This window comes from Bacillus sp. Bvel1 (assembly GCF_014872755.1).
Taxonomy (GTDB): Bacteria; Bacillota; Bacilli; order Bacillales; family Bacillaceae; genus Bacillus; species Bacillus velezensis.
Map to the genome: position 1 here is coordinate 1 of NZ_JAAOBZ010000005.1, position 57,671 is coordinate 57,671.

A 57,671-nucleotide genomic window follows, 5' to 3' on the forward strand; every position below is an offset into this window, starting at 1 on the left:
CGGTAGTTCAGTTGGTTAGAATGCCTGCCTGTCACGCAGGAGGTCGCGGGTTCGAGTCCCGTCCGGACCGCCATTTTTATTGTAAACGAAACGATCATGTTTTCGTTTTTTTTGTGTTTTCTTTTAATGCTGGCAGCTTGGTATCTAACCAAGCTTTCTTTTATATCGTTAAAGTCTTGGATATTGAAACATAATCCGATACACTAGAAAGAGCTGTATTTCACAAGAGCGTCAGAAAGGAAGACGGGAGATATATGGATGAGTTTGATTTGATTCACAGTATTACACCGCATTCGCATTATCATCCTTCCGTCGATGTAGGGATCGGTGATGATGGTGCGGTTTATACAGCGTCACCCCACATGCAGCAAATTGTCTGCCTTGATACAATGGTGGAGAATGTCCATTTTAAATTAGAGTATTCCTCTCCTCATGATATCGGTTATAAGGCGCTTGCTGTTAACATTAGTGACGTGGCGGCGATGGGAGGCATTCCGAAGTTTTATTTGGTGTCTCTAGCGGTTCCTTCTTGCTGGCAGAAAGCTGACGTCCAGGCAATGTATGAAGGAATGGCGGAACTGGCGAAACTATATCAAATGGATTTGATCGGGGGAGATACCGTCTCCGCTTCCGGTCAAGCCGTAATTACCGTTACTGTCATCGGAGAAGTTGAGAAGGATTGCGCTTGTCTGCGAAGCTCGGCAAGACCCGGGGATGTTGTGTTTGTTACGGGGGATATCGGCTCGTCCGCAGCAGGACTGTCTCTTTTGTTGGGAGAAACACATCCTTCTGCTTTTCATACGAGTGATTATTTTATCCAAAAACATAAACGGCCCGTTCCGAGAGTTCAAGTCGGCCGCTTCTGCTCTCAGCTTCAGCGCGCGGCTCTGAATGATATCAGTGACGGATTGGCCAGTGAGCTGCATGAAATAGCTGCGGCAAGTTCAGTTACGATAGAAATTGAAGAACAACTTCTGCCGGTGCATCCGGATTTGCCTGAGGCAGATTCTGAGTGGAAGAAATGGGTGTTATTCGGCGGTGAAGATTTTGAATTGGTTGGAACGGTTTCTCAGCAAGAGTGGACCTCTCTGCTTGATTACTGCACTCAATCGGGCATTCCGATTGCGAAGATAGGGGCGGTATCTGAACGGAAGGAAGCATGTGTTCTTTTGACAGCCAATGATCAGAGACAAATCGTCCTTGAGAAAAAAGGATACAATCATTTTAAATAAGACGGGTGACTCACTTTGAAGACATTACAATGGAGAACGAAAAACCCCGAAGAAACGAAAGCCGTAGCCAAGCTTGCCGCTTCTTTGGCAAAGCCGGGAGACATTTTGACACTGGAAGGCGACTTAGGCGCGGGAAAAACGACTTTTACAAAGGGTTTTGCCGAAGGACTGGGAATCACGAGAGTGGTAAACAGCCCGACTTTTACAATTATAAAAGAATACCATGACGGTTCGATTCCTCTATATCATATGGACGTGTATCGTATGGAGGATGAAAGCGAAGACTTAGGGCTTGAAGAATATTTTGAGGGACAAGGCGTCTGTTTAATTGAATGGGCTCATTTAATTCAGGATCAGCTGCCTGCTGAACGGCTGCAGATCGTCATCAAGAGAGCCGGTGATGAGGCAAGGGACATTACCTTTACGGCTTGCGGAACACGGTATGAAACGCTTTGTGAGGAGATAAATAAACATGACAATACTGGCAATTGATACGTCAAATTACACGCTGGGTGCCGCGCTCGTTCGAGAGAAAACGGTGATGGCGGAGTATATTACATATTTAAAAAAGAATCATTCCGTGCGGGCGATGCCTGCTGTCAATTCATTGCTGAAGGATTGCGGCCTAACACCGCAGGACCTTACGAAAATAGCGGTGGCGAAAGGACCTGGATCGTACACAGGTGTCAGAATCGGTGTGACGCTGGCAAAAACATTGGCATGGTCGCTGAAGCTTCCGGTTTCCGCTGTCTCGAGCCTGGAGGTGCTGGCGGCTAACGGACGGCACTTTCAAGGACTGATCTGCCCGTTATTTGATGCCCGGCGCGGACAGGTATATACGGGACTTTATGAATATCAGGACGGCCGCTTACAATCCGTTCTTCCTGATCAGAATGTGCTTTTGACTGATTGGCTCGACATGCTGAAAGAAAAAGCGTCTCCGGTTTTATTTTTAGGGCATGATACAGCCATTCATGAAGAAACCATTCTGCATGGGCTGACAAATCAAGCAGTGATAGGAACGGCTGCACAGCATAATCCGCGGCCGTCAGAGCTGGCGTTTTTAGGCTTGGAAAAAGAAGAAGCGGATGTCCACAGCCTTGTTCCGGATTATTTGCGTCTGGCAGAGGCTGAAGCGAAATGGATGGAATCTCAAAAATAGGGTGATAGGGATGAAAACGAAAACGGCGATTCGAAGCATGCGGCCGGAAGATATTGATCAAATTTATGAAATTGAAACAGCATCCTTTACTTCTCCGTGGACGAAGGATTCATTTTATCATGAGCTTTTGGAAAATCCGTATGCCCACTACCTTGTCATTGAAAAGGACGGCTGTCTGGCGGGGTATTGCGGAATCTGGATTATTATAGATGACGCGCAGATTACGAACATAGCCATTAAGCCGGAATATCGGGGCCAATCGTTGGGAGAAGCGCTGTTTCGCTCTGCGATAGAATTGTGCAGAGAAAAAAAGGCAAGAAGGCTCTCTCTCGAAGTCAGGGTCTCAAATCATCCCGCCCAATCCTTATATAAGAAATTCGGTCTTCAGGCCGGAGGAATCAGAAAACAATACTATACAGATAACGGGGAAGATGCGTTATTAATGTGGGTGACATTACATGAGTGAAAAACAAGATATTTATGTATTAGGAATCGAAACAAGCTGTGATGAAACTGCGGCCTCAGTCGTAAAAAACGGAAAAGACATCATTTCAAACGTTGTCGCTTCTCAAATTGAAAGCCATAAACGTTTCGGCGGGGTCGTGCCTGAAATAGCGTCCAGACATCATGTGGAGCAGATTACCCTTGTGATTGATGAAGCTCTTTCAAAGGCGGAGATGGGCTTTGATGATCTTGATGCGATTGCCGTAACGGAAGGACCCGGACTTGTCGGAGCCCTGTTAATCGGGGTCAATGCGGCAAAGGCGTTAAGCTTTGCCCATCAAATACCGTTAGTCGGCGTCCATCACATTGCGGGCCATATTTATGCAAACAGGCTGATAGGAGAGCTTCAGTTCCCGGCGCTTGCTTTGGTTGTGTCAGGCGGACATACGGAATTGGTTTATATGAAAGAACACGGTTCATTCGAGGTTATCGGTGAAACGCTGGATGATGCCGCAGGCGAAGCTTACGACAAAGTGGCAAGAACGATGGGGCTTCCTTATCCGGGAGGGCCGCAGATTGATAAGCTGGCTGCTGCGGGAACGGATTCCATTCCGCTTCCGCGTGCGTGGCTGGAAGAAGGGTCTTACAATTTCAGCTTCAGCGGCCTGAAATCAGCCGTGATTAACACGCTTCATAACGCCTCGCAAAAAAATGAGGTGATTCCTCCGGAGGATCTTGCCGCAAGCTTTCAGCAGAGTGTCATTGATGTACTGACGGCAAAAACCTCTAAGGCCGCGAAAGAATACAGGGTTAAACAAGTGCTGCTTGCAGGGGGCGTAGCCGCTAACAAAGGGTTGAGAGCCGCACTGCAGCAGGAATTCAGCCATTCGGGAGATCCCGAGCTTGTCATCCCGCCGCTTTCTTTATGCACGGACAATGCAGCGATGATTGCGGCTGCCGGAACCGTTGCTTTTGAAAAGGGGATCCGGGGCTCGTACGATATGAACGGACAGCCCGGTTTGGAATTAACATCCTTTGATCGTCTCACGTTGTAAAACGTGAGGCTTTTTTTTACTTATTAACAGATAATTCTAACATATCCACAGGATTGTGAATATATTCAGAAATCCAGTCTGGATAAGGGACTGAAAGTTGTTAGTAAAGTGGATAAAGTCAGAAAATTTTGTGGATAGTGTGTATAAAACGCTTACTTAAATGGCTGACAAGGAGGATAGCTGTGGATAAAAAAGCACCCCTTAAAGAGGTGCTTGACTTTTTCTATTCTTCTGAGGAGAGTTCCTCCCATTCTGCTAATAAGTTTTCGAGCTTTTGATTCTGGGCTTCATTCTCCGCGTGAATGGTCTGTACTTTTTCATGATCCTGATACACGTCAGGATCGCACAGCAGCTCCTCATTGGCACTGATTTTCTCTTCGGCGGATGAGACGGCCGCTTCGATTTCTTCAATGCGTCTCAGGCGCTGCCGTTCTTTCTTCTTCCATTCTTTTTCTTCCTCGTAAGTTCTTTTCGTATCCTGTTTGACCTTGCCGGCAGGCTGAGTCTGCTCCTTTTCCTGCCGCTTCATTTCTTCCAGTTCCAGCTGCTGTGCTTTTTTCTCGGTGTAATAGTCATAGTCTCCCAAATATTCTTCTGCATGATCAGGTGACAGCTCCAGCACTCTTGTGGCGATCCTGTTAATAAAGTAGCGGTCATGCGATACAAATAACAGAGTGCCCGGGTAGTCGATCAGGGCGTTTTCCAGCACCTCTTTACTGTCCAGGTCAAGGTGGTTTGTCGGCTCATCAAGGATGAGAAAGTTTGCTTTTTGAAGCATCAGCTTGGCAAGCGCGACTCTTGCTTTCTCCCCGCCGCTTAACGAACGGACCGGTTTCAGGACATCGTCTCCGCTGAACAGAAAGTTGCCGAGGCATGTTCTGATTTCTTTTTCCGGCATGTCCGGATATTCATCCCACAGCTCGTCCAGCACGCGTTTGGACGATGTCAGTTCAGCCTGCTCCTGATCGTAATAGCCGATTGTGACATTGGAACCGTACGTGATCGACCCGGATTCCGGACTGATCGTGTTCATAATCGTTTTCAGCAAGGTTGATTTGCCGATTCCGTTCGGTCCGACGAGGGCGGCGCTTTCGCCTCTTGTAATGCCGAAGGTCAGGTTTTTCAAGAGCGGCGGCTGGCCGTCATAGCTGATGGAAACATCCTGTACGCGCAGGACGTCGTTTCCGCTCTGTTTTGTAATGTCAAAACGGAAGGCGGCGGATTTCTCATCCCCGAGCGGCTTTGCCATGACGTCCATCCGTTCAAGCTGTTTTCGTCTGCTTTGGGCTCTTTTCGTTGTAGAAGCTCTGGCCAGATTGCGGTCGACAAAATCTTGAAGCTTGGCGATTTCGTCCTGCTGTTTTTCATACAGCTTCAGGTCTTTCTCATACTGCTCAGCTTTTTGTTCTAAATAGGCGCTGTAGTTGCCGAGGTATTTTTTGCTTTCTGTCCGTGAGACCTCGTACACTTGGCTGACGACTTTATCAAGAAAGTATCTGTCGTGGGAAACGATCAGGATTGCGCCTGAATATCCCTGTAAATAATGCTCAAGCCATGTAAGCGTATCGATGTCGAGATGGTTCGTCGGTTCATCCAGAATAAGCAGATCAGGCTGGGTCAGCAGCAGTTTTCCGAGCGCAAGCCTTGTTTTCTGACCGCCGCTCAGGCTTTGCACTTTCACGGAATCGTCAAATTTTCCGAAGCCGAGGCCGTGAAGGATAGATCGGACGTCCGCTTCATATTGATAGCCGCCTTTATCCTTGAAATCCTGCTGAAGCCTGTCATAGGTTTTCATCAGCGTCTCAAGCTCCGCCGGGGCGGCCGTGGCCATCTTTTCTTCAATAGAGCGCATCTCTTTTTCCATTGCTTTCAGGAAATCAAAAACGCTCAGCAGTTCTTCTTTTATGGTAAGCTGGGATTCCAAGCCTGTGTGCTGGGCAAGATATCCCATCGTTAATTCTTTCGGTTTGATTAATTCACCCTTTTCATATGAAAGGTGACCTGCGATAATTTTAAGGAGAGTTGATTTGCCGGCTCCGTTTCTGCCTACTATGGCGATGCGATCCCGAGATCTGACTTCAAGCTTTATATTGTTTAAAATAGGATCAGCGCCAAAAGATTTGGATAGCTGATTAATTTGTAAGATCATCATATTATTTCACCTCTGTTATAATAAGTTAAGTGTAGCTTATCAACCTGCTGTCAGCAAACAATACATCAGAATTGGAACATTATAGGATAAGACATCAGGGAGAAAATAGTGTATGATCAGAAGTAAGGAGAGTTTAAATATGAATGGATTTTCTCATTTTAATGAAGAAGGCCGTGCCCGCATGGTGGATATAAGCGATAAATCTTCAACAGTCCGTACTGCCGCTGCGATATCCAGCGTACACATGAAACATGACGTGTACAGCAGAATCAAAAACCGCGAGATCGGAAAAGGAGACGTGCTGGCTGTCGCACAGGTGGCAGGAATTATGGCCGCAAAGCAGACGTCAGCGATTATCCCGATGTGCCACCCGCTTTCTTTAAGCAGCGTCGACATTTCATTCGGCTGGGAGGAAAAGGATTCCGAAGCCGTTCTTCATATACAGGCAAGCGTAAAAACGAAAGGGAGTACAGGTGTGGAAATGGAAGCGCTAACTTCCGCTTCAGTCTGCGCTTTGACCGTGTATGACATGTGCAAGGCGCTGGATAAAGGAATGGTCATCGGCCCGACCTGCCTCATGGAAAAAACAGGAGGCAAAAACGGTGATTTTAAAAGAGATGCATCTGAGTATAAAGTGGAGGACCAATCATGAACAAGGATCAATCAAAAATTCCACAGGCGACGGCAAAACGGCTGCCGCTTTATTATCGCTTTTTAAAGAATTTACACGCGTCAGGAAAGCAGCGCGTTTCATCGGCTGAACTGAGCGATGCGGTAAAAGTCGATTCGGCCACGATCCGCCGGGATTTTTCCTATTTCGGGGCGCTCGGCAAAAAAGGATACGGCTATAATGTGGATTACCTGCTGTCATTTTTCAGAAAAACACTGGATCAGGATGAAACGACGAACGTCATTTTGATCGGTGTCGGGAATTTGGGGACGGCGTTTCTTCACTATAATTTCACAAAAAATAATAACACAAAAATATCTATGGCTTTTGATGTGAATCAGAGTAAAATAGGAACTGAGGTAGGCGGTGTGCCTGTCTTTGATCTTAATGATTTAGAGCTTCACATAAAGGATGAACCCGTGGCGATTCTTACCGTTCCGGCGGTTGCCGCCCAGTCAATCACCGACCGGCTCGTGTCGCTCGGAATCAAGGGAATCCTTAACTTTACGCCGGCCCGTTTGAATGTGCCGGATCACATTCGAATTCATCATATAGATTTAGCAGTAGAGCTTCAATCATTGGTTTATTTCTTAAAGCATTATTCTGTTTTGGAAGAAATTGAATAGCGAAAGGAGGAGCTGCACATGATCGGTCCTGGAAGCCTGGCGGTTATCGGTGTGGTGGCGGTGATTATTTTCGGTCCGAAGAAGCTTCCCGAATTAGGAAAAGCGGCGGGGGACACGCTTCGTGAATTTAAGAACGCTACTAAGGGATTAGCCGGTGAAGAAGAGGAAAAAAAGAAAGAAGAACAGTAAGATAGGATGACGCGTATGAGAGTGAATCAAATGACGCTTGTGGAGCATATTGCCGAACTTCGGAAACGATTGCTGATTGTGGCGTTATCCTTTACGGTTTTCTTTATTGCCGGCTTTTTTCTGGCAAAACCTATCATTGTGTATCTTCAAAAAGCCGATGAAGTAAAAGAGCTCACCCTTAATGCTTTTAACCTGACGGATCCGCTGTTTATCTTTTTGCAGTTCGCGTTTATCATCGGCATCATTTTGACTTCGCCGATTATTCTCTATCAGATTTGGGCGTTTGTCAGTCCGGGTCTGTATGAGAAGGAGCGCAAAGTAACACTCAGCTATATTCCGATTTCGATCGTGCTGTTTGTCGGCGGTGTGTCGTTTTCTTATTATATTTTATTTCCGCTGGTCGTTGATTTTATGAAGCGGGTCTCGAATGACCTGGATGTCAACCAGGTAATCGGGATCACCGAGTACTTTCATTTTCTGCTGCAGCTGACGATTCCGTTCGGGCTGCTGTTTCAGATGCCGGTGCTGATCATGTTTTTAACGAGACTCGGTGTTATCACGCCGAGGTTTTTATCGAAGATCAGGAAGTACGCATATTTTGTGCTGCTCGTGATCGCCGCGATGATTGCGCCGCCTGAGCTGCTGTCTCATTTGATGATTACCATTCCGCTTTGCATTTTATACGAGATCAGTATCCTGATTTCAAAAGCGGCGTATCGGAAAAGGCAGACCGGCAGTGAATCTGACCAGGACGTATCAGCATAAAAAAAGCCATTTCTCAATGATGAGAAATGGCTTTTCTTTTATTATTTTTGGTTTTTCTTCACTTTAAATGAGAAGGCGAACATTTTAAACGAGATGCTGATATTATAAGCGGCGAAAACCATCAGCAGTATGGAATAAAAAGACCACATGCTTCCCGGAGAGCTTGCGGCCAAATACGTAAAGATACAGCCGACTGCGAAATAAATCAAGCCCCAAGTCATTGGGTTCCTCATACAAACAATCCTCCAATAATTAATTGCATTTGCTCACTATGCTGTTCAATATATTTTTGGGCGGGGCCGAGCTGCATGACCACGACAATGGTATTCATCATGACATGGGCGAATATCGGCACAATAATCCGTTTCGTCTGCACATACAAGAACGCAAAGGTAAAGCCCATGGCCGTATACAGCAGCAGGTGCGTGAGGTCTTGATGCACAATGCCGAAAATGACGGAACTGATCAGTCCGGCGATAAAGAAATTCGTTTTTTCATATAATACACCGAAGATGATCTTCCGGAAAATGATTTCTTCAAGAATCGGCCCGACGATAGAAGAAACGATAATCATGAGCGGCATGGCTTTAATAATGTTAAGAATGGCTTTCGTGTTTTCGGAACCGCTGCCCACATGAAAGACATACTGCTCAATCATCCCGGCGATTCCCTGAGAAAATAAAGCGAGCCATATTCCCGCGACCGCCCAGAGAACGGACATGCCGGCGGATGCTTTCTTCCCGTTTCTTAATGTCTGTTTCGGCGCGGTTCTCAAAATCAAGAGAACGATAAACAGGCAGATAAAAAAGCTTACGACGGAATAAATCCCCTGAGCCATGGTGAGATTCGCATTCGTAGGGTGCCCGCCCGCATAGCCGAATTTGTACATTAAAGGAATGCCGATCAATGCGGAAAGCTGCATGATAACATATGTCAAAATGATATACCAATACTGTTTTCTCAAATGATATGTACTCCTTTATCCTATAAAATCAACTTATTTGTTCTTATTGTAACACAAGTGAACTTGACGTGAAAAAAGGAGAAAATCAGTGCGAGAGAGAATCATGTAAGCGTGAAAATTTTTTATTCTTATGACTTGAAATTGGAAGTGAGATTCTTTATTATAATAACTGTGTTAGCACTCTTTAGAGCTGAGTGCTAAAATTACATATTCATACTATTGAGGAGGTTATTACATTGTTAAAGCCATTAGGTGATCGCGTTGTCATTGAACTCGTAGAATCTGAAGAAAAAACTGCCAGCGGAATCGTATTACCGGATTCTGCAAAAGAAAAGCCGCAAGAAGGCAAAATCGTGGCAGCCGGTTCAGGTCGCGTGTTGGAAAGCGGAGAGCGCGTTGCTTTAGAAGTAAAAGAGGGCGACCGCATTATCTTCTCAAAATACGCCGGTACTGAAGTGAAATACGAAGGTACTGAATACTTAATCTTACGTGAAAGCGACATTTTAGCTGTAATCGGCTAAGCAAATAAATATTTTTAAAAATTCGAGGAGGTTTCGTTAACATGGCAAAAGATATTAAGTTTAGTGAAGAAGCACGCCGCGCTATGCTTCGCGGTGTCGATGCGCTTGCTGACGCTGTAAAAGTAACTTTAGGGCCAAAAGGACGCAACGTGGTTCTGGAGAAAAAATTCGGTTCTCCGTTAATTACAAATGACGGTGTGACAATCGCAAAAGAAATTGAACTTGAAGACGCGTTTGAAAACATGGGTGCGAAGCTTGTAGCTGAAGTAGCCAGCAAAACAAACGACGTTGCCGGTGACGGTACGACGACTGCGACTGTACTTGCGCAGGCTATGATCCGCGAAGGCCTGAAAAACGTAACTGCGGGAGCTAACCCTGTCGGCGTACGTAAAGGTATGGAACAAGCCGTAACTGTAGCAATCGAAAACTTAAAAGAAATTTCTAAGCCGATCGAAGGCAAAGAGTCTATCGCTCAGGTTGCTGCAATCTCTGCTGCTGATGAGGAAGTCGGAAGCCTTATCGCTGAAGCAATGGAGCGCGTAGGAAACGACGGCGTTATCACAATCGAAGAGTCTAAAGGCTTCACAACTGAGCTTGAAGTTGTGGAAGGTATGCAATTCGACCGCGGATATGCGTCTCCTTACATGGTGACTGACTCTGATAAGATGGAAGCGGTTCTTGACAATCCTTACATCTTAATCACAGACAAAAAAATCACAAACATTCAAGAAATCCTTCCTGTGCTTGAGCAAGTTGTACAGCAAGGCAAACCATTGCTTCTGATCGCTGAAGATGTTGAAGGTGAAGCTCTTGCTACACTCGTTGTCAACAAACTTCGCGGCACATTCAACGCTGTTGCCGTTAAAGCTCCTGGCTTCGGTGACCGCCGTAAAGCAATGCTTGAAGACATCTCTGTTCTTACAGGCGGAGAAGTAATCACAGAAGACTTAGGCCTTGACCTGAAATCTACTGAAATCGGACAATTGGGACGCGCTTCTAAAGTTGTGGTAACGAAAGAAAACACAACAATCGTAGAAGGCGCCGGCGACACTGAAAAAATCGCTGCTCGCGTCAACCAAATCCGCGCTCAAGTGGAAGAAACAACTTCTGAATTCGACAGAGAAAAATTACAAGAGCGTCTTGCGAAACTTGCCGGCGGCGTAGCTGTCATCAAAGTCGGCGCTGCGACTGAAACTGAGCTGAAAGAGCGTAAACTTCGCATCGAAGACGCCCTCAACTCAACTCGCGCAGCTGTTGAAGAAGGTATCGTATCCGGCGGTGGTACAGCGCTTGTCAATGTATACAACAAAGTCGCTGCAGTGGAAGCTGAAGGCGATGCGCAAACAGGTATCAACATCGTGCTTCGCGCGCTTGAAGAGCCGATCCGTCAAATCGCACACAATGCAGGCCTAGAAGGATCTGTCATCGTTGAGCGCCTGAAAAACGAAAAAATCGGCGTAGGCTTCAACGCTGCAACCGGCGAATGGGTAAACATGATCGAAAAAGGTATCGTTGACCCGACAAAAGTGACACGTTCAGCCCTGCAAAACGCAGCTTCTGTAGCAGCAATGCTCTTAACAACTGAAGCCGTTGTCGCTGACAAACCGGAGGAAAACGCCGGCGGCGCAGGAATGCCTGACATGGGCGGAATGGGCGGTATGGGCGGCATGATGTAATTAAACGGCGAAAACCCTTGATATACCAAGGGTTTGACCGTTTTTCATCACCCCAATCAGCTGAAAAAGTAACAAAAAAATAACATTTCTTTACGAAATCCAGAAATTGAGGATGTTTCCGAAAGTCTAATGGACTTTTGCGAAGCATCCTCTTTCATTTTGAAGGATAAACTTTTAGTATTGTTATGCTCTTACATTACGGCAAGTAAATCTGCAATTTGCTTATATAAACTTGACAATGGTGGAATTTTAAAAATATGTATAAAATTAATATATCGAGAAATTTTGTTTTTTATTAGCCAAAAAAGAAAGGCCCTGCTAAGGGCCTTTCTTTAAGCTGCTGTTGTTGTCGTTTTATCTTTTCTGACAAGTCCCATGATACCTGGAATAATAAGAAGAACAGCAGGCAGTAAATAGAACATTGATATACAAATTACTCCGCCAATTCCTGAGATAAGAAGCAATACTCCTCCGACTTTAGGTTTTTTCTTAACTACTACTGAAGCGACAATACCCAAAATTGATAGGACAACAGCTCCCCAGCCTAAACCAATGATTTCGCTTGTACCGCTTGAATTAAAAGAGGCATCAAGTCCACCAATAATCAATGCCATGATCGCCCCAATAAAACCAAAAATTCCACCCAATAATCCTAAAACAAATTCAGTTGTTCTTTTCATTGTTACACTCTCCCTTACTTAACTGGTACTGTAATTGATACAGCTTTATTTTTCATGAAGTCTATGTGACAACATTTCCAAGGTTCAATTTAATTTCTTTTGACTCTATCAACATCATTTTTTTCATCTGGAGCAGAGAATTCAAATACACCTTTTGTTTTATTCCGCCTTGGACTTCTCCATCAGTTAAGAACATGTTTGCAGCTAATTGCCAATAACGGCATTTCCTTGGTCAGGATAAAAGGTCAGGTTTTGTCAGTTGTATTTTTGATGTTTATTCCGACGTTTATCTTGTCTCTCATGATCTTTATATCGCCCAGATTAACTCATGCCCAGTGCTTCAGCATATTGTTTGCTGGCATCTACTTTTTTAGAACAGTCATCTTTAGTCTCTCAAGCTTTTTTATTTTTTGAATCACTATCCCTGTGAGACATCATTTGTCGAGTACTACAAGGCGCTAAAAACTAAGGATAGTACTAAAGGCATGAATAAAAAGAGTCACTTCTTCACCTAAAACCCCCAGTTTATATAATACCTATATATAATCGGCTATAATCAATTAAATTTCAAGGGGATATTACCACTTTTTCTAAAAAATTCTTAGCGGAAGAGAATAAGCTATAAAATATCACTTGAAATATCAAAGTTGGAAATCATTCAACTTACTGCTAGCTTTAAACATTAAAGGGCACATACAGTTTGATATCCTTTAAGTTCTAGTGTAGCCCTAGTCTGGTTTTATCATTTTGACAGATTGTTAAACATTGATTCAAATATTTATTAAAAACTAATTTTTTATGATGTTAGGAGGAATAATGCAAATAAACAGCAAAAACCTTTGTTATATCAAGGGTTGGATATTTGATTTTCATCTAAATTGCTCATGCATTCTAGCAAAAAAGACCTTATCAGTTTACGCAACTGATAAGGCCTGATTTATTTATAAATAAGGTGTGAGGGGTTTATCTAAGATTGACCTCACACTTTCCTAACTACAATGTGATTTCCTCATTTCCTTCAAGCACCATTCTCAGCTGCTCCACCTCACCCCGAATCCCAATCCCAGGCTCCCACGAATCAATCAGACGAATCGCCTTCTGATTCGATTCCATCGCTTTCGTTTTCTCTCCTTTACGATACAACAGCTGTGCCATCCCGTAATAATAGTAGATCAGTTCAACTTGATTGGCGTTATGTTTGTCATAGAGCATTTGTTCAAAGGCTTTTTCCGCTTTTTTGAGCTGATCACACTTCACGTAAGCCATGCCCAGGTTGAAATAGGCTTCTATCGTTTTTTCGCCGCCGTATGCGGCGCTGGTTGTGTTTGCCGCTTCGTATAATGTGATGGCTTCTTCGTAGTGAGAGCGGGCGAAACTCAGGTCGCCGCGGACCAGTAGAACCCTGTGCCGGATAATGGGGGAGACGGGCTGATCTTTGATGCCGTCCAGCATTGCTGCCGCTTTGTCCGGTTCTCCGGTTTTTAACAGCACCCTCGATTGCAGGGCGATTCCCCATACTTTCAAGTCGTCGTGATCCGGCGCGCCTGATTGTTCGAGTATCTTCAGGCCGGCTTCTATTTGCCTGAGGGCTCCGTCTGAATCGTTGACTTCCATCAGCGCCCAGCCTGCCGTGTCGATCCTGAAGTAGGCTTCCCGCGTGTGTTCGCCTGATTGACGGGCGGCATCGGCTGCTTTTAATCCGTATTCGATTCGCAGGGGCAGGTTGATTCTGCTTAGAAAATGGCTGATGCGGATGATGAGTTTGATCAGGATGTCATGTTGTCCGGTTTCACTCGACCATTCGATGACCTTTAGGATGTTCGGCCATTCCTTTTTCATTTGCTCTAAATTCCGTCCCAGCAAGTAGCTCCAATAGACAGAATTGGGCTGTTCCCGCTTTATATGGGTTTCCGCATAATCAATATAATAATGCGCCCAGCGGCTGCGGGCTTCTTTTGCAAATTCGTGATTTTCGGATAAGTGCTGTTCTCCGTAAGCGACAACGGTTTGATGGGCTGCATATTGAATTCTTCCTTCGCTTCGTTCTGGCTGTATTAAAGCATATGACCTCATTTGCTCAATCGCGTAATGAAACCGCCGGACGTCTAATCCGGCCGCTTGAGCCAAGCTTTTTTCATCAGGGGGCTTAGCGAAAAAGCAAAGCGTCTGCCATAGTTTCCGTGTGTCTTCATGACATCTGTCCCATGTGCGGCCAAAGAGAACTTCAAACAATTCCAATAATGAGTAACCCGCTTGTTTAAGCTCTTGTATGAGCTGGGGAGCGGGGATGTCGTCGTCTGACATGTATGCAATGCTCAGTGCCATGGCCTTCGGGTTGCCGGCGGCTGCCGAGATGAATTCATTCTTAAGGTCAGGCGATAGCCGCAGCAGCAGCTCAAGCTTTTCCCGTTTTTGCGGGAGGTTGCATGTTTGCAGACAGCGGTGCACTTCTTGATGGAAAAATTCAAGGGCATCCGTTTGCTCAAGGCCGCTCAGCTGGATGGCCGCCAGTTCCCCGAGGCCGTCCCGGTATGTCTGTTTTACGTTTTCCCGTGCCGTAAGGAGGACTTTTACGCCTTCCGGAAGACCGATGATAAATTCGTGAATGTCATGTTCCGCTGTATCAATGCTGTCAACGATCAGCAGCACGGGTTTTTCGTTTGAATGAGCGGCTAATGCATTGCGGACGACGAACCGTTTTTCGTTGATGGATTTGTCGATTTGTTCTGCGCGTCCGAGCTGATAGGCGATCGTGTTTAAAAAATCGCTGAAGCTCAATCCTTTCCAGTCAGCGCTGATCCAAATGATGCTGTTGAATGCAGGCCAATCTGGTGAACCGCCGGCACAAAGGTAGGCTGCTTCAAGAGCGATTGTTGTTTTTCCCATGCCGGCCCAGCCTGTGATTAAACAGACCGGTGACGGAGACAGCATCCATTGCCGGATCGCCTTTATATCAAAGCCGCGTCCGATAAAGTTCCCGGTCCGGCGTGACGGTAAGTTATGCGTGACGGGCTGCTCTGTAAGCGCATTCGTTTCATGGCCGGGTCTGTCATGAAACAGCCGCTTTACTGCTTTTTCAACATCTTCATCAGTCGGCGCTCCGAATGATCCGTCTTTCCGGCGTATTTTTGCTTTTTTTAGACAAGACGCCGTCCAAACGGGCAATGCGGGTTTGATGACGGGAATGGTGGTGGTTTCCAGAAGGCCGGTCAGCCATTCAGGATCCATGTCAGTCTTTTCGATAATGATCCAGATCATGCCGAACAGCTTTCCGTCGTCAATTCGTCCGGGAATGTAGTTTGCGCCCATCTGTCCGATCCAGCTTTTGATCGTGTTAGAGGAAACGCCTAATCGGAGTGCGATTTGATCGATATAAGACTGTCCTGTTTTTTCGTTATTTTTCCTTCTGACTTTATAATCAGGATGAAGTTTCAGCGATTTGACGGCAGGTGCCAGCAGTTCTGCAAATTGTGTCCGGTTTTCTAGTTCAGCCATTAGCCTGCACCTCCTATTAGTACTATTTTATCAATTCAGTGTTTTTTGTATATGAAAAAATAAAAAGTACAGTGCGGCTGTCCTTTTATACAGCAGGAAAGGCTGTTGAACGTATGGAAAAGCAGATAAAATAGGAGAAGTAATAGAGAAAACAAAAATGTATGCACTTACATTTCAAAGCAGAGAAAGGATTTTGCCAAATGACTCACACAGTGCCTCAAAACATGAAAGCGGCGGTTATGCACAACACGAGAGAAATCAAAATCGAAACATTGCCCGTGCCTGACATCAATCATGATGAAGTGTTGATTAAGGTGATGGCTGTCGGAATTTGCGGATCTGATCTGCATTACTATACAAATGGCAGAATAGGCAATTATGTAGTGGAAAAACCATTTATCCTCGGTCATGAATGCGCGGGAGAAATTGCCGCCGTCGGATCGTCTGTCGATCAATTTAAAATAGGAGACCGGGTCGCCGTCGAACCCGGTGTCACATGCGGGCGCTGTGAAGCGTGCAAAGAAGGGCGTTATAATCTTTGCCCGGATGTACAGTTTTTGGCGACACCGCCGGTTGACGGCGCGTTTGTCCAATATATCAAAATGCGTCAGGACTTTGTTTTTTCGATTCCGGATTCACTTTCCTATGAAGATGCGGCTTTGATCGAACCGTTTTCTGTCGGCATTCATGCGGCCGCGAGAACGAAGCTTCAGCCCGGTTCAACGGTTGCGATCATGGGAATGGGTCCTGTGGGGCTGATGGCCGTTGCGGCAGCGAAAGCATACGGGGCAGGCACAATCATTGTGACCGACTTGGAGCCGCTGCGGTTAGATGCCGCGAAAAAAATGGGCGCGACGCATGTCATCAATGTCCGGGAACAGGATGCCGGTGAAGAAATCAAAACGATCACGAATGGCAGAGGCGTTGATGCTGCCTGGGAAACAGCGGGGAATCCGGCGGCATTGCAATCCGCACTGGCGTCCGTGCGCCGGGGCGGAAAACTGGCGATTGTCGGTTTGCCTTCTCAGAACGAGATCCCGCTCAATGTGCCGTTTATTGCGGATAACGAGATTGATATATACGGAATCTTCCGTTATGCGAATACGTATCCGAAGGGAATTGAATTTCTCGCTTCCGGCATAGTGGACACGAAGCATCTTGTAACGGACCAATATCCGCTGGAGAAGACGCAAGAGGCGATGGAACGCGCCTTTCAATACAAAAATGAATGCTTAAAAGTGATGGTGTATCCAAATCGCTGAGTGAACGGGGAGGATCTTTGCATTCTCCCTCTTGCTTATCGAAAATGAAAACGGATTCTTGGGGTGGGAAATGATGATTGAAACAGAAAAAGCAGCGGCAGTAAAGACGAAACATCGCGGCCTGTCCTGGATGGAACGGATCGGCTACGGATTCGGCGATATGTCGTACAATATTATCTTTCAGTTTGTAAACGCATACTTATTATTCTACTATACAGATGTCGGCGGCATTAAGCCTGCGGTCATCGCAGCTTTGTTTCTTATCGTAAGGGTGCTGGACGCTATTTTTGATCCGATTATGGGCGTGATTCTAGACAAGACGAATACAAGATGGGGAAAGGCAAGGCCGTATCTTTTGTGGGTGGCGTTTCCTTTTGCGTTATTTACGTTCTTATGCTTTACGACTCCTCATTTCGGCGAGACGGGGAACATGGTTTATGCGTACATCACTTATATTCTGCTTGGGATGTCCTTCAGCATGCAGACGATTCCGGTCAACAGCTTAACGGGTCGGATGACGAATTCCGTGGAGGAACGGACGGTTCTGACGACGACCCGGATGATTTTGGTTTATATCGGAATTCTGTTGTCGATTTCCTGTGCGACACCGCTTGCGGACGCCATCGGCGGGAAAGATCAGGCGTTCGGATTCCAGATGACGGCGCTTATCTATGCGGTAGTGAGCATCGCATTGAATCTGTTCAGCTTCTTTACCGTGCGGGAACGGATTCAGCCTGAAAAAAGAAAAAAACAAGGAATGAAAAAGACGTTGTCTGTTTTGTTCCGAAACAAGCCTTTGCTCATTTTGGTTTCTTCATTTTTAGCTTTTGCGATCGGGTTTAACATTAAGCTCAGCACGATGGTGTACTATTTTACGTATAACGTCAGCCATAAGGAATTTGTGTTTTTAGGAACCGTGTTGTTTTTCGGCGCAGCGCTGATCAGCAATCTGTTTATTCCTTTCTTTTCTAAGAAGCGGGGCCGGAAGCAGGTCATGATCATCACGGCGGCGTTATCGCTGATTTCTTATGCGGGCCTTCAGTTTACATCGTATTCCTCGATTCCCCTTATTTTCTTTTGGCTTTTCGTTTCGGGATTTTTCACGACGCCTTTAAATACACTTGCTTGGGGAATGGTTGCTGATTGTGTCGATTATGCGGAATGGAAAACCGGAGTCCGGGCTGATGGCGTGGTGATTTCGAGCATGAGTTTCATCAATAAGCTCGGAGTTGCGTTAGCGGGGTCATTTTCGGCCGTTTATCTCGGAATCGCCGGATATGCCGCGAATACCGATCAGACCGCCTCGTCATTGAATGCGATTAAAAATATGAATGCGCTCATTCCGGGATTGTTCATTCTGCTGTCTATTATTCTTATTTCTTTTTATCCTTTAACTGAAAAAAAATATCAGCAGATGATGTCTGATCTGGAGCAAAGGGCTGCCAGATAAGTATACGTAAAATTTAAAATATTCTATGTAAACGGTTGTATTTATGACAGAAAACACTATACTGAAACTATAATCGAGAATTGATAAATGAGTGTGATAATGTGGGAAGGCAATCTGTTATTTGTATTGGAGAATTGTTAATTGATTTCTTTTGTACCGATGTGGATGTTGATTTGACGGAAGGGCGCAATTTCTTAAAAAGTGCCGGCGGCGCACCGGCGAATGTGTCGGCAGCCATTGCTAAGCTGGGCGGAGACGCCGCTTTCAGCGGGAAAACAGGCAAAGATCCGTTCGGGTACTTTCTGAAGCAGACATTGGACGCCGTACATGTCGATACCTCTATGCTCGTCATGGATGAGAAAGCGCCTACAACGCTTGCGTTTGTTTCATTAAAACAAAACGGGGAGCGCGACTTTGTGTTTAACAGAGGAGCGGACGCTTTGTTTACGCTTGATGATATTGATCTGGAAAAGGTAAACGATGCGAAAATCCTTCATTTCGGATCAGCGACGGCATTGTTATCTGATCCGTTTTGCTCGGCCTATTTACGGCTGATGTCGATTGCGAAAGACAATGGACAGTTTATTTCCTTCGATCCTAACTACCGTGAGGATTTATGGAAAGGAAGAGTTTCAGAGTTTATAAACACCGCAAAAAAAGCCATTGCCGTAAGTGATTTTGTGAAAGTCAGTGACGAAGAGCTTGAGATCATCAGCGGTGCGAAGGATCATAAAGAAGGCGTTGCGGTTCTTCATGAGCTTGGGGCCGGTATTGTGGCGGTGACACTAGGGAAAAGCGGGACCCTTCTTTCAAATGGGAAGGATATTGACATCATTCCGAGCATTCCGGTGACATCAATAGACTCAACGGGAGCGGGCGATGCGTTTGTCGGCGCGGCGCTGTATCAGCTGGCGCGCACGGATGAGGTTCAGACGGCAGCCGAAGATTTTGCGAAGCTGCGTGATATTGTCTCATTTGCCAATAAGGCGGGGGCGCTCGTGTGCACCAAAATTGGTGCGATTGATGCTTTGCCGAGCTTAAAAGAGGTTGAGGTATCACTGTAAAGTATGGAGGATGTTTCTTGAAAGTCATCGGACTTCGGGAAGCATCCTCTTTATTTAGGTCTGAAACCCTTTTCGATATACGGTATACTTTAGAAAGGCATCCAGTAAATTGAACCGCTGTGAAGTACATACAATAATGTTTTTATCAGTTCTGAGTAAAACCAAGTTTCTGCTGCTGCCGTCATGTACAGTGTGACGGCCTGTGATATTGAACCGCGGAGGAATTTTTTTATGAAACATGTTTTTCTTATTGTGCAATGCGCGTTTTCTGTTTTTTGTTTTCTTTGTCTCGCCGCTGTCAATTGGTATCAGGGGAGTGAGCTTGTTTCTGATTCGTTTGATTGGAATGATACGGCTAAATTCTCAAAGCTTTTGAATGGGACGGATACGATTACAAGTCCGGAACAGATTTCGCAGCTGGATTTCTTTGTGTATGCGGCGAAGTATTATCCGTTAGTGAGCGGGTTGATGATCGGGCTGTTTGTTTATTCTTTGTTCTCACTGTATCTGCTCGTGAAGAATTTCCGCCGGCACAAATGGGCTGAATGAGACTATTTTCATATAAAAATACATAAATTCAAGAGAAAATGAAACCTTTTTCGAAAAAAACAGTATATATAACTGTGAACTTGTTACTATTTAATTTTGGGAGGAAAATGAAAAATGAGTATTTTAGGAAGATTTAAAGACATTATGTCAAGCAATATCAATGCGCTGCTGGATAAAGCTGAAAACCCTGAAAAAATGGTTGATCAATATTTACGGAATCTGAACAGTGATTTAGGAAAAGTGAAAGCGGAGACGGCTTCTGTCATGGCTGAGGAACAGCGGGCGAAAAGAGCATTAACAGAATGCCAGGCTGATGCCGAAAAGATGGAAAGTTATGCGATGAAAGCGTTGCAGGCCGGCAATGAAGCCGATGCGCGGACATTTTTGGAAAGGAAAACGGCTGTTGAATCAAGACTGACTGAGCTGCAAGCGGCTTATCAGCTCGCTTCTTCCAACGCGTCTCAAATGCGCAAAATGCATGACAAGCTTGTCGCTGATATCGGAGAGCTTGAGTCGCGAAGAAATGCCATTAAAGCGAAGTGGTCTGTGGCAAAAACACAGGAGAGAATGAACAAATTGGGGTCCTCTGTGTCAAATGCGGGCCAATCGCTGACAGCTTTCGGCAGAATGGAAGACAAGGTCAACCGGGCGCTTGATCACGCCAATGCGATGGCTGAGCTGAACGCGTCTCCGAAAGACGATATTGACGAGCTGACGGCTAAATATGACAGCAATCAAAGCAGTGTCGACGATGAGTTGGCGGCGCTTAAGCAGAAAATGCTTTTCAGTAAAGATCAATAGACAGCGGGCTGCAGCTTTGTCCGATATAAAGAGAAAGTGAGAGAAACAGAATGATCATTTCTTATAAATGCCCGAACTGCGGCGATGATATGGTCTTTGACAGTTCATCCGGCATGCTGACATGTCACAGCTGCGGGCGGCAGGATCAGATTGAAAGCCTGCCAAAAGAGTATATAACAACGAGATTTTCCGAAAATGAGGCGAACGAGTACCGCTGTGAGAACTGCGGCGCGGTATTAATGACTGAGGCGGAAACGACGGCCACGACGTGCGGGTTTTGCGGAGGAGCCGCCGTTCTCGCCGACCGATTATCGGGAAATCTCGCGCCTTCGATGGTGATTCCTTTTACGATCAGTAAAGAAGAAGCCATGAGCGCTTTTAAAAAGTGGTGCCGAAACGGCCGTCTGACACCGAAAGGATTTATGACTGCCGATCGGGTGAAGAGCATAACCGGCATGTACGTGCCGTTTTGGATGTTTGACTTAAACAGCAAGGTTCAGGTCAATGCCGTTTGTACGAGAGTGCATCACTATGAAGATGGAGAATACCGGGTGACGGAGACCGAGTATTACAACGCGTACCGCGATATCAATCTTGATTATCTCAAAATTCCGGTCGACGCTTCAGAAAAAATGAATGATGAATTAATGGACAAATTGGAGCCTTACTCATACAGTGAGCTGAAGGAGTTTAATACGGCCTATTTAGCGGGATATATAGCGGAAAAGTACAATTATACCGATGACGATCTCTTTCCGCGGGCGAAGGATAAAATCAGCCATTATATTGATTCTTATATCAGATCCACCTTCTCCGGGTATACGACGGCTGACATTACGGATGAGCAGATTCAGACCGATAAAATCAGCAGCTTTTACGTACTGCTTCCGGTCTGGATGGTCAGCTACGACTATGAGCGGGCTGAGCACATTTTTGCGATGAACGGGCAGACGGGCAAGGTTGTCGGCAAACCGCCGATCAGTGCCGGAAAAGTGGCCGCGTGGTTCGGCGGCATAACCGCCGGTGCGTTTTTAGCATTAAGACTCGTCTCACTTATGATAGGAGGCGGTTTTTGATGAAAGTATCGATAAAAAAAGCGTGTCTCTTCTGCTTCGTCCTTTTTCTGATGCTGTCTTTTTCTTTACATACATCGGCGTCTGCCGCGGAACAGAAGCAATATGTTTATGACAATGCTCATTTATTAACGAAGGATGAAACGAAGAAACTTGAGGAATTGGCCGGGAAGCTGGGAGAAAAGCGCCATACCGATTTTATCATTCTTACCGCAAACGGAACGGGCGGTAAGGAGATCGAACAGTATGCCGGTGATTTTTATGACAGTCATTTTAGCGGAAGCACGGCGATATTGACTATTGATATGAAGGATCGGGAAGTATTTCTCTCCGGATATAAAAAGGCGGAGACGTATTTGAACAGCAGCCGGCTGAATACGATCAGAAATACGATCTCGTCAGATATTTCCGCAGGCCATTATGAAAAGGCGTTTCAGACTTACATCAAGATGGCTTATAAAGATATGGGGAAAAGTCCGGACGACAAGTCTGACAATCTGCTGCTCACATGGTGGTTTCAGCTGATTATCGCTGCAGCAGCGGCCGGAATCGCCGTCACCGTGATGGTGTACAATTCCGGCGGCAAGGTCACCGTCACCGGCAGCACGTATATGGATCACGATACGTCTGAAGTGCTGAGCCAGCACGACACATATATCCGAACCGACATTACAAGAGAAAAAAAGCCAGATAAAGATAATGACAATGACGGCGGAGTCACGAGGGGCGGCACGAGTTACAGCGGAAGCAAGGGAAGTTTTTAAATTATATGTAAAGGATTTGAGCATACATGGGTTTTTTCAGAAATCAGTTAGCAAATGTGGTGGAATGGGAAGAATTCAGAGACGACATGGTTTTCTATAAATGGAACAACCGTGAAATTAAAAAAGGCAGCCGTCTGATCATCCGGCCGGGACAGGATGCCATCTTTTTATACAACGGGAAGATTGAAGGGATTTTCCGTGATGACGGCGATTATGATATCGAATCAGAAATCATTCCGTTTCTATCGACATTAAAAGGGTTTAAGTTTGGCTTTAACAGCGGCATGCGGGCGGAAGTGCTGTTTGTGAATACGAAGGAGTTCACCGTGAAGTGGGGCACAAAAAACGCCATCAACATTCCGGCGGCAGGTATGCCGGGCGGTATGCCGATCCGCGCAAACGGCACATTTAACTTCAAGGTCATTGACTATATCGGATTGATTGATAAGATTGCGGGTGTCAAAGACAGCTATTTAGTGGAGGACATTAAAATCCGGATTACGTCTATTCTCGATCAGCTTTTGATGAAATGGATCACCAGAGAAGGAAAAGACATGTTCAATCTGCAGTCGAATTCATTTGAAATCGGAAAAGGGATTCAAGAAGATCTTGATATGCAGCTGATCGGAGACGGCATGTCGATTACGGGATTCAATATTATGAGCTTTAACTATCCGCAGGAAGTTCAGGATATGATTACGAAAAACGCTTCTTACGGCATGGTGGGGGATGTGAACCGCTATCAGCAGATTTCCATGACGGACGGCATGTCATCCGGCAAAATGAGCGGAAGCGGCGCCGCCTCAGACATGGCGGGCATGATGATGGGAATGAATGTGGCAAATCAAATGATGAACCAAATGAATCAAAATCAGCAGAACCAGCCGCAGCAAAATCAAAGTCAGCAGAATCAGGGGACGGCGCCGGCAAACAGCTCGGAAGGAGCGGCTAAGCCGAAATTCTGTCCGAACTGCGGAACGAAAACGGAAGGCGCGAATTTTTGCCCGAATTGCGGACAGAAGCTTGCCTGACGATATACGAAAAAGAGGCCTTTTTTGGGCCTCTTTTTTTGTCATGATTTCATTGTTTGAACGATGAGGGATGTCAGCGCTTTTGATCCCTCAGGTATGAGATGGACGCCGTCCGGTGTGAAGTATTCAGGGTGCTGCAATGCTTTTGCGTGCCAATCGACAAGGGTCACATTTTTGCGTGACTCGGCCTGCCGGCGCAATGATTCGTTTACTTTGCTTTCCCACTGCCGCGGTACACGCGTGTTGACAAGATAGATATCGGCTTTTGAAAAGGAGCTGATCAGTGATTCAATTTGGCTGTTTGTGAAATAGCCATTCGTCCCTAACTCGATGATGACCGCTTTGTTCGGCTGATTAAATGACGCATATTCCGAAGTGAGCTGGAGTGCTTGAGAGACTTGTCTTCCTACCTTTCCGTCGATGGTGACATGAGGGAGGGACTGCCGCAGGTATGACGCAATGTCCAGCATCACCGAGTCACCGATGGCCAGCACGTCTTGCTGAGGCTGTGTTTGTTTTGAATCAGCCTTTTTTTGAGATGACCGTTCCTTTTTCTCGTCGGTTTTCTTCGTTTCTGATTTGTCTGCTGGTTCTTTCTTGTTTTTGTCTGACGCGGTATCCGTTTTTTCGCCGCCGTGTTTTTTCTTGCTGTCTTCTTCTTTTGCAGGCTGATCGTGATCGGCCGTTTTGTGCGAAGAGGCGGCGGTTTCTTGCTGATCATTCTGCGCGTACGTCCATTGCGGCTGTTTTTTCTCTTCGGCTATCCCTGACAGCCCGCCCGCAAATACGAGAATGGCGGCAAGAATAAGACCGAGCGACATTCTGCTGATGACAGAGGACGTCTTCCATTCCAGAAAGCGGTTCAGAAACACGCGGCGTAAAAATGGCCGGAAGCCCGCAGTGCGGATCGGCTGTTCAATGAAATGGTAAGATAGCTCGGCGAGAATGAAAGTGGCGCCGATTCTGACGGCGCAGTGCCAATAAACCGGATTTCCGATTTCCTGCACAGGTGTGCTCAGTACGAAAACCGGGTAATGCCAAAGGTAGATTCCGTATGATCTCGTTCCGATCCAGCGAAGCGGCTTCCATGAAAGGACATGTCCCAAAAAGCTGCTCGGATGGCATAAACATGCGACAAGAACCGCTGCGGTGATGCTGATTAAAAGCATGCCGCCCTTGTACAGGAAGGGTTCATATTCATCCGTGTAAAAGACGCAAAGCAGCAGCGCGGCAAAAGCGGCAAGCTCCGTCCCGTGAAGCAGGTGTTTCATGCTGCTCGGCAGCCGTTTGGAAGATAATCGTTTCATCGGCCACACTAAAGCTAAAGCGCAGCCGATCAGCAATTCAAATGACCGGGTATCCGTCCCGTAATAGACGCGGCTCGGATCTCCGCCGGGCACATACAACATACTCATTACGACTGCCGAACATAATGCGAGGAACATGACTGCGGCCGCAAGCCGGGCCCGTGTTTTACATATGTACATTCCCGCAAGCAGCAGGAAGGGCCATATGATATAAAACTGTTCTTCAATCGCCAGCGACCAAAGGTTTTTTAATGGCGAAGGGGAGCCGAAGCTGTCGAAATAAGAAAGTTGATGAAAGATAAACCACCAATTGCTTATGTAAAAAAGTGAGGAGACCGCATCTCCGCGTACGGTATGCAGGAGCTCGCTGTTAAACAATACGACCCAAATGACCGTCGTGATAATCATGAGATAAGCCGCCGGCAGAAGCCGTCTGATCCGGCGCACCCAAAAATCACGCAAATCAAGGGTGATGTCATTGCCCTGGGCAGGCAATATAATAGATGTAATTAAATACCCCGATAAAACAAAAAAGATATCAACACCAATGAAACCGCCGTCGGCCCAGTTAAAATTCAGATGATATGCGATAACTGCGAGGACGGCAAAGGCGCGAAGTCCATCCAGTCCGGGAATATAGCGGTGATGCAGTGACTTGTCTGACATGGTATTCCTCCAATAATGTGTGCGGAAATTCTCGCTGTTTTGCGGATAGCTATAGCTGATTTCTGTACTGTCTTCCATTTGTTCCGTTAATTAGACGCATTCGGAAGGGGATTTTGTTTCAGAAAAAATGTATGAAATGCTGTGATTTTCTTAAACTTTTCAGTTCCCGTCCGGCGTCTGTTATATGAAAAGGGTCCCTTATGCATCTTGGCTGTTGCGGGACGAAAGAAAAAATCCATGATCTGCGGATATCATGGATTTTTTTCTTTCTTTATCTGATGTAGCGGTCTCCGACAAGCAGCTTGGAGATGACGGAGGTCGGTATTGTAAACTCTGTAACGCCCATATATCCGGGTGCCGCTTCGTATTCATCAAATGAAATAACAAGTTTATGCTTATCTGTAATATAAAAATTCTGGTCGGCGCGGATGGCTTTAAAAGGCTCCGTCATATCATCTTCTTCGACCCAGTATATTTTATTCGGATCTTCTTTCATCTGTTTTTTCATTTGTTCTTTAATATTTTCGCTGATGACTTTAATATAACGGTCATCTTTAAATAAACTCTTTAACGTAAGCACGGCCTCATTCTTTTTATCAATCGTGATGTAACGGCTTTGCGTATAAGATGAAGCTTGCGTTTTTTCGATATCACGGCGGATTGAGATCAGATCCGCTGTGTCAGTAACGGTTTCATAATCGCTGTAAATACTGAGGTGGCCTTTTTTGTTTTTTGAGGTCGCCTTCATAAATTCCTGATACAGCTCTTTGCTTTCTTTCATATAATGCCGGTTGATGCTGTCTTCGAGTTTATGATCGGAAAGTCCGGACAGAGCGGGCGTTTTCACATCAATGCTTGATTGGTTCTTTTCTTCCTTCATCTCCGTGAATGTGATGGCTTGGACGACTTTGCCGATGACGGGGATTTTAGACATGGCTTGTGCGGCATCCGGGTTGATATTGACAACGGCGGTAAATAAGACGGCCGCAGCGACTGCCGCGGATGTCGGCCACATCACGATTCGTTTTTTCTTCGGTTTTTGCTGAAGGGCTTTTTCGACAATGCTGTCCAGTTCCTTAGGAATGGGCACACTTTTATACTCTTCTCTTAATTGTTCTAATCTCTTTTCCATTAAGAAAGATCCTCCTTCGTCAGCTGAATGCGCATGAGCTTCAGCCCCCTGTAAAGGCGTGTTTTGACGGTGTTGATGTTTTCCCCCGTGATGTCCGCGATTTCTTCTAATTTCAGGTCTTCAAAGAAACGCAGAATGATAATGGTTTTATATTGATGCGGCAGGTCATCAAGCGCTTCGTGAAGGTCTGTGTCCTTGTAGTGATCTTCCTTTCCTCGGCTTAAAAACTCGATCGTTTCATCATCCATCACTTTCAGTTTTTTCTGTTTGCGGAGAAAATCAATGGCCGTGCGCACTAAAATTTTATAAAACCAGCTTTTGATCACATCGGGGTTTTTGACGGATTCGACCGATGTCAGCGCTTTTTGAATTGATTCCTGAACAATATCTAACGCGTCATCCTTGTTTTTTACGTAACTGTACGCAAGCCGGTAAAAGTCTTCCTTGCGCTCAGTTATGCACGTCACAAGCGACGCTTTGGCTGTTTCGTTCTTCATTGCTTCAAAGGGCTCCTTTTTAAAAAATACGTATCATAGGCTGCTGCCTAAGGATAGACGGGACAGGGTGAAAAATAGTTTGCGCAGAGGGGATCATTTTTAAAAGGAAAAGGAAGGAAAGACGATGAGATGAAAAAAAGAGCCGGAACGGCTCTTTTTCGGATGTGTCTGATATTCAGCTGAACGGTTTAGTTCGGTTTGACTAAGATTTTCACTTGGTTTTTCTCTTTGATTAAAGCGCCGAAGCCTTCTTCAATCAGATCGTCGAGCACGATTTTTTTCGTGACGAGCTTATCTGCTGAGAAGTAGCCCTCTTTCATCAGTGCAAGAACGGAAGGGAAGATGTCACGGTATCCGATAATCCCTTTTACGGTCCGTTCTTTGATGACGATATCGTTCGGATGAATTTCCGCTCCTTTTTCCCAGATGCTGACGATAACCGTTTCACCGGCAATGTTTGTTGACTGGATCGCCTGGCGGAGAACGACAGGAACGCCCGTTACTTCATAAGAAACATCAACGCCGCCGTTTGTGCGTTTAGCGATTTCTTCAACGACATCGTCCGTTTTTGACGGATCAATGATGATAGCGCCGAGTTCTTTCGCTTTTTCCTGACGTTCCGGTGAAAGTTCAACCGCGTAAATATCTGTGGCGCCGGCCGCTTTCAGGGCTTCAATCACAAGCAGCCCGATCGGTCCGCAGCCAAAAACTGCCGCCTTGTCGCCCGCTTTTAATTTGCTTTGGCGGACGGCGTAAAGCGCTACCGCTGACGGCTCAACAAGCGCGCCCTGTTCGTAAGAAAGCTCTTCAGGAAGCTTAAACAGCAATTCTTCGTCAACGGATACATATTCAGAAAATCCGCCGCCGCCTCCGGCTAAGCCTAAGAATCCCATTTGTTCATCAAGGTTATAGGCTCCCTGATGTCCGTGTGTGGCAAAAATCGGTTCCACGACGACACGGTCGCCGACGCTGTAATTTTTGACGCCTTCGCCCACTTCCACGACTTCTCCTGAGAATTCGTGACCCATCGTGACGGGCGCCATTTCGTTTGTTAACGGATGAGGTTCGCCGACCGGAATAAAGATCGGGCCTCCCAAATATTCATGAAGGTCGCTTCCGCAAATCCCGCACCATTTGACTTTAATTTTGACTTTACCCGGTTCTGCTTTAGGTTCATCAATGTTTTCGATTCGAATGTCTTTTTGATTGTGCCATCTTGCCGCTTTCATTGATTATCACTCCTAGTCTGATTGAAACGAGTATAGGTACATGATCAATATGAACCACGGTTAAAAGGAATAAAGTGCTTCCTAAAGCCTGATTTCTCAAAATATATCATATTATGCAACTATCAATAGGCCTTATAAAAAGTCCATATTGAATGCAGAAATACTCTATGAATATTATAACGCTAATGAATTAAATTTTGTAGTATAATTTACCATGGAATTATATAGAACAGGTAATTGTGCCGTCGTTATGTGCATGTCTCATCACGTTGTAATGAACATGTAAAGTGATTGAAATATTATAATCGTCTTCTTGGTGTATAATTTTGCCTAGAATAAAGAATCAGGAGGACGAAAGCTTGAAGAAGTTATTCTTAGCCTTATTGATTTTAGCAGGAAGCACGCTGGGAGCGATCAGTTTCTCTTCTGATGCAAGTGCTAAAAAAGTGAACGGAAATATTACATGGTATAATGGAGTCGGTAAAAAAGGATCTTCCGGTAAAAAACTGGGACACTGGGATTGCGCGACAAAATTAGGATTTGACGTTCCGAGAAACGGAACGAAAATCAGAGCTTATGCGAAAGCAAAACCGAAAAAGGTTATCACAGTATACAAAAATGATGTAGGCCGTCTGCCGAATGCCGTATTGGATGTCAGCCCGAAAGCGTTCAAAGCGCTCGGATATCCGTTAAGCAAAGGAAGAGTATCCGGACACTACAGCTATTAAAATAGACCATCTTAAAAAGCAAGGACTCTGATTCTTGCTTTTTCTGATTGACGGAGAGATTGATAATGAAAAAGAAACGATGGATCTGGATGTTGCTGGCCGCTGTTTTGGCGGCGGCAGTCATCGCGTCCGTTTTACTGATCAAAGGAAAAAGCGACGGCGGCGGAAAAGCCGTTGTCTCCGGCGGCCATGACAAGCTGCTTGTTTCCATTACAGACAAAGATCTGATGACGAAATATTACGAGGACGACCGCGTGCTGTACGAGGAAAAGCTTTCGGCATATCCGGCATTTGCGCTGGATGACGCCCATCAGGTGCTCTATTTTGTCGGGAATAATGACCAAAATGAGATGCGTCTGTATAAGCTTGATCTGAAGACGAAAAAGAAGACGGTGCTTTATAAAGGAACGGCAAGCGCTGACAGTCTGTTTTTATCAAAGGATCTGACGCACATTTATTTCCGTCTCGGAAAAGCGGATGAAGATATTTTCCGTCTCGCATCTTTTGATTTGAAAACGAAACGTTATGAAAATCTGTATCCTGCCGCCGATGAGAAAGACGACAGTGTAAGCAGCTTCTTTTATAACCGCAGCCAAAACGATTTTGCGCTTCTGCATTATTCCGTCAAAGAGGATTATCAAAAAACGGATGAGGCAAATGAGAAGGGGATTGACCCTGAACCGACGAATATCCGGTTTGCAGCAGGAGCTGGCGAACACCTTCAGGACCTGACAAACCTTGAACAGTTTATCAGCGGCGTGGCGGTGTCACCGGACGGAAAGAACCTTGTCTTTACATCTTATACACAAAAAGGGACGGAACAAAAAGCATCCATCCGTCTGATGAATGTCAAAACGAAAAAAGATGAAACGATTATCTCAAACGGGAAGGACTTCGCTCCGCTGATTGATGCCCAGCCTCAGTTTTCTAAAGACGGCAGCATCATTTATTTCATGGCGGAAGCAAAAGGCGCTAAGCGACTGAAGGATGAAACGGGGCGGAATGCGAAGGTCCGGACCATTTATGCTTATCATTTGGATACGAAAAAATGCGAAAAAGTCTGGGAAAATGACCACGGCATTATCAATAGTTTTTCCGTCATCCAATCATGAAAAAAACACTCAGCGCCCGCTGGGTGTTTTTTAATGAACAAAGCTGGCTGCGGCTGAGGCGAGCCATTTGAAAAAACGGAGAATCGGAACGGCAAAATGAAGCGTTTCGATGAATGACTGTGCGGCAAGGTTCATTTTCCGCCGTTTTGCCATTTCCTTCAGATCTTTCTGCTGCCGATCGTTTTTCATGTTCATTGCTCCTTTGCATCATAAAAGGACATGATAACGCAAAGGCCTCTCATGAGACATGGAGGCCTTCTCTATGTTGAGACTCGTAAAAGGGAGGTCTAACTTGATGCCGTTTGATTATTGTTTTGGAGATTTACCAACGAACGGACGCCGTCGATCATTTTACTGCCGCAAAGGGGGCAAGTCGGGGTATCACTGCCGGCAAAATTCTTTCTGCTCCAGCCGATACAGTCCTCTTTTGTGCATTCCCACGTACTGACATCTTCTTTAGGCAGCGGTTCCTGATTACGTTTGTTGTAGTAAGACATAAAGTCACTTCTTCCCTTATGAATTTTCGTGCACTCCTTCATTGTCTCATACTTTTCCCTAATCTCCTAATTCCTTTTTCTATCCAGATTTCCAATGAGGGTGCATCGTCTTCCTGTTATTACAGTATATGCAAAAAAGCGCCTTCTTATTTTTTCTTTTTGGATAAATAAAAAAAGCCCCTTCTGGAGAAAGGGGGGGATGTTTGTTTACTGCTTATCCGTGACGTCCATCGGTCTCATCATGTCGTAATCTTCGTGCTCTAAAATATGACAGTGCCATACGTAGCGTCCGCTGTAAGGAGCGAAAGTCGCCGCGATTCTGATGACTTCCCCCGAGTGCGCCTGCACGGTGTCTTTCCAGCCTTTTTCACTTGGAGGAGGCGGGACGGCGGGGCCTGTATACACAATGTCGCCGAATTTGTTATAACGCTCTAAGTCAAAGGGACGCCGGTCAAGGATTTGGAAGGAAACAAGGTGCAGGTGTATCGGATGGGTTCCCCCCATCGGATTGATAATCGACCAGATTTCCGTTGCGCCGAGCTTCGGCGCTTCTGTCACAGGATCATGCCATCGCTTGTTATTCAGCGTCAAAACGGGCCGGCCGTATTTGTCTTGCGTATTTGTGAGTTTAAGTGTCCTGATGTTGTGTATTCTTTTTGATGTTACATTAGGCATTGTTGAAAGATATTTAGGCTTCCGGCTTGTGTCTTCTCCCTTCAGCGGTTTTGTGACGCGGAATTGCATCACATTGGCGTCTGTATCCGGATCGACGTCGCCCCCGCAGCCGGTGCCGTTCGTTAAAATGATATGTTCTCCGTCAAAGGCGGAGAAATCGATGAGCACATCATACCGCTCGGCCGGGGCTAAGCTGATAGATTGTGTTTTGACAGAGCGGGGAAGCAGTCCGCCGTCAGAACCGATTTGGATAAACTTCCCGCCGTTATTGAGCGAGAGAGAAAATGTTCTCGTATTGGAGGCATTAAGGATGCGGAAACGATATGTCCGCGGTTCAACTTCCATATACGGCCACGCTTTACCATTGACGAGAATGGTATTTCCGCAAAAAAACGGGACGATGGAAGGGTCGGGCAGCGTTTCGGAAGGATTAGCAGGTCCGCTTGGATAAGACAAGGAACCGTCGTCATTTAACGTGCGGTCCAAAATCATAAGCGGTACGTCGTACTCTCCGGAGGGAAGCTTCAGCTGCTTTTCTTTTCGCTCGCGGATGATATACATCCCGGCAAGCCCGGCGTACACATTGAGCCTCGTAATCGCCATGGCGTGATCGTGATACCATAACAGAGCCCCGCGCTGTTTGTTTGGATAATGGTATACCTCTTTCTCAAAATAAGGACCCGTTTCCTTAAAATCCTTTGTGAACCAGGCTTCCGGGTAGCCGTCGCTGTCCGGCGGCGTTGCTCCTCCGTGTAAATGGACGACGGTTTTGACATCGGGTTCCTGATGGCCGCTTTCTGAATGGTGAATGGTATGATCCACGGGCAGAAAGTGCTTATCCGGCAGGTCATTCATCCATTTAATATAGACGTTTTCATCTTTGTTCACGTCGATCGTCGGGCCGGGAAACAAACCGTTATACCCCCAAAGCCGGGTCGGCGGGAGATCGCGGTGCAGCTTGTGAAAGCATTCCTTCATGGTGACTTCATAATACGTGCTGCCGTCTGATTTCTTCTGCGGCTGGAGTGTTTCGATAATCGGCAGTTCATCTGCAAATTTTTCTAGTGCCATTTTTCATCCTGTCCTTATCATTTATTGAAATCCTGTACTACAGTTAATGCTGCCTGGAACAGGTTGGTTAAAAAAACACCCGCCCTTTTTTGAGAGGGGGGTGTTTGCGGTTATTGCGCAACACGGCTTTCGGAAGCGCTCTCTTTCGGTTTTTGTTTTTTGCGGAATACATATGAGGCAAGTACCAGCAGAGTAATAAATCCTGTCAGCAGAAATTCAGACCGCATTGAACTGATAAACAGCATAGATAACAAGATGGCGCAAATGGCGATGATCGTCAGGTAGGTTAAGTACGGATAGAACCACATTTTGATTTTAAGAGATTCAGGGTTTGTCCGTTCGATTTTCTTTCTCATTCTCAGATGTGAGACGGCGATGACGAGATAGACGAGCAGTGCGATCGCCCCTGATGAATTGACCAGGAACAAAAATACGGAGTCTGGAGAAAAGTAGTTCATAACAACGGCAATGTAGGAGAAAAAGGTGCCGGCGATAATGGCTTGAACCGGTACGCCTCTTTTACTCAGTTTCATAAAACGCCGCGGCGCTTCATTTCGCTCTGCCAGTGAATACAGCATCCGTGACGTCGTATAAAGCCCGGAGTTCAGGCAGGACAGAACGGCTGTCAGGACGATGAAATTCATGATTTGAGCGGCTGCGGGAACCCCGATATGGCTCAAAACGGCAACGAAGGGGCTTTCCAAAATATTGGCTGAATCCCATGGCAGCAGTGTGACCACAACCGCAATGGAGCCGACGTAAAAAATAATGATCCGCCAAACGACTGAGCGGGTCGCCTTTGTGACGGATTCGACCGGATTTGACGTTTCTCCCGCTGCGATTGCGACGATTTCAGATCCCATGAAAGAAAAAATGACAACGACGATGCCGAGCAGAACGGAACTTGGACCTTTAGGGAAAAATCCGCCGCTGCCCGCCAGATTTTCCAGCCCGACCGGCTTGCTGCCGGGAACGATTCCGAAAATGAACGCAAATCCCGCGATTAAGAAGACAACGATCGTCGCTACCTTCACTAAGGAAAGCCAGTATTCAAATTCGCCGAACGATTTAACTGAATAAATATTCGTCAGTGTTAACAGCACGGTCAGAAGCAGACTCGTCAGCCATAACGGAATGCCCGGGAACCAGTACTGTATGATTCCGGCGCCTGCAATGGCTTCAATGGCAATGACGATGACCCAGAAAAACCAATACAGCCATCCGATCGTAAAACCGGCCCAAGGACCGATGGCGTCATGCGCGTACTGTGAAAACGAACCGCTTGTCGGGTTGACGGAGGACATTTCCCCCAGCATTCTCATAATAAAAATCACTAATAATCCTGCTAAAGCGTAGGAGACAATCGCTCCGGGTCCGGTGGAATGAATGACTGATCCGCTTCCGACAAATAATCCGGCGCCGATCACGCCGGCAATTGAAATCATGGTCATATGCCGGGTTTTTAATCCCTTAGATAAAGAGTTAGGCTGATTCATTCTTTGCCTCCTTTTGGTTTGTTTATGCTGAATATTCCGACAAGTATTATTCTATCATAAATGCCACAGACAGTTGAAAATGATGTAAGAAAATATGACATTTTTTTCTCATCCGTACAGCAGTAGTGCCGGGATGAAAGAGGAATATGCCATTGACCATTCACACGTTCATATGGAGCCTCTCCAGCTGAAATAAAGCTTCCTTTCTAAAGGGAGCTTTTTTCCTTTTTTGGACTGGAAACAATTCGCTGGAAACGTTTTTTTATACTGTTTATATTTTGTGGTAAAGTTAGGTTACGATAATTGAAATTTGAGAGATGACTAGGAGGAGAAGAATGGCTTATAAAGAAGAGCTGCATCCGCTGCTGGAGAAAGCCGTTGAGCATATTGAAAACATCATCATAGGAAAACGGGATATCGCCATACTCAGTCTGGCCGCCATTCTCGCAAAAGGGCATGTGCTGCTGGAAGACGTGCCGGGAGTCGGAAAAACGATGATGGTCCGGGCTTTGGCCAAGCTGATCGGAGCTGACTTTAAGAGGATTCAGTTCACGCCGGATCTTCTGCCGTCAGATGTGACGGGTGTCTCTATTTATAATACGAAAACAATGGAATTTGAATACCGCCCGGGACCGATCATGGGGAATATCGTGCTGGCTGATGAAATTAACAGAACCTCTCCGAAAACGCAGTCTTCCCTGCTTGAGGCGATGGAGGAAGGGAATGTCACGATTGACGGAAAGACAATGCGGCTGGCTGAGCCGTTTTTCGTCATGGCCACACAAAACCCGGTTGAATATGAAGGAACGTATCCGCTTCCCGAAGCCCAGCTTGACCGGTTTTTATTTAAGCTGCGCATGGGCTACCCGACTGCCGAGGAGGAGCTTCGGGTTCTGTCTTTGCAGGAAGGGCGCAATCCGCTTGAAACAATCGAGCCCGTCATTTCTAAAGAACAGTTCATCACCCTCCAGCAAAAACTGGAGCAGGTGCGGGTGGATGATGGAATTAAAGCGTACATCGTCGGCATCATTCAGCATACCCGCCGGCATCCGTCCGTACATCTGGGCGTCAGCCCGCGCGGTTCAATTTCAATAATGAAAGCCGCGCAGGCGTACGCGCTGCTTCATGACCGCGATTACGTCATTCCTGATGACGTCCAGTATTTAGCTCCGTATACGCTGCCGCACAGAATGATCTTGACCGCCGAGGCGAAATTTAACGATGTGACGGCGGAAGCGGTTATAGAAGACATCATGCAAACGGAAAAAGTTCCCGTTCAAAGGATGTCGGTCCGCTAATGAGAAAGAAGATGCATTGGCTTCTATATGGCTGGAAGCTGCTTATGTTGGCCGTACTGACGGCGGCTGTCTTTTCTTATGCCATGTTTCAGGGCGGATTTGTGAGCTGGTTTTTATTTTATGCGTTTTTGCCGTTTACCGTTTACGCCGGGCTGGTCGCTGTGTACCCGCTGCGGGCGTTTCAGGTGGCGCGTGACGTGTCCTCCGCCCAGTTAACCTCAGGCGACAGGCTGTCTGTCACCATCAGGCTGATGAGGCGCCTGCCGTTTCCGCTGACATATATGGTCATTGAAGATGTGATGCCGGAAACGCTTGGCGAGAGGCGCAGTGCGAAACAGCTTGTGTTTCCGTGGTTTCAAAGGAAGCTGACGTTACAATATGAGCTGCCGCAGGTGCCGCGCGGAGAGCATCATTTACATACGATCAGAGTGCGGACGGGAGATGTTCTCGGGCTTTTGGACAAGACGGCGTCGTTTTCCGTAACGGATACGGTTCTGGTTTTCCCGGCGTACGGGCCTGTTCACTATAAGCCGCAGGCTGCATCCGGAGAAGAGGGTGCGGGTGCCGGTGCTCCGTTTCAGGTACACCGCACAGCAATGGCTGCGAGCGTCAGAAATTATCAGCCGGGCGACCGGTTTTCCGCACTTGACTGGAAAACATCGGCGCGTCGAAATGAGCTGATGACGAAGGAATTTGACCCGCTGCAGAGTATGAATATGATTCTCCTTTTGGACTGCAGGCCGTCCCCTTCGTTTGAAGCCGCGGTGTCAGCTTCGGCATCCCTGCTTTACACGGCGCTTGTGAAGGGCTCTCCCGCAGGATTTATTTCATTGGGGAGCGACCGGACTGTATTTCCCGTCCGGGAGGGAGAGCGGCATTTCAGACAGATGCTGCGTTACCTGGCATCAGCTTCAGAGTCGGAAGAAGCCGATGCAGGCGGGCGTTTAGGGAAAGAACTGGGTAAAGCTTCCATTGTCGTCGTGACGGGCAGTCTTACAGAAGACCTTCTCAAACAGGCTGAGCCCGGCCGTGCTGACATGACGGTGTTTTTGGCGAAAGAAACGAATGCCGCGCTTTCGGAGAAAGAACGGAAACTCGCTCTCATCTTCGCTCAGAAAAATATTAAGGTGCAAATGATCAGGGACAAACGGGTGTCCCATGTTGTTTAGAAAGAGAGGTGGCGCGCCATGCCGCATGACGAGAACCAGGGAAGCAGGCTGAGTCTGCTGCTGTTTTATTTTCTCGCTTTTTTATTGTTATGGGAATGGCTCAGGCCGCTGCACAATTTTACGGATACAAAACATACCGGTTTTTTCATCGTTTTTATCGGTTTGGCATTTCTGCTGTCATTCTTCCGGATGAGGTGGTACGTCACCGTGCCGTCCTGCATTCTGTTTACGTTGATCAGTATTCACATCCTGTTTTATAAAGGTTCTATTTTTCAGCCGGAATGGCTCGTTTCTTTTTTGCGGGACGTGATGCAAAATGCCCGCCACATCGGGACCGGAAGATGGAATGATATGAATCCGTCATTCCGCACGTTGCTGTTTTTTGTGCTTTTATGGCTGCTCGTGTATTTGCTGCATTACTGGGTGATCTATCAGCGGAAAATATTATTCTTTTTTATCATGACGGTGGCGTATATCACCGTGCTTGATACGTTTACTCCTTATGATGCCGCGTACGCCGTCATCCGGATCGTCTTTATCGGCTTTTTGATGATGGGGCTTTTGTATATGGAGCGCATCCGGCTTACGGAACACATAGCGTTTAAAAAAAGATTGATACTCAAATGGTTTCTGCCGCTGATGCTGTTTATCTGCGCTTCCGTCGTGTTCGGTCTGGCGGCTCCGAAATCAGACCCGAACTGGCCGGATCCCGTGCCGTTTCTAAAAAAGATCACAAACCACAAAGAAGTGCCCGCCGCCGAAAGCAAAATCGGCTACGGCAATCATGATGAAACATTGGGCGGTCCTTTTCAGGAGGATGATACGCCGGTTTTTACATGGAAGGGAAAAGAACGGGCGTACTTCCGGGTGGAAACGAAAGATACATACACGGGGAAAGGCTGGGTGGAGACCGATCAGGGCATGTCCTATAAACTGAATAGCGGCAATGTGGAAGATATATGGTTTGACCGGAGTGTGCAGACGAGACGGTATACGGCACAGGTGTCCATTGATGAGAATTATCTCTATAATCACGTCATGTATCCGATCGGCGTCTCCAATATTAAACCGAAGCACTCGATTCAGCTTGAAATGAACGGAAACACCGAGCAAATTACGCCGGTCAGTGAACAAGTGGGCAACATCCGCAATATGGGACGGTACACGGTGACTTTTCAGGCGCCCGTCTTTAAGCTGAATGATCTCAGAAAAGTGAAAGTGAAACGATACCGTGAGCAGAATCAATTCAATGACCGGTATTTACAGGTCCCCGACAGCCTTCCGAAAAGAGTGCGACAGCTTGCGGACAGACTGACGCGGAATCATCATAATATGTTCGATAAAGCGAAGGCGATCGAGGATTATCTCGGATCTTCCGCATTTTCGTATAATACACAGGATGTCGCGGTTCCGGAGCACAATCAGGATTATGTCGATCAATTTCTGTTTGAAACGAAAAGAGGATATTGTGATAACTTTTCATCGGCAATGGCCGTGCTGCTCCGCTCTGCGGGAATTCCCGCCCGTTGGGTGAAGGGCTATACATCCGGTGAATATAAAGGGGCAGGCGACCATAACGGCCACATTTATGAAGTCACAAACAACAACGCCCATTCGTGGGTAGAAGTGTATTTTCCCGATCAGGGCTGGGTGACGTTTGAGCCGACAAAAGGCTTCACCAATCCGACGGAGTTTACGTCAGAGCAAAATCATACCGCGGCAAAAGACAGCGGAGGCTCAGCGGGGAATTCGGATTCACCGTCTGACAAGCAGCGTCAGGAAACAAAGCCGGAAAAAGAAGAAACACCGAAAAAGCGGGATCACAGCGCGGCACCGCAGCCTGTGATCCGCAACAAAACCGCGGCACACCTGTGGCCGTATGCAGCCATCGTCATCGTAATTTCAGCCGCGGCGGCACTCGCCTGGCTGTTCCGGGCGCGCTGGATTCCGCACGTTACAGCAGCCAGATTGAAGCGGCGAACGGATGAAGACGTCTTTTTCGACGCATATGCCGCGCTGCTCCGCCAGCTGAAACGAAAAGGGTTCAGCAGGGGAGACGGAGAAACGCTCCGCGATTTTGCCGCAAGGGTTGATGAGGCGCACCATACAAACGACATGTCCGAGCTGACGCTGCGCTATGAGCGTGCTTTATACCGCAGCGATAATGCCGCAAAGCTTTGGAATGAATCGGGACAGTTGTGGGAAAATATAATTAAAAGAAGATAGTCTTGACCGCATATCGTCCTGTTGTTAGAATATATGAATGTTAAATGGGAGCCCGGGAGCGTTAAAAAGCCGGGCTTCCGGACAAGTCTTGCCGACAGAGGGCTGAACGTGTGTCCTCCGTTTTTTCTGTGTCAAAAACTTAGAGGAGATTAGGTGACAACCATGACGAAGTTAGTGAATGAAATGATTCTTGTTCTTGATTTCGGCAGTCAGTATAACCAGCTGATTACCCGCCGGATCCGTGAATTTGGCGTATATAGCGAGCTGCATCCCCATACGTTGACAGCTGAGGAAATCAAAGAAATGAATCCAAAAGGAATTATCCTTTCAGGCGGACCGAACAGTGTATATGATGAAGGATCTTTCCGCTGTGATGAAAAAATCTTTGAACTCGATATTCCTGTATTGGGCATCTGCTACGGCATGCAGCTGATGACTCATTACCTCGGAGGGAAAGTCGAGGCGGCAAGCCAGCGCGAATACGGAAAAGCGAACATTCAGATTCAAGGAACTCCTGACTTGTTCAAGGATCTTCCGGAAGAACAAGTTGTCTGGATGAGCCACGGCGACTTAGTCGTACAAGTGCCGGAAGGATTTACGGTAGACGCGACGAGCCATCACTGCCCGAACTCGGCGATGAGCAAAAAAGACAAAAAATGGTACGGTGTGCAGTTCCATCCGGAAGTCCGTCATTCAGAATACGGAAATGACCTTCTGAAAAACTTTGTCTTCGGGCCTTGTGAATGTAAAGGCGAATGGTCAATGGAAAACTTTATTGAAATCGAAATGCAAAAAATCCGCGAAACAGTCGGAGACAAGCAGGTTCTTTGCGCGCTAAGCGGCGGTGTTGATTCCTCTGTTGTGGCCGCTTTAATTCATAAAGCGATCGGCGACCAGCTGACTTGTATTTTCGTCGATCACGGCCTGCTTCGTAAAGGCGAAGCTGAAGGCGTCATGAAAACGTTCAGCGAAGGCTTTAATATGAATGTCATTAAAGTTGATGCGAAAGACAGATTCTTAAACAAGCTGAAAGGTGTTTCTGATCCTGAGCAAAAACGCAAAATCATCGGCAACGAATTCATTTACGTATTTGATGATGAAGCGGACAAGCTGAAAGGCATCGATTACCTTGCGCAAGGAACGCTTTACACGGATATTATCGAGAGCGGTACTGCAACGGCGCAAACGATCAAATCGCATCACAATGTCGGCGGACTTCCTGAAGATATGCAGTTTGAACTGATCGAGCCGCTGAACACCCTTTTCAAAGACGAAGTGCGCGCGCTTGGCACAGAGCTCGGCCTTCCGGATGATATCGTATGGCGTCAGCCGTTCCCGGGCCCTGGACTTGGCATCCGCGTACTCGGTGAAGTAACGGAAGAAAAACTTGAGATCGTTCGTGAATCAGACGCGATTCTGCGTGAAGAAGTGGCGAACCACGGCCTTGAGCGCGACATCTGGCAGTACTTCACGGTTCTTCCTGACATCCGCAGCGTCGGCGTCATGGGAGATGCGAGAACGTATGATTACACAATCGGTATCCGTGCCGTAACATCAATTGACGGCATGACATCTGACTGGGCGCGTATCCCTTGGGATGTGCTTGAAGTGATTTCAACACGGATCGTCAACGAAGTGAAACACATCAACCGCGTCGTGTATGACATTACGAGCAAGCCGCCTGCAACGATTGAGTGGGAATAAATGAAGATAAAAAACGTCTCTTTTAAAAAAGAGGCGTTTTTTTTTTCATCTTTTTGAAACCGTTTTGCCCCGATTCATATCTAACAGCATAGGAGGTGGATAAGGTGAAGGAAGAACGATTGATCAAAAAGGCGAAAAAAGGTGATGCCGCAGCCTTTGAAAAACTGATCACAACTCATCAGGAGACTTTATATAAAACAGCTTATCTTTATTTGCATCACAAGGAAGATACACTGGACGCTGTTCAGGAAACGGCTTACAAGGCTTTTCTTCATATCGCACAGCTGAAGGAGCCGAAATATTTTAAAACGTGGCTGATCCGGATTCTGCTACATACGATTTTTGCGATGAGGAAAAAGCACGGAGACGTCATTCCGTTTGAGCCGCAGCACGATACGCGCGCGGAGAATAAGAACATTGAAGAATACATAGATCTTCGGAATGCTCTGGAAACGCTTGATGAACATATACAGCTGACCATTCAGCTTTATTATTTTCAAGATTTCTCGATTGGTATGATCGCTGAACAGACCGGTATGGCGGAAGGCACTGTGAAAACGCATCTGCACAGGGCGAGAAAAGCATTGAAGCAGGAGCTGGAAAAGGAGGATAAACACATATGGAAAAGCATCAAATGAAGCAATTGTATCAGGACATTGACGTGCCGAAAGCTGAATTGAAAAACGTGATACACAGCGCTGCTGTCCGTGCCGGAAAAGAAGGCGCCGTCAGACGGAGATGGGGACGAAAAGTGATAAACGGCCTCGCGGTTGCTGCTGCTTTGTTTATTCTGTATCTGTCCTCAGGCTTGTTCATGCCCTCCGTTAACACGGCTATGGGAAACATTCCTGTTGCCGGACAAATTTACAGTCTGTTTCAGGATAAGGCAGGCTCTGCGCTGTTTAAAAGCAATTTGGTGACAAAACTGAACGAAAAAGCGGAATCACGCGGAATCACGGTGACAGTGAAAAGTGTGTATTACGACAGCGGACAGCTCGTTTATAACTTTATCGTTGATAATTTGAAATCAGATGAGGAGAGCATCTCTTTTCAAGTCGATTATAAAGATCCACGGAATATGTTAGCAGAGGATTATGACAGCAGTGATATGAAAAAAATGAAAGACGGGCGGTACGCGGGGCAGCTTCGCCTGTTCACGGACGGCTCAAAGCTGAAAGACGGTGATAAGCTTCCGCTTGTCATTACACAAATCAAGGATATCCCCGGAAACTGGCGCTTTACACTCCCTATTAAAAAACAAAAGTCCGTTTCTCTTGAAGGAACGAAAGCTGTGAATGTAAATCACGGATTATACCGCTTTTTCGATATCCGGGCGGAAAACGGAACGATGGGATCGGCCCTCCTGTATTCTATCGACTTCTATGATGCAGCCAAAAATGATGCCATCTCGATTGACGAAGCAACGGATGATGCTGGAAACCATTATGAAATGACGATGTCGAATATTGAACTTGGCGGCAGGAAGAATCTTCCCGGCGGCGGGAAAAGAATACGCGGCCAAACTCAATTCAGCAAACCGATAGACCCGAAAGCGAAAACACTTTTCATAACGGGCGATATAAAAACAGAATCAGAGCCGGGAGAAATCGTGCCTCTGAAAACAAAACTGCCCGTCAGTTATAAAACGAAACATCATCATGTCGGCATTACCATCAAAAAGATCAAACAGCAAGACAGACGGGTAATTGTCGATTATCAATTCAGCGGAATTGATGTAAGCAAGGCGGATGAAGATCAGCTGATGAATGTCGGTGAATCAATCGGTCTCGGCAATACGAAAAAAATGAAAACTTGGCCATCGCTTAATGAGTATGAAAAAGGCTATTATCTGAAAGGGAATAAGGCGAAAGTCACGAATCTTAAAAAGGGTGAAATGGAATCCGTTTTTGAATTAGATGATTCATCCGATAAAGACTATTCATTGCGCGATTTCTCATTCGATTCATATGCTTTGTACGTCAATCAAACGGTTATGAACTTGCTGGCGGATGACAAGGGGATCACATTCACGGTGCCGGTTCGGCCTGCGGACGGAAAATGATGCCGGGAAGGCGGCCCTTGCCGTCTTCCATTTTTGGTCAATTAACGAATAAACCAATTTTTTTTAACGGGATTGTTCGTTTTTTTATTGAGTTTTCAAAATTGAATTGATACAATAGACTCAGAAATCAAATATGCAGATATCGTATAATGGCGGGGATATGGCCCGCAAGTTTCTACCAAGCTACCGTAAATGGCTTGACTACGGATCAATCTCAATCGTTTGATATAAATAATCCATTCTTATTTATTCAGACTGAACGTATGTAGTCAAGCGTCCCAAATGTATTTGGGGCGTTTTTTATTTGGCGGATAACGGGCAGAATAAATGGGAGAGAATGAAGGAGGCAATTGGCTTGAAGCAATTTTTTCAGTTTGATGAGCTGGGGACAAGCTATCGTAATGAAATCATCGGCGGTTTAACGACCTTTTTGTCAATGGCGTACATTCTGTTCGTCAATCCGCTGACATTGTCTTTAAACGGTGTGAAAGGATTTCCCGAAGCATTAAAAATTGATCAGGGCGCGGTGTTCACCGCTACAGCCTTGGCATCTGCGGCCGGCTGTATTTTAATGGGGCTTATTGCAAAGTATCCGATCGCGATTGCGCCGGGTATGGGATTAAATGCGTTTTTTGCCTTCTCTGTCGTACTCGGCATGGGGATTTCATGGCAGGCTGCGCTTTCCGGCGTCTTGATTTCCGGAATTATCTTCGTGGCGCTTTCACTGACGGGATTGCGGGAAAAAATCATTAATGCGATTCCGCCTGAGCTGAAATTGGCGGTCGGCGCGGGTATCGGTTTGTTTATCACATTTGTCGGTTTGCAGGGTTCGGGCATTATTGAAGCGAACTCATCGACTTTGGTGTCTATCGGCAATATTCACAGCGGCCCTGTGCTGCTGACGGTTTTCGGTGTTATTGTGACGGTCATTCTGATGGTGCTTCGCGTAAACGGCGGCGTGTTTATCGGAATGCTTTTGACGGCGGTTGCCGGTATGATCTGCGGGCTGATTCCGGTTCCGACACACATTGTCGGCAGCGTGCCGAGTCTTGCGCCGACTTTCGGACAGGCGTGGATGCACCTTCCGGATATCTTCTCCGTACAAATGCTGATTGTCATTTTAACTTTCCTGTTCGTCGGATTTTTCGATACGGCCGGTACGCTGGTAGCTGTAGCGACACAGGCCGGGCTGATGAAGGAAAACAAACTTCCGCGTGCGGGAAGAGCGCTTTTGGCGGATTCAACATCAATCGTTATCGGAGCCGTGCTCGGTACGTCTACAACGACTTCTTATGTTGAATCCAGCTCAGGCGTTGCGGCGGGGGCGCGCTCCGGCTTCGCGGCTGTTGTGACGGGCATTCTCTTTTTGCTGGCGATGTTTTTCTCGCCGCTTCTGTCAGTTGTCACCACGAATGTGACGGCTCCGGCTTTAATTATCGTCGGCGCGCTGATGGTGGCGCCGCTCGGTAAGATCGCCTGGGATAAATTCGAGGTGGCTGTTCCGGCATTTTTAACGATGATTATGATGCCGCTGACGTACAGTATTGCGACGGGGATTGCGATCGGTTTTATTTTCTACCCGATTACAATGATCTGCAAAGGAAAAGGAAAAAGCGTTCACCCGATTATGTACGGGCTGTTCGTCATCTTTATCCTGTATTTCATCTTCTTGAAATAACGGAAAAACCGGCTGAGGAAAGCCGGTTTTTTGTTTTTGTCCTATTCCGTAAAACCAATACATAATATAAAACGTCATGTGGGTGTCTGGGTGAAGAAAACCGCTTGACTGTTTAAGGCCGCTTCGGTACCTTATATAAGTGTTTTATTTTCTTGCTAAACAAATTCCGCCGTATTTTTTTGATAGGAGTTGCTGACATGACGGAAGAAAGAAAAGAAACGTTGGAAGAAGAAAAACAGCATCAGGGAACTGATGAAGAACCGCTGTCGAGAATGTCCAGAAATGCGGGACGTTATCAAAAGCAAAAGAAAAAAGAAAAGGAACGGCGCCCGGCTCCGGCTTTTACGGAAAAACTCGCTTCTGCATGGGCCGCGGTCAAACGTTATTGCCGTTTCGCGCTGCGCATTTTGACATCACCGGTGAAGGTCGTTGGGGAAGACGGCTTTTCCCGCTTTAAATATGCTCTTATTTCAATGCTTGTATTCAGTATCTTTTTCTCAATCGGAAATTGGTTTCAGCTGAGGGCAAGCCAGCAAAGGCCTCTCGGATACGGGGAGCGGCATCATACGTTTTTTGACGGCTTTACCGTCGTTCTCGTGTATACGCTCGTCTTTTTTGCCGCTGCGGCCGGCGCGGTCTGGCTTGTATCACGTTATATGATGAAGCAGAAAATTACGATGCGGGATGCGGCCGCGGGGGTCGGATCGCTTTTGGTTCCGGCTGTCGCCTGCTCTATCGTGTGGATGATTTTCGCGATATTGAATCTGCCGGTCATCACCGTGGTGTTTACGGCGCTGACCTTGTTTCTGGCCGCCTCGGCGATGGTGCAGTTTGTGCAGATTCTATACAAATCGGCTGAAAAGCCTGCGGCTGACGTGATGTACTGTATTTCCGCGGCGGTCATCATTATGCTCGTTTTTACGGCTGTGACATGGCCGCTCATTTCCGAGTACTTTACTGCTTCGCTGATTCCTTTATAAGTCGAAATTTGTCTTTCATAATTTTTACAAATTTTTCTAATGAAGCGTGTTGTTTTGAGGACCCGGCCGAGATATGATGAGAGCAACAGCAATTCGAAAGCGGCACTACTCTTTATGATTCGGAAAGGGATGATGAAGATGGCCCCGTTGTTGCGAGAAGCCATTAATCGGAAAAAACAGCACCTGAGGACAAAACTGATCCGCTCAGGGTTTTATCAAGACCATGTTCAGGAACTGTCCGGGTACACGCTGAGTGAACTTGAGAAGGAATATGAAGCCGTCAAACGATTGAAAAAAGCCGAGCTTCACTGATAAGAGCTTGAGAGTCTGCCTTGCGGGGCGGGCTTTTTTTTCTTTTGAAAATGATGAAAAGAGGGTAAACTATCCTTAATTGAAAGATTGGCTTTTCAAAGTCAGAGGAGGGGAATCAGTGATGCAGACAATTTTATCCAACAGTATAGGTATGGTTCTCATTATTCTCATCATTAACATTATATATGTCTCTTTCTTTACGATCAGGATGATTCTGACATTAAAGGGACAGCGCTATTTCGCCGCAGGCATCAGTACAATTGAAATCCTTGTGTATGTGACCGGTCTGAGTCTTGTGCTCGACAATCTGAATCAAATTCAAAACGTCATTGCCTATGCGCTCGGCTACGGCCTCGGCGTCATAGTGGGAATGAAGATTGAAGAAAAACTGGCGCTCGGCTACATAACAGTCAACGTCATTACGAAGGAGCTTGATCTGGACCTGCCGAAACAGCTCCGGGAAAAAGGATACGGTGTTACAAGCTGGGTTGCGGGCGGACTTGAAGGAGACCGGACCGCCATGCAGATTCTGACGCCGCGCAAATATGAGCTTCAGCTGTATGATACGATTAAAACGCTTGATGAAAAAGCGTTTATCATCGCCTTTGAGCCGAAAACGATCCACGGCGGATTCTGGGTGAAAGCAGTGAAGAAGAGGAGAATTAAGGAATGACAAAGCCAAAAAAGAAACGGTTTGAAGTAACGGAACATGAAACGATTGACACCATTCTCACTTTAATGAAGGAAGAGGGGTATATGCCCGTCAGGCGGATGGAAGAGCCCATCTTTACAGAAAAGAAAGAAAATGGATCAATTCAAGTCGTTCCTTGCGGGAAAAAAATCGTATTTGAAGGGAAATTGATCTAAACACGAACATTAAAAGAAAGAATTTTTATATCGTTCGATAATGTCGTTGACATTATCCAAGTCCGTTGTTAAGATAAACATGAAATCAAAACACGACCTCATATAATCTTGGGAATATGGCCCATAAGTTTCTACCCGGCTGCCGTAAACGGCCGGACTATGCAGGAAAGTGATAAACAGCTGACATGGATATCGCAGAAGCGAACGACTGACGATACGCGCGCCATGCCCGGTTTGTATTGCTTCCTCATAGTTGCAATATAAGCCGGGCTTTTTTTTCTGAAAAACAAAGCATGAGAAGGTGGGAACAGAATGCAGCCGCTAGCAGGAATCATCATGGGAAGCACCTCCGATTGGGAGACAATGAAACATGCATGCGACATACTTGACGAACTTCACATTCCTTATGAAAAACAGGTAGTATCCGCGCATCGGACGCCTGATTTGATGTTTGAATATGCAGAAAGCGCCAGAGACAGAGGCTTAAAAGTCATTATTGCCGGAGCCGGTGGAGCGGCGCATCTGCCGGGTATGACGGCGGCCAAAACGACACTGCCGGTGATCGGCGTACCGGTTCAGACAAAATCGCTTAACGGGCTTGATTCTCTTCTGTCTATCGTACAGATGCCCGGCGGCGTGCCGGTCGCGACAACGGCGATCGGAAAAGCGGGCGCAGTGAACGCGGGTCTGTTAGCCGCGCAGATTTTGTCGGCATTTGACGGTGACATTGCGGATAAACTAGAGGCGAGAAGAAATGCGACAAAACAAACGGTGCTGGAAAGCAGTGATCAGCTTGTCTGATAAAAAAACGATTTATCCCGGCGCCGTCATCGGCATTATCGGAGGCGGACAGCTCGGAAAAATGATGGCTGTCGCCGCAAAACAGATGGGCTATAAAGTCGCAGTCGTCGATCCCGTGAAAGACTCGCCATGCGGACAGATCGCCGATATTGAGATTACCGCCCAGTACAATGACCGTGAAGCGATTCAAAAATTGGCCGGAGTCAGTGACATCATTACGTACGAATTTGAAAATATCGATTACGAGGCGCTCAACTGGCTCAAAGAACATGCATATCTTCCCCAGGGAAGCGAGCTGCTGCTTATCACCCAAAACAGGGAAACGGAAAAAAAGGCGATCCAGTCAGCAGGCTGTCAAGTCGCTCCTTATCGGATCGTAAACAGCGGACGGGAGCTTGAGGAAGCTGTTCAGTCCCTGGGGCTCCCGGCGGTGCTGAAAACATGCCGCGGCGGATATGACGGCAAAGGCCAATTTGTCATTAAGGAAGAAGGACAGACAGACGAAGCGGCCGCGCTGCTAGAAAACGGCACGTGCATACTGGAAAGCTGGGTATCATTCCGGATGGAGCTTTCCGTTATCGTGACGAGATCGGTGCACGGTGAGATTTCAACCTTTCCGGCTGCTGAAAATATCCACAAAAATAATATTCTGTTCCAAAGCATCGTGCCCGCGAGAGCGGAGGAAACGGTTCAAAAGCGGGCAGAGGCGCTTGCCGTTCAGCTCGCGGAGAAATTGGAGCTTGTCGGGCCGCTTGCGGTGGAAATGTTCGTCACAGAAGACGGAGACCTTTTGATCAATGAACTGGCGCCGCGTCCTCACAACTCCGGGCATTATACGCTCGACCTTTGTGAAACGAGCCAATTCGAACAGCACATCAGAGCGGTATGCGGACTTCCTCTCGGCAGAACCGATCTTCTCAAACCGGGAATGATGGTGAATCTGCTCGGTGAGGAAGTGAAGCTTGCGGAGGAGCATACGGAGCTTTTAAAAGAAGCCAAACTGTACCTGTACGGAAAACATGAGATTAAAAAAGGGCGCAAAATGGGGCATATGACATTTTTGCGGAAGCCTGATGAAACATGGATTCAGGACATCACGAACATATGGATGAAAAGAGACGGAGGACGAGCATAATGATCGAACGTTATTCAAGACCTGAAATGTCCGCGATCTGGACGGACGAAAACAGATACCAGGCATGGCTGGAAGTCGAGATTTTAGCCTGTGAAGCCTGGGCTGAGCTTGGCGTCATTCCGAAAGAAGACGTCAAGGTCATGCGCGAAAACGCGTCTTTTGACATCAACCGGATTTTGGAAATCGAGCAGGATACGCGCCATGACGTCGTTGCATTTACCCGCGCGGTTTCAGAATCATTAGGCGAAGAAAGAAAATGGGTTCACTACGGCCTGACGTCAACAGATGTCGTGGATACCGCTCTTTCCTATCTATTAAAACAGGCGAATGAGATCTTGCTCAAGGACATTGAGAGATTTGTTGACATTATAAAAGAAAAAGCGAAAGAACATAAATACACGGTCATGATGGGCCGCACGCACGGCGTACACGCGGAACCGACGACTTTCGGCCTGAAGCTCGCGCTTTGGCACGAAGAAATGAAACGCAACCTTGAACGTTTCAAGCAGGCAAAAGAAGGGATCGAAGTCGGGAAGCTTTCCGGCGCGGTCGGCACATATGCAAATATTGATCCGTTCGTAGAGCAGTATGTCTGTGAAAAACTCGGGCTGAAAGCGGCGCCGATTTCCACTCAGACATTACAGCGCGACCGTCATGCGGATTACATGGCGGCACTGGCTTTGATCGCGACGAGCATTGAAAAATTCGCAGTGGAAATCCGCGGTCTCCAAAAGAGTGAAACACGTGAAGTGGAAGAGTTTTTTGCTAAAGGACAAAAAGGCTCATCGGCTATGCCTCATAAACGGAATCCGATCGGGTCGGAAAATATGACGGGCATGGCGCGCGTGATCCGCGGGTACATGCTGACGGCATACGAAAATGTACCGTTATGGCATGAGCGTGATATTTCTCATTCATCAGCTGAGCGCATCATTCTTCCTGACGCGACAATCGCGCTGAATTACATGCTGAACCGATTCAGCAACATCGTCAAAAACTTAACGGTATTCCCGGAAAATATGAAACGCAACATGGACCGCACACTCGGTTTAATCTATTCTCAGCGCGTGCTGCTCGCTTTAATCGACACGGGTCTGCCTCGTGAAGAAGCATATGACACGGTTCAGCCGAAAGCGATGGAAGCATGGGAAAAACAAGTGCCGTTCCGCCAGCTTGTCGAAGCGGAGGAAAAAATCACGTCCCGCCTCACACCGGAACAGATTGCCGATTGCTTTGACTACAATTATCATCTGAAAAACGTCGACTTGATCTTTGAGCGTTTAGGTTTATAGAAGAAGCCAGCCGGAGGCGGCTTCTTCAGCCGCCGTAGATTGAATATTCCCAACATTCGGGTTAGGAGGCCTTCCGTGAATATTGTGAACAATAATCTTCTTTATGAAGGAAAAGCGAAGCGAATTTATCAAACTGAAGACGAACAGATTCTCCGCGTGGTCTACAAGGATTCCGCAACAGCCTTTAACGGTGAGAAAAAAGCGGAGATCAGCGGAAAGGGCCGTCTGAACAATGAAATTTCAAGCCTGATTTTCAAACATCTGCACGCCAAAGGAATTGACAACCACTTTGTGGAGCGTGTTTCAGAATCAGAGCAGCTCATCAAAAAAGTGAGCATCATTCCGCTTGAAGTCGTGGTCAGAAACATTGCCGCCGGAAGCATGTCGAAACGTCTCGGCATCCCGGAAGGAACAGAGCTCCCGCAGCCGATTATCGAATTTTACTACAAGGATGACGCACTCGGCGATCCGCTCATCACAGAAGATCATATCCGGCTCTTAAAAGCGGCGGCTCCTGAGCATGTCGAAACGATCAAATCGATTACAAACCAGGTGAATCAAGAACTTCAGCATATTTTTGAAGACTGCGGGGTCAGATTAATAGATTTTAAGCTGGAATTCGGCTTAGACGCAGAGGGACGGGTGCTTTTAGCGGATGAAATTTCTCCTGACACGTGCCGTCTGTGGGACAAAGACACAAACGAAAAGCTCGATAAAGATTTGTTCAGACGGAATCTGGGAAGCTTAACCGACGCATATGAAGAGATTTTCAAAAGACTGGGAGGCATTTCATAATGTATAAAGTGAAAGTTTATGTCAGCTTAAAAGAAAGTGTGCTCGATCCTCAAGGAAGCGCGGTGCAGCATGCATTGCACAGCATGACCTACAATGAAGTGCAGGATGTGCGCATCGGAAAATACATGGAGCTGACGATCGAAAAATCTGACCGCGATCTTGACGCGCTCGTGAAAGAAATGTGTGAAAAGCTCCTTGCCAATACAGTCATTGAAGACTACCGATATGAAGTTGAGGAGGTTGTCGCACAGTGAAATTTGCGGTGATTGTGTTACCCGGCTCCAACTGTGATATTGATATGTTTCACGCCGTAAAGGACGAACTCGGCGAAGAAGTCGAGTATGTCTGGCACGAGGAAACAAGCCTTGACGGATTTGACGGCGTGCTCATCCCCGGCGGGTTTTCATACGGCGACTACTTGAGATGCGGCGCCATCGCCAGATTCGCAAACATCATGCCGGCCGTGAAAAAAGCGGCTGCCGAAGGAAAACCGGTTCTCGGCGTCTGCAACGGATTCCAGATTCTGCAGGAGCTCGGACTTCTGCCCGGCGCCATGAGACGCAACAAAGATTTAAAGTTCATCTGCCGCCCGGTTGAATTAATCGTACAGAACGGCGATACGTTATTCACATCTTCCTATGAAAAAGGACAATCGATTACGATTCCGGTTGCCCACGGCGAAGGCAATTTCTACTGTGATGACGAAACGCTTGAAAGATTAAAAGAAAACAATCAAATCGCCTTCACATACGGCGGCGATATTAACGGAAGCGTCAGCGGCATTGCCGGCGTCGTGAATGAGAAAGGCAACGTATTAGGCATGATGCCTCACCCTGAGCGCGCAGTCGATGAACTGCTCGGCAGCGCAGACGGTCTTACATTGTTCCGGTCTATCGTGAAAAATTGGAGGGAAACTCATGTCGCTACTGCTTGAACCAAGTAAAGAACAAATAAAAGAAGAGAAACTCTATCAGCAAATGGGTGTCAGTGATGACGAGTTCGCACTCATTGAATCTATTATCGGAAGATTGCCGAACTACACGGAAATCGGGATTTTTTCCGTGATGTGGTCAGAGCACTGCAGCTATAAAAACTCAAAACCGGTTTTACGCAAATTCCCGACTAGCGGCGAACGCGTGCTGCAGGGTCCCGGAGAAGGCGCGGGAATCGTTGACATCGGTGACAATCAGGCGGTCGTGTTCAAAATTGAATCTCATAACCACCCGTCAGCGCTTGAGCCATACCAAGGTGCTGCGACGGGAGTGGGCGGCATTATCCGTGACGTTTTCTCAATGGGCGCCCGTCCGATAGCTGTATTAAACTCTCTTCGATTTGGTGAACTCACTTCACCTCGTGTGAAGTACTTGTTTGAAGAAGTAGTGGCGGGAATCGCGGGATACGGAAACTGTATCGGTATTCCGACGGTCGGCGGAGAAGTGCAGTTTGACGCAAGCTATGAGGGCAATCCGCTTGTCAATGCAATGTGCGTCGGATTGATTGATCATAAAGATATTAAAAAAGGCCAGGCGAAAGGTGTCGGCAACACGGTCATGTACGTCGGCGCTAAAACGGGCCGCGACGGCATACACGGCGCTACTTTCGCATCAGAAGAAATGTCAGATTCATCTGAAGAAAAACGTTCCGCGGTGCAGGTCGGCGATCCTTTCATGGAAAAACTTCTCCTGGAAGCATGCCTTGAAGTCATCCAATGCGATGCCTTAGTCGGCATTCAGGATATGGGGGCGGCCGGTCTGACAAGTTCGAGTGCTGAAATGGCAAGCAAAGCCGGCTCCGGCATTGAAATGAACCTTGATCTCATTCCGCAGCGGGAAACGGGTATGACCGCTTACGAAATGATGCTTTCCGAGTCTCAGGAACGCATGCTTCTCGTCATTGAACGCGGACGTGAACAGGAAATTGTCGATATTTTTGATAAATATGACCTTGAAGCGGTTTCCGTAGGTCATGTGACGGATGATAAAATGCTCCGCCTCCGCCATAACGGAGAGGTTGTTTGCGAACTTCCGGTCGACGCACTGGCGGAAGAAGCGCCTGTATACCACAAACCGTCAGCAGAACCCGCGTACTACCGCGAGTTTCAGGAAACAGAAGTTCCCGCGCCTGAAGTAAAAGATGGGACAGAGACGCTTTTTGCCCTGCTGCAGCAGCCGACAATTGCCAGCAAAGAGTGGGTGTATGATCAATATGACTACATGGTGCGCACAAATACGGTGGTCGCTCCGGGCTCTGACGCGGGAGTGCTCAGAATCCGCGGCACGAAAAAAGCGCTGGCGATGACGACGGATTGCAACGCCCGTTATTTATATCTTGATCCAGAAGAAGGCGGAAAAATCGCCGTTGCCGAAGCGGCGCGCAACATCGTATGCTCCGGCGCCGAACCGCTTGCGGTCACGGATAATCTGAATTTCGGAAACCCGGAAAAACCTGAAATTTTCTGGCAGATCGAAAAAGCGGCCGACGGCATCAGCGAGGCGTGCAACGTTCTCAGCACACCCGTCATCGGCGGTAACGTATCACTTTATAATGAATCGAACGGAACGGCCATCTACCCGACGCCTGTTATCGGCATGGTCGGCTTAATTGAAGATACCGCTCATATTACGACACAGCATTTCAAACAAGCGGGAGATCTTGTATACGTGATCGGCGAAACAAAACCTGAGTTTGCCGGAAGCGAACTGCAAAAAATGACAGAAGGCCGCATTTACGGCAAAGCGCCGCAAATCGATCTTGATATAGAGCTGTCACGCCAAAAAGCATTGCTTGACGCGATTAAAAAAGGCTTCGTTCAATCCGCGCATGACGTATCTGAAGGCGGCTTAGGCGTAGCGATTGCAGAAAGTGTCATGACGACGGAAAACCTTGGCGCCAACGTGACTGTTGAAGGGGAAGCGGCATTATTATTCTCTGAATCTCAATCACGCTTCGTCGTTTCGGTCAAAAAAGAACACCAAGCGGCGTTTGAAGCGGCTGCGGCAGATGCCATTCATATCGGTGAAGTGACAGGAGACGGACAGCTGACGATCCGAAGCCAAGAAGGACAACAATTGGTTCACGCGCAAACGAAAGAACTTGAGCGCGCGTGGAAAGGAGCTATTCCATGCTTGCTGAAATCAAAGGCCTGAATGAAGAATGCGGTGTGTTTGGCATCTGGGGACATGAAGAAGCCCCGCAAATTACGTATTACGGTCTCCACAGCCTCCAGCACAGAGGACAGGAAGGCGCGGGAATTGTCGCGACTGACGGCGAAAAACTGACGGCGCACAAAGGCCAAGGGCTGATCACTGAAGTATTTCAAAACGGCGAGCTCAGCAAAGTAAAGGGAAAAGGCGCGATCGGGCATGTTCGTTACGCAACGGCTGGAGGAGGCGGATATGAAAATGTTCAGCCGCTCCTGTTCCGTTCGCAAAACAACGGCAGCCTCGCGCTCGCCCATAACGGAAACCTGGTCAACGCCACACAGCTGAAGCAGCAGCTTGAAAACCAAGGGAGCATTTTTCAGACTTCCTCCGATACGGAAGTGCTGGCTCATCTGATTAAACGCAGCGGACACTTTTCACTGAAGGATCAAATCAAAAATTCGCTATCTATGCTGAAAGGCGCTTATGCCTTTTTAATCATGACTGAAACAGAGATGATCGTAGCGCTTGACCCGAACGGACTCAGACCGCTGTCAATCGGCATCATGGGCGATGCTTATGTGGTCGCTTCAGAAACGTGCGCATTTGATGTTGTCGGCGCAACGTACCTTCGTGAGGTAGAGCCGGGCGAAATGCTGATCATCAACGATGAAGGCTTGAAATCAGAGCGTTTTTCCATGAATATCAACCGTTCCATCTGCAGCATGGAGTACATTTATTTCTCAAGACCTGACAGCAATATCGACGGCATTAACGTGCACAGCGCCCGGAAAAACCTCGGGAAAATGCTTGCCCGGGAGTCCGCGGTTGAAGCGGATGTCGTCACAGGCGTGCCTGATTCCAGTATTTCTGCGGCCATCGGCTATGCCGAGGCGACGGGCATCCCGTACGAACTCGGTCTCATTAAAAACCGTTATGTCGGCAGAACGTTTATCCAGCCGTCACAGGCTCTCCGTGAGCAAGGCGTCAGAATGAAGCTGTCCGCCGTCCGCGGTGTTGTCGAAGGAAAACGGGTCGTCATGGTTGATGATTCCATCGTGCGCGGGACGACAAGCCGCCGGATTGTCACAATGCTCAGAGAAGCGGGGGCGACAGAGGTGCACGTCAAGATCAGTTCACCGCCGATCGCTCATCCGTGCTTCTACGGTATCGACACATCAACCCATGAGGAGCTGATCGCTTCTTCTCATTCCGTGGAAGAAATCCGTCAGATCATCGGTGCCGACACGCTTTCTTTCTTAAGTGTAGACGGATTGTTAAAAGGAGTCGGCCGAAAATTTGAAGACACCAATTGCGGACAATGCCTCGCTTGTTTTACGGGCAAATATCCGACGGAAATTTATCAGGATACAGTGCTTCCTCACGTAAAAGAAGCGGTGCTGACAAAATAAAATGTGAAAATGACATAAAGGCAGCGGGAATTCAGGCTGCCTTTCTCTTTCTGCCTTTTTAGGAGAAACGAATTGACAAGGAGTGATAGGGATGTCTGATGCTTATAAAAATGCCGGAGTTGACATCGAAGCCGGATACGAAGCCGTCAAACGAATGAAAAAACACGTGGAGCGCACGAAAAGGCTCGGCGTTATGGGAAGCCTGGGCGGTTTTGGCGGAATGTTTGATCTGTCAGAGCTTCCGTATCAAAAGCCTGTTTTAATTTCCGGAACAGACGGTGTCGGCACCAAACTGAAACTCGCATTTTCAATGGATAAGCATGACACGATCGGCGTCGATGCGGTCGCGATGTGTGTAAACGATGTGCTTGCCCAGGGAGCGGAGCCGCTGTTTTTCCTTGATTATTTGGCGGTCGGCAAGGCTGATCCGGTGAAAATTGAGCAGATCGTTCAGGGTGTGGCGGACGGATGCGAGCAGTCAGGATCAGCGCTTATCGGCGGTGAGACGGCGGAAATGCCGGGGCTGTATACGTCTGATGAATACGATATTGCGGGCTTTTCAGTCGGCGTCGCGGAAAAAGACGAAATCGTCACCGGTGAACATATCGAAGAGGGGCATCTCTTAATCGGACTTACTTCAAGCGGCCTTCACAGCAACGGATTTTCCCTGGTGAGAAAAGTGCTTCTTGATGACGGCGGACTTGATTTGGATACTGTCTATGAACCGTTTGCGCGTCCTCTCGGCGAAGAATTGCTGGAACCGACGAGAATATATGTGAAGCCGGTGCTCAAGGCGGTGAAAAGCGGTAAGGTGGACGGCATGGCGCATGTGACAGGCGGAGGATTCATCGAGAATATCCCGCGGATGCTGCCGGACGGATTGAGCGCGGAAATTGATCACGGATCATGGCCGATCCCGCCGATTTTTCCATTTCTGCAGGAGCACGGCAAGCTGAAAGAAGAAGAAATGTTCAATGTCTTTAATATGGGCATCGGTTTTGTCCTTGCCGTTAAAGAAGAAAACCTGACAGACGTCATCGGCACGCTTGAAGCTCAGGGCGAGAAGGCTTATCTGATCGGCCGGGTCAAGCGGGGCGAAGGCATTTCTTTCGGCGGTGCGGCTCTTTCATGAAAAAGTTTGCGGTATTTGCTTCAGGAAACGGATCGAACTTCGAGGCCATTGCCAAACGCATGAGAGAAGAGAAGTGGGATGCGGAGCTCTCGCTTCTCGTGACGGATAAGCCTCAGGCAAAGGCGGCGGAAAGGGCGGAGGCTTTACATATCCCGTCATTCGCCTTTGAACCGTCATCTTTTGAAAACAAAGCGGCCTTTGAACGGGCCATTATTGAACAGCTGCGCCTGCACGGGGCGGAATTAATCGTTCTCGCCGGCTATATGAGACTGATTGGAGATACGCTGCTTGAAGCATACGGAGGACGCATTATTAATATACATCCCTCGCTTCTTCCGGCATTCCCTGGGATTGACGCTGTCGGACAGGCGTATCGGGCCGGTGTGAAAGTGGCGGGCATTACCGTTCATTATGTCGACGAAGGCATGGACACCGGACCGATTATCGCGCAAAAAGCATTCGAAATACAGGAAAACGATACGCTTGAAGACATAGAGCATACAATACACGAGCTTGAGCACAAATGGTATCCGAGCGTTGTGAAACGGCTGCTGGGACTAAATAACAGAGGTGAAAAGGCATGACAATCAAACGCGCACTAATCAGTGTTTCTGATAAAACAAATCTCGTACCTTTCGTAAAGGAACTGACAGAGCTCGGCGTCGAAGTCATTTCGACCGGAGGAACAAAAAAACTTCTTCAGGAAAACGGTGTGGATGTCATCGGCATTTCAGAAGTGACCGGATTTCCTGAAATTATGGACGGACGGTTAAAAACGCTCCATCCTAATATTCACGGCGGTCTGCTTGCCGTAAGAGACAATAAAGAGCATATGGCGCAGATCAATGAGCATGGCATTGCACCGATTGACCTTGTGGTCGTCAACCTTTATCCGTTTAAAGAAACGATTTCAAAAGAAGACGTAACATACGATGAAGCGATAGAAAACATTGATATCGGCGGTCCCGGCATGCTGCGCGCCGCATCGAAAAACCATCAGGATGTGACGGTCATCACAGATCCGGCCGATTACAGCTCCGTGCTCAATGAGATGAAAAAACACGGCGGCGTTTCGCTCAAAAGAAAACGCGAGCTTGCGGCCAAAGTATTCCGCCATACCGCGGCATACGACGCATTAATCGCTGATTACTTAACACGCGAGGCCGGTGAGAAAGACCCTGAGCAATTCACTGTTACTTTTGAGAAAAAACAGTCGCTCCGCTACGGTGAAAACCCTCACCAAGAGGCGGTTTTCTACCAAAGCGCACTTCCTGTCTCCGGTTCCATCGCAGCGGCAAAACAGCTTCACGGCAAAGAGCTTTCTTATAACAATATTAAGGACGCGGATGCGGCCGTTCAAATCGTCCGGGAATTTACAGAACCCGCAGCTGTTGCCGTTAAACATATGAATCCATGCGGAGTCGGTACGGGAGCTTCAATTGAGGAAGCATTCAATAAAGCGTATGAAGCTGATAAAACCTCCATTTTCGGCGGCATCATCGCGCTGAACCGTGAAGTTGATCAGGCAACGGCTGAAGCCCTTCACGGCATCTTTTTAGAAATCATTATCGCCCCTTCTTTCAGTGAAGAAGCGCTGAACGTGCTGACGGCGAAGAAAAACCTTCGTCTGCTC

56 protein-coding genes and 2 riboswitches (1 of these 58 running past the window's edge) are annotated in these 57,671 nt (G+C 47.1%); of the genes, 43 read left to right on the forward strand and 13 right to left on the reverse strand.

The window, feature by feature from the left end; translation table 11 throughout:
• The first annotated feature begins 254 nt into the window (after positions 1 to 254).
• The 5 genes from thiL to tsaD are packed head-to-tail and all read left to right on the forward strand — an operon-like array spanning position 255 to position 3,893.
• Complete coding sequence (thiL, locus tag HAP68_RS02845) at positions 255 to 1,232, forward strand: thiamine-phosphate kinase (protein ID WP_003156000.1); 978 nt, start codon at positions 255 to 257, stop codon at positions 1,230 to 1,232.
• Positions 1,233 to 1,247: 15 nt separating this feature from the next.
• The gene (tsaE, locus tag HAP68_RS02850) at positions 1,248 to 1,724 is read left to right on the forward strand and encodes a tRNA (adenosine(37)-N6)-threonylcarbamoyltransferase complex ATPase subunit type 1 TsaE (protein ID WP_003155999.1); all 477 of its coding nucleotides are present in this window, start codon (positions 1,248 to 1,250) and stop codon (positions 1,722 to 1,724) included.
• Positions 1,705 to 2,394, forward strand: coding sequence for a tRNA (adenosine(37)-N6)-threonylcarbamoyltransferase complex dimerization subunit type 1 TsaB (tsaB, locus tag HAP68_RS02855; protein ID WP_024084958.1), 690 nt, complete (start codon positions 1,705 to 1,707; stop codon positions 2,392 to 2,394). The genes tsaE and tsaB overlap by 20 nt, the downstream gene beginning before the upstream one ends.
• A gap of 10 nt (positions 2,395 to 2,404) precedes the next feature.
• Positions 2,405 to 2,860: a ribosomal protein S18-alanine N-acetyltransferase gene (rimI, locus tag HAP68_RS02860; protein WP_003155993.1), complete on the forward strand. Its 456-nt coding sequence runs from the start codon at positions 2,405 to 2,407 to the stop codon at positions 2,858 to 2,860.
• Positions 2,853 to 3,893 carry a tRNA (adenosine(37)-N6)-threonylcarbamoyltransferase complex transferase subunit TsaD gene (gene tsaD / locus HAP68_RS02865; protein ID WP_024084959.1) on the forward strand — a complete coding sequence of 347 codons (1,041 nt, stop codon included), beginning with the start codon at positions 2,853 to 2,855 and terminating at the stop codon, positions 3,891 to 3,893. Before rimI ends, tsaD begins: the two co-directional genes overlap by 8 nt.
• Positions 3,894 to 4,116: 223 nt before the next feature.
• Here the strand turns inward: tsaD and HAP68_RS02870 are convergent, their stop codons facing one another.
• The gene (locus HAP68_RS02870; protein WP_024084960.1) at positions 4,117 to 6,045 is read right to left on the reverse strand and encodes an ABC-F family ATP-binding cassette domain-containing protein; all 1,929 of its coding nucleotides are present in this window, start codon (positions 6,043 to 6,045) and stop codon (positions 4,117 to 4,119) included.
• Positions 6,046 to 6,184: 139 nt separating this feature from the next.
• Between HAP68_RS02870 and moaC the strand changes: the two genes are divergently transcribed.
• From moaC to tatC, 4 genes are read left to right on the forward strand one after another with little or no spacing between them, the layout of a single operon-like run.
• Complete coding sequence (moaC, locus tag HAP68_RS02875; protein ID WP_003155986.1) at positions 6,185 to 6,697, forward strand: cyclic pyranopterin monophosphate synthase MoaC; 513 nt, start codon at positions 6,185 to 6,187, stop codon at positions 6,695 to 6,697.
• On the forward strand, positions 6,694 to 7,341 hold the full coding sequence (locus tag HAP68_RS02880) for a redox-sensing transcriptional repressor Rex (RefSeq protein WP_003155984.1): 648 nt from the start codon (positions 6,694 to 6,696) through the stop codon (positions 7,339 to 7,341). The genes moaC and HAP68_RS02880 overlap by 4 nt, the downstream gene beginning before the upstream one ends.
• An 18-nt stretch (positions 7,342 to 7,359) precedes the next feature.
• Positions 7,360 to 7,530 (forward strand): twin-arginine translocase TatA/TatE family subunit, encoded by a 171-nt coding sequence (locus tag HAP68_RS02885; RefSeq protein WP_003155981.1) that lies wholly within the window; start codon positions 7,360 to 7,362, stop codon positions 7,528 to 7,530.
• A 6-nt stretch (positions 7,531 to 7,536) separates the two neighbouring features.
• Positions 7,537 to 8,295: a twin-arginine translocase subunit TatC gene (gene tatC / locus HAP68_RS02890; RefSeq protein WP_007609791.1), complete on the forward strand. Its 759-nt coding sequence runs from the start codon at positions 7,537 to 7,539 to the stop codon at positions 8,293 to 8,295.
• 41 nt (positions 8,296 to 8,336) lie between these two features.
• Here the strand turns inward: tatC and HAP68_RS02895 are convergent, their stop codons facing one another.
• Together HAP68_RS02895 and HAP68_RS02900 are read right to left on the reverse strand one after the other, a co-directional pair.
• Complete coding sequence (locus tag HAP68_RS02895) at positions 8,337 to 8,528, reverse strand: YdiK family protein (RefSeq protein WP_003155975.1); 192 nt, start codon at positions 8,526 to 8,528, stop codon at positions 8,337 to 8,339.
• Positions 8,525 to 9,259: a CPBP family intramembrane glutamic endopeptidase gene (locus HAP68_RS02900; protein ID WP_024084962.1), complete on the reverse strand. Its 735-nt coding sequence runs from the start codon at positions 9,257 to 9,259 to the stop codon at positions 8,525 to 8,527. Before HAP68_RS02900 ends, HAP68_RS02895 begins: the two co-directional genes overlap by 4 nt.
• 236 nt (positions 9,260 to 9,495) lie before the next feature.
• Here HAP68_RS02900 and groES point away from each other — a divergent pair, with 236 nt between their 5' ends.
• Both groES and groL read left to right on the forward strand, forming a co-directional pair.
• Complete coding sequence (groES, locus tag HAP68_RS02905; protein ID WP_003155970.1) at positions 9,496 to 9,780, forward strand: co-chaperone GroES; 285 nt, start codon at positions 9,496 to 9,498, stop codon at positions 9,778 to 9,780.
• Positions 9,781 to 9,821: 41 nt separating this feature from the next.
• Positions 9,822 to 11,456: a chaperonin GroEL gene (gene groL, locus HAP68_RS02910; RefSeq protein WP_003155941.1), complete on the forward strand. Its 1,635-nt coding sequence runs from the start codon at positions 9,822 to 9,824 to the stop codon at positions 11,454 to 11,456.
• Between the two features lie 332 nt (positions 11,457 to 11,788).
• Here the strand turns inward: groL and HAP68_RS02915 are convergent, their stop codons facing one another.
• Together HAP68_RS02915 and HAP68_RS02920 are read right to left on the reverse strand one after the other, a co-directional pair.
• Positions 11,789 to 12,136 carry a DUF4064 domain-containing protein gene (locus HAP68_RS02915; RefSeq protein ID WP_014417068.1) on the reverse strand — a complete coding sequence of 116 codons (348 nt, stop codon included), beginning with the start codon at positions 12,134 to 12,136 and terminating at the stop codon, positions 11,789 to 11,791.
• A 993-nt stretch (positions 12,137 to 13,129) separates the two neighbouring features.
• A complete protein-coding gene (locus HAP68_RS02920; protein ID WP_024084964.1) occupies positions 13,130 to 15,631 on the reverse strand; it encodes an NB-ARC domain-containing protein in 2,502 nt (833 codons plus the stop codon).
• 200 nt (positions 15,632 to 15,831) lie between these two features.
• On the opposite strand from HAP68_RS02920, the gene gutB reads away from it, so the two are divergent.
• The 8 genes from gutB to HAP68_RS02960 all read left to right on the forward strand — a co-directional run bounded on the left by gutB (position 15,832) and on the right by HAP68_RS02960 (position 23,625).
• A complete protein-coding gene (gene gutB, locus HAP68_RS02925) occupies positions 15,832 to 16,893 on the forward strand; it encodes a sorbitol dehydrogenase (RefSeq protein WP_024084965.1) in 1,062 nt (353 codons plus the stop codon).
• A 73-nt stretch (positions 16,894 to 16,966) separates the two neighbouring features.
• Positions 16,967 to 18,343 carry an MFS transporter gene (locus HAP68_RS02930; RefSeq protein ID WP_024084966.1) on the forward strand — a complete coding sequence of 459 codons (1,377 nt, stop codon included), beginning with the start codon at positions 16,967 to 16,969 and terminating at the stop codon, positions 18,341 to 18,343.
• Positions 18,344 to 18,444: 101 nt separating this feature from the next.
• Positions 18,445 to 19,407: a carbohydrate kinase family protein gene (locus tag HAP68_RS02935; protein ID WP_021734251.1), complete on the forward strand. Its 963-nt coding sequence runs from the start codon at positions 18,445 to 18,447 to the stop codon at positions 19,405 to 19,407.
• 231 nt (positions 19,408 to 19,638) lie between these two features.
• Positions 19,639 to 19,956: a YjdJ family protein gene (locus HAP68_RS02940; RefSeq protein WP_024084967.1), complete on the forward strand. Its 318-nt coding sequence runs from the start codon at positions 19,639 to 19,641 to the stop codon at positions 19,954 to 19,956.
• A gap of 114 nt (positions 19,957 to 20,070) precedes the next feature.
• Positions 20,071 to 20,757: a PspA/IM30 family protein gene (locus tag HAP68_RS02945; RefSeq protein WP_003155814.1), complete on the forward strand. Its 687-nt coding sequence runs from the start codon at positions 20,071 to 20,073 to the stop codon at positions 20,755 to 20,757.
• A gap of 50 nt (positions 20,758 to 20,807) precedes the next feature.
• Positions 20,808 to 21,833, forward strand: coding sequence for a TFIIB-type zinc ribbon-containing protein (locus tag HAP68_RS02950; RefSeq protein WP_007408871.1), 1,026 nt, complete (start codon positions 20,808 to 20,810; stop codon positions 21,831 to 21,833).
• Positions 21,833 to 22,594, forward strand: a complete 762-nt coding sequence (locus HAP68_RS02955; protein WP_024084968.1) for a TPM domain-containing protein — start codon at positions 21,833 to 21,835, stop codon at positions 22,592 to 22,594. Before HAP68_RS02950 ends, HAP68_RS02955 begins: the two co-directional genes overlap by 1 nt.
• Positions 22,595 to 22,620: 26 nt before the next feature.
• Positions 22,621 to 23,625: an SPFH domain-containing protein gene (locus tag HAP68_RS02960; RefSeq protein ID WP_003155808.1), complete on the forward strand. Its 1,005-nt coding sequence runs from the start codon at positions 22,621 to 22,623 to the stop codon at positions 23,623 to 23,625.
• Positions 23,626 to 23,666: 41 nt separating this feature from the next.
• Here HAP68_RS02960 and HAP68_RS02965 read toward each other — a convergent pair whose 3' ends face one another.
• The 4 genes from HAP68_RS02965 to HAP68_RS02980 all read right to left on the reverse strand — a co-directional run bounded on the left by HAP68_RS02965 (position 23,667) and on the right by HAP68_RS02980 (position 28,456).
• Positions 23,667 to 25,598 (reverse strand): acyltransferase family protein, encoded by a 1,932-nt coding sequence (locus tag HAP68_RS02965; protein ID WP_024084969.1) that lies wholly within the window; start codon positions 25,596 to 25,598, stop codon positions 23,667 to 23,669.
• 271 nt (positions 25,599 to 25,869) lie between these two features.
• The gene (gene rsiV, locus HAP68_RS02970; RefSeq protein ID WP_024084970.1) at positions 25,870 to 26,730 is read right to left on the reverse strand and encodes an anti-sigma-V factor RsiV; all 861 of its coding nucleotides are present in this window, start codon (positions 26,728 to 26,730) and stop codon (positions 25,870 to 25,872) included.
• A complete protein-coding gene (locus tag HAP68_RS02975; protein WP_003155802.1) occupies positions 26,730 to 27,227 on the reverse strand; it encodes an RNA polymerase sigma factor SigV in 498 nt (165 codons plus the stop codon). Before HAP68_RS02975 ends, rsiV begins: the two co-directional genes overlap by 1 nt.
• A gap of 188 nt (positions 27,228 to 27,415) precedes the next feature.
• The gene (locus HAP68_RS02980) at positions 27,416 to 28,456 is read right to left on the reverse strand and encodes a 2,3-butanediol dehydrogenase (protein WP_003155800.1); all 1,041 of its coding nucleotides are present in this window, start codon (positions 28,454 to 28,456) and stop codon (positions 27,416 to 27,418) included.
• 359 nt (positions 28,457 to 28,815) lie between these two features.
• Here HAP68_RS02980 and HAP68_RS02985 point away from each other — a divergent pair, with 359 nt between their 5' ends.
• Together HAP68_RS02985 and HAP68_RS02990 are read left to right on the forward strand one after the other, a co-directional pair.
• Positions 28,816 to 29,184: a septal ring lytic transglycosylase RlpA family protein gene (locus HAP68_RS02985; RefSeq protein ID WP_003155798.1), complete on the forward strand. Its 369-nt coding sequence runs from the start codon at positions 28,816 to 28,818 to the stop codon at positions 29,182 to 29,184.
• A 65-nt stretch (positions 29,185 to 29,249) separates the two neighbouring features.
• Entirely contained in the window at positions 29,250 to 30,296 is a 1,047-nt protein-coding gene (locus HAP68_RS02990; protein ID WP_015388601.1) for a TolB family protein, read from the forward strand.
• A gap of 30 nt (positions 30,297 to 30,326) precedes the next feature.
• Here HAP68_RS02990 and HAP68_RS02995 read toward each other — a convergent pair whose 3' ends face one another.
• From HAP68_RS02995 to gabP, 4 genes are all read right to left on the reverse strand, one after another.
• Positions 30,327 to 30,485: a hypothetical protein gene (locus tag HAP68_RS02995; protein WP_003155794.1), complete on the reverse strand. Its 159-nt coding sequence runs from the start codon at positions 30,483 to 30,485 to the stop codon at positions 30,327 to 30,329.
• Positions 30,486 to 30,583: 98 nt separating this feature from the next.
• Complete coding sequence (locus HAP68_RS03000; protein WP_007408879.1) at positions 30,584 to 30,793, reverse strand: cold-shock protein; 210 nt, start codon at positions 30,791 to 30,793, stop codon at positions 30,584 to 30,586.
• A gap of 207 nt (positions 30,794 to 31,000) precedes the next feature.
• Positions 31,001 to 32,539, reverse strand: coding sequence for an outer spore coat copper-dependent laccase CotA (gene cotA / locus HAP68_RS03005; protein WP_003155789.1), 1,539 nt, complete (start codon positions 32,537 to 32,539; stop codon positions 31,001 to 31,003).
• A 110-nt stretch (positions 32,540 to 32,649) separates the two neighbouring features.
• On the reverse strand, positions 32,650 to 34,035 hold the full coding sequence (gabP, locus tag HAP68_RS03010) for a GABA permease (RefSeq protein ID WP_012116987.1): 1,386 nt from the start codon (positions 34,033 to 34,035) through the stop codon (positions 32,650 to 32,652).
• A gap of 335 nt (positions 34,036 to 34,370) precedes the next feature.
• Here gabP and HAP68_RS03015 point away from each other — a divergent pair, with 335 nt between their 5' ends.
• The 22 genes from HAP68_RS03015 to purH all read left to right on the forward strand — a co-directional run.
• A complete protein-coding gene (locus HAP68_RS03015) occupies positions 34,371 to 35,333 on the forward strand; it encodes an AAA family ATPase (RefSeq protein ID WP_024084971.1) in 963 nt (320 codons plus the stop codon).
• Entirely contained in the window at positions 35,333 to 36,502 is a 1,170-nt protein-coding gene (locus HAP68_RS03020) for a DUF58 domain-containing protein (protein WP_024084972.1), read from the forward strand. Before HAP68_RS03015 ends, HAP68_RS03020 begins: the two co-directional genes overlap by 1 nt.
• Positions 36,503 to 36,520: 18 nt before the next feature.
• On the forward strand, positions 36,521 to 38,728 hold the full coding sequence (locus tag HAP68_RS03025) for a DUF4129 domain-containing transglutaminase family protein (protein WP_024084973.1): 2,208 nt from the start codon (positions 36,521 to 36,523) through the stop codon (positions 38,726 to 38,728).
• A gap of 162 nt (positions 38,729 to 38,890) precedes the next feature.
• On the forward strand, positions 38,891 to 40,432 hold the full coding sequence (gene guaA / locus HAP68_RS03030; protein ID WP_003155784.1) for a glutamine-hydrolyzing GMP synthase: 1,542 nt from the start codon (positions 38,891 to 38,893) through the stop codon (positions 40,430 to 40,432).
• 104 nt (positions 40,433 to 40,536) lie between these two features.
• Positions 40,537 to 41,070, forward strand: coding sequence for a sigma-70 family RNA polymerase sigma factor (locus HAP68_RS03035; protein ID WP_003155783.1), 534 nt, complete (start codon positions 40,537 to 40,539; stop codon positions 41,068 to 41,070).
• Positions 41,052 to 42,494: a DUF4179 domain-containing protein gene (locus tag HAP68_RS03040; protein ID WP_024084974.1), complete on the forward strand. Its 1,443-nt coding sequence runs from the start codon at positions 41,052 to 41,054 to the stop codon at positions 42,492 to 42,494. The genes HAP68_RS03035 and HAP68_RS03040 overlap by 19 nt, the downstream gene beginning before the upstream one ends.
• Positions 42,495 to 42,616: 122 nt before the next feature.
• Positions 42,617 to 42,718, forward strand: a riboswitch (purine riboswitch).
• Positions 42,719 to 42,849: 131 nt separating this feature from the next.
• Entirely contained in the window at positions 42,850 to 44,172 is a 1,323-nt protein-coding gene (locus HAP68_RS03045) for an NCS2 family permease (protein ID WP_003155780.1), read from the forward strand.
• Positions 44,173 to 44,369: 197 nt separating this feature from the next.
• Positions 44,370 to 45,152 (forward strand): hypothetical protein, encoded by a 783-nt coding sequence (locus HAP68_RS03050; RefSeq protein WP_014304542.1) that lies wholly within the window; start codon positions 44,370 to 44,372, stop codon positions 45,150 to 45,152.
• 138 nt (positions 45,153 to 45,290) lie between these two features.
• Positions 45,291 to 45,464, forward strand: coding sequence for a Fur-regulated basic protein FbpA (locus tag HAP68_RS03055; RefSeq protein WP_003155777.1), 174 nt, complete (start codon positions 45,291 to 45,293; stop codon positions 45,462 to 45,464).
• 118 nt (positions 45,465 to 45,582) lie between these two features.
• Positions 45,583 to 46,137: a DUF2179 domain-containing protein gene (locus HAP68_RS03060; protein WP_003155773.1), complete on the forward strand. Its 555-nt coding sequence runs from the start codon at positions 45,583 to 45,585 to the stop codon at positions 46,135 to 46,137.
• Positions 46,134 to 46,331 (forward strand): NETI motif-containing protein, encoded by a 198-nt coding sequence (locus HAP68_RS03065; protein ID WP_003155772.1) that lies wholly within the window; start codon positions 46,134 to 46,136, stop codon positions 46,329 to 46,331. The genes HAP68_RS03060 and HAP68_RS03065 overlap by 4 nt, the downstream gene beginning before the upstream one ends.
• A gap of 78 nt (positions 46,332 to 46,409) precedes the next feature.
• Positions 46,410 to 46,511, forward strand: a riboswitch (purine riboswitch).
• Between the two features lie 132 nt (positions 46,512 to 46,643).
• Positions 46,644 to 47,132 carry a 5-(carboxyamino)imidazole ribonucleotide mutase gene (gene purE / locus HAP68_RS03070; protein ID WP_003155768.1) on the forward strand — a complete coding sequence of 163 codons (489 nt, stop codon included), beginning with the start codon at positions 46,644 to 46,646 and terminating at the stop codon, positions 47,130 to 47,132.
• Positions 47,086 to 48,267, forward strand: coding sequence for a 5-(carboxyamino)imidazole ribonucleotide synthase (purK, locus tag HAP68_RS03075; protein WP_046341137.1), 1,182 nt, complete (start codon positions 47,086 to 47,088; stop codon positions 48,265 to 48,267). The genes purE and purK overlap by 47 nt, the downstream gene beginning before the upstream one ends.
• Entirely contained in the window at positions 48,267 to 49,559 is a 1,293-nt protein-coding gene (gene purB / locus HAP68_RS03080) for an adenylosuccinate lyase (protein WP_007408896.1), read from the forward strand. Before purK ends, purB begins: the two co-directional genes overlap by 1 nt.
• Before the next feature lie 75 nt (positions 49,560 to 49,634).
• On the forward strand, positions 49,635 to 50,354 hold the full coding sequence (gene purC / locus HAP68_RS03085) for a phosphoribosylaminoimidazolesuccinocarboxamide synthase (protein WP_003155762.1): 720 nt from the start codon (positions 49,635 to 49,637) through the stop codon (positions 50,352 to 50,354).
• Entirely contained in the window at positions 50,354 to 50,608 is a 255-nt protein-coding gene (gene purS / locus HAP68_RS03090) for a phosphoribosylformylglycinamidine synthase subunit PurS (RefSeq protein ID WP_003155758.1), read from the forward strand. The genes purC and purS overlap by 1 nt, the downstream gene beginning before the upstream one ends.
• Positions 50,605 to 51,288: a phosphoribosylformylglycinamidine synthase subunit PurQ gene (gene purQ / locus HAP68_RS03095; protein WP_015388591.1), complete on the forward strand. Its 684-nt coding sequence runs from the start codon at positions 50,605 to 50,607 to the stop codon at positions 51,286 to 51,288. Before purS ends, purQ begins: the two co-directional genes overlap by 4 nt.
• Positions 51,272 to 53,500, forward strand: a complete 2,229-nt coding sequence (gene purL, locus HAP68_RS03100; protein WP_024084976.1) for a phosphoribosylformylglycinamidine synthase subunit PurL — start codon at positions 51,272 to 51,274, stop codon at positions 53,498 to 53,500. Before purQ ends, purL begins: the two co-directional genes overlap by 17 nt.
• Entirely contained in the window at positions 53,476 to 54,906 is a 1,431-nt protein-coding gene (gene purF / locus HAP68_RS03105; protein WP_003155754.1) for an amidophosphoribosyltransferase, read from the forward strand. Before purL ends, purF begins: the two co-directional genes overlap by 25 nt.
• Positions 54,907 to 54,997: 91 nt before the next feature.
• Positions 54,998 to 56,038, forward strand: a complete 1,041-nt coding sequence (purM, locus tag HAP68_RS03110) for a phosphoribosylformylglycinamidine cyclo-ligase (RefSeq protein WP_003155753.1) — start codon at positions 54,998 to 55,000, stop codon at positions 56,036 to 56,038.
• Positions 56,035 to 56,622: a phosphoribosylglycinamide formyltransferase gene (gene purN / locus HAP68_RS03115; RefSeq protein WP_003155752.1), complete on the forward strand. Its 588-nt coding sequence runs from the start codon at positions 56,035 to 56,037 to the stop codon at positions 56,620 to 56,622. Before purM ends, purN begins: the two co-directional genes overlap by 4 nt.
• Positions 56,619 to 57,671 carry the 5' portion of a bifunctional phosphoribosylaminoimidazolecarboxamide formyltransferase/IMP cyclohydrolase gene (gene purH / locus HAP68_RS03120; protein ID WP_003155751.1) on the forward strand. The gene runs 486 nt beyond the window's last position, so 1,053 of the gene's 1,539 nt are visible here — the first part of the coding sequence; its start codon is at positions 56,619 to 56,621; its stop codon lies off the right edge, out of view. The genes purN and purH overlap by 4 nt, the downstream gene beginning before the upstream one ends.

Excerpts from the sequence above, each read along its gene's own strand:
- gabP (WP_012116987.1), bottom strand. The coding sequence starts at position 34,035 with ATGAATCAGCCTAACTCTTTATCTAAGGGATTAAAAACCCGGCATATG.
- HAP68_RS03015 (WP_024084971.1), top strand. The coding sequence starts at position 34,371 with ATGGCTTATAAAGAAGAGCTGCATCCGCTGCTGGAGAAAGCCGTTGAG.
- HAP68_RS02950 (WP_007408871.1), top strand. The coding sequence starts at position 20,808 with ATGATCATTTCTTATAAATGCCCGAACTGCGGCGATGATATGGTCTTT.
- HAP68_RS02885 (WP_003155981.1), top strand. The coding sequence starts at position 7,360 with ATGATCGGTCCTGGAAGCCTGGCGGTTATCGGTGTGGTGGCGGTGATT.
- HAP68_RS03055 (WP_003155777.1), top strand. The coding sequence starts at position 45,291 with ATGGCCCCGTTGTTGCGAGAAGCCATTAATCGGAAAAAACAGCACCTG.
- HAP68_RS02920 (WP_024084964.1), bottom strand. The coding sequence starts at position 15,631 with ATGGCTGAACTAGAAAACCGGACACAATTTGCAGAACTGCTGGCACCT.
- purL (WP_024084976.1), top strand. The coding sequence starts at position 51,272 with ATGTCGCTACTGCTTGAACCAAGTAAAGAACAAATAAAAGAAGAGAAA.
- purM (WP_003155753.1), top strand. The coding sequence starts at position 54,998 with ATGTCTGATGCTTATAAAAATGCCGGAGTTGACATCGAAGCCGGATAC.
- HAP68_RS03000 (WP_007408879.1), bottom strand. The coding sequence starts at position 30,793 with ATGTCTTACTACAACAAACGTAATCAGGAACCGCTGCCTAAAGAAGAT.
- HAP68_RS02915 (WP_014417068.1), bottom strand. The coding sequence starts at position 12,136 with ATGAAAAGAACAACTGAATTTGTTTTAGGATTATTGGGTGGAATTTTT.
- HAP68_RS02930 (WP_024084966.1), top strand. The coding sequence starts at position 16,967 with ATGATTGAAACAGAAAAAGCAGCGGCAGTAAAGACGAAACATCGCGGC.
- HAP68_RS03025 (WP_024084973.1), top strand. The coding sequence starts at position 36,521 with ATGCCGCATGACGAGAACCAGGGAAGCAGGCTGAGTCTGCTGCTGTTT.
- HAP68_RS02880 (WP_003155984.1), top strand. The coding sequence starts at position 6,694 with ATGAACAAGGATCAATCAAAAATTCCACAGGCGACGGCAAAACGGCTG.
- moaC (WP_003155986.1), top strand. The coding sequence starts at position 6,185 with ATGAATGGATTTTCTCATTTTAATGAAGAAGGCCGTGCCCGCATGGTG.
- purF (WP_003155754.1), top strand. The coding sequence starts at position 53,476 with ATGCTTGCTGAAATCAAAGGCCTGAATGAAGAATGCGGTGTGTTTGGC.
- HAP68_RS02870 (WP_024084960.1), bottom strand. The coding sequence starts at position 6,045 with ATGATGATCTTACAAATTAATCAGCTATCCAAATCTTTTGGCGCTGAT.
- tatC (WP_007609791.1), top strand. The coding sequence starts at position 7,537 with ATGACGCGTATGAGAGTGAATCAAATGACGCTTGTGGAGCATATTGCC.
- HAP68_RS02895 (WP_003155975.1), bottom strand. The coding sequence starts at position 8,528 with ATGAGGAACCCAATGACTTGGGGCTTGATTTATTTCGCAGTCGGCTGT.
- HAP68_RS02980 (WP_003155800.1), bottom strand. The coding sequence starts at position 28,456 with ATGAAAGCGGCAAGATGGCACAATCAAAAAGACATTCGAATCGAAAAC.
- HAP68_RS02940 (WP_024084967.1), top strand. The coding sequence starts at position 19,639 with ATGAAACATGTTTTTCTTATTGTGCAATGCGCGTTTTCTGTTTTTTGT.
- tsaB (WP_024084958.1), top strand. The coding sequence starts at position 1,705 with ATGACAATACTGGCAATTGATACGTCAAATTACACGCTGGGTGCCGCG.
- purB (WP_007408896.1), top strand. The coding sequence starts at position 48,267 with ATGATCGAACGTTATTCAAGACCTGAAATGTCCGCGATCTGGACGGAC.
- HAP68_RS02955 (WP_024084968.1), top strand. The coding sequence starts at position 21,833 with ATGAAAGTATCGATAAAAAAAGCGTGTCTCTTCTGCTTCGTCCTTTTT.
- HAP68_RS03050 (WP_014304542.1), top strand. The coding sequence starts at position 44,370 with ATGACGGAAGAAAGAAAAGAAACGTTGGAAGAAGAAAAACAGCATCAG.
- rsiV (WP_024084970.1), bottom strand. The coding sequence starts at position 26,730 with ATGGAAAAGAGATTAGAACAATTAAGAGAAGAGTATAAAAGTGTGCCC.
- HAP68_RS02975 (WP_003155802.1), bottom strand. The coding sequence starts at position 27,227 with ATGAAGAACGAAACAGCCAAAGCGTCGCTTGTGACGTGCATAACTGAG.
- HAP68_RS03065 (WP_003155772.1), top strand. The coding sequence starts at position 46,134 with ATGACAAAGCCAAAAAAGAAACGGTTTGAAGTAACGGAACATGAAACG.
- purK (WP_046341137.1), top strand. The coding sequence starts at position 47,086 with ATGCGACAAAACAAACGGTGCTGGAAAGCAGTGATCAGCTTGTCTGAT.
- HAP68_RS02965 (WP_024084969.1), bottom strand. The coding sequence starts at position 25,598 with ATGTCAGACAAGTCACTGCATCACCGCTATATTCCCGGACTGGATGGA.
- HAP68_RS03020 (WP_024084972.1), top strand. The coding sequence starts at position 35,333 with ATGAGAAAGAAGATGCATTGGCTTCTATATGGCTGGAAGCTGCTTATG.
- purN (WP_003155752.1), top strand. The coding sequence starts at position 56,035 with ATGAAAAAGTTTGCGGTATTTGCTTCAGGAAACGGATCGAACTTCGAG.
- rimI (WP_003155993.1), top strand. The coding sequence starts at position 2,405 with ATGAAAACGAAAACGGCGATTCGAAGCATGCGGCCGGAAGATATTGAT.
- cotA (WP_003155789.1), bottom strand. The coding sequence starts at position 32,539 with ATGGCACTAGAAAAATTTGCAGATGAACTGCCGATTATCGAAACACTC.
- HAP68_RS02990 (WP_015388601.1), top strand. The coding sequence starts at position 29,250 with ATGAAAAAGAAACGATGGATCTGGATGTTGCTGGCCGCTGTTTTGGCG.
- tsaD (WP_024084959.1), top strand. The coding sequence starts at position 2,853 with ATGAGTGAAAAACAAGATATTTATGTATTAGGAATCGAAACAAGCTGT.
- purS (WP_003155758.1), top strand. The coding sequence starts at position 50,354 with ATGTATAAAGTGAAAGTTTATGTCAGCTTAAAAGAAAGTGTGCTCGAT.
- gutB (WP_024084965.1), top strand. The coding sequence starts at position 15,832 with ATGACTCACACAGTGCCTCAAAACATGAAAGCGGCGGTTATGCACAAC.
- purE (WP_003155768.1), top strand. The coding sequence starts at position 46,644 with ATGCAGCCGCTAGCAGGAATCATCATGGGAAGCACCTCCGATTGGGAG.
- HAP68_RS03040 (WP_024084974.1), top strand. The coding sequence starts at position 41,052 with ATGGAAAAGCATCAAATGAAGCAATTGTATCAGGACATTGACGTGCCG.
- thiL (WP_003156000.1), top strand. The coding sequence starts at position 255 with ATGGATGAGTTTGATTTGATTCACAGTATTACACCGCATTCGCATTAT.
- HAP68_RS02995 (WP_003155794.1), bottom strand. The coding sequence starts at position 30,485 with ATGAAAAACGATCGGCAGCAGAAAGATCTGAAGGAAATGGCAAAACGG.
- groL (WP_003155941.1), top strand. The coding sequence starts at position 9,822 with ATGGCAAAAGATATTAAGTTTAGTGAAGAAGCACGCCGCGCTATGCTT.
- HAP68_RS02960 (WP_003155808.1), top strand. The coding sequence starts at position 22,621 with ATGGGTTTTTTCAGAAATCAGTTAGCAAATGTGGTGGAATGGGAAGAA.
- guaA (WP_003155784.1), top strand. The coding sequence starts at position 38,891 with ATGACGAAGTTAGTGAATGAAATGATTCTTGTTCTTGATTTCGGCAGT.
- HAP68_RS02945 (WP_003155814.1), top strand. The coding sequence starts at position 20,071 with ATGAGTATTTTAGGAAGATTTAAAGACATTATGTCAAGCAATATCAAT.